Source organism: Sphingobium sp. WR1 (genome assembly GCF_059693745.1).
Genome location: NZ_JCATID010000028.1, coordinates 1 through 56495 on the forward strand (window position 1 = coordinate 1; position 56495 = coordinate 56495).

Genomic DNA, 56495 nt, shown 5'->3' on the forward strand with positions numbered 1-56495 from the left:
ACGTCAAGGCTAAAAACTGACGGATATCCGACAGAAAATGCTTCACAGGACAGTTGACACATGACCTAACCACTCACCCCCGCCGAAGAATGCCGCGCTTTTCAGGCGATCATCGAGATCGAGAAGAAGACGCCCTCCGATGTCGCCAAGCGCTTCGGCGTCACCGAGCGCTTCGTGCTTGGCAGGCTCCGGCTCGCGGGCCTTGCTGATAGCATCTTCGAAGCCCTTGCCGATGGCGGGATCACGCTCGATATCGCCAAGGCCTATGCCAGCATCAGCGACCCGGTCCGGCAGGCCACCGTGTTCGAGGAATTGGGCGATGGCTGGGGATCGAACAACTGCGGTGAAATTCGCCGGCGCCTGATTTCCGGCTTCTATCGCGGCAGCGATCCCAAGGCGTTGCTGGTCGGGCGCGATGCCTATGTCGCTGCTGGCGGCCGCATCGACAGCGACCTTTTCTCGGACGCAGCCAATGAGAACTGGATCGACAGCGACATCGTGGAGCGCCTCGCCAACGAGCGGATGCAGGCGGCGGCCGCGGAGATCCAGGCCCGCAATGGCTTTGGCGAACTGCGGGTCGTTTCGCAGACACGCGTGCCCTATATGGATGTCATGGCGCTCGACGAGATCGAGGGGGAGCCCGTGCCCCTGAGCCCGGAAGAGGAAGATCGCCAGCGCGCGATCGAGCAGGAACTCGAGACGATCGCCCAGAATGCCGATGAAGACGGCTATTCCGATGAGGAGCAGCAGGTCATCCAGGCGCTCGAAGCGGAATATGACGCGCTCAATGAGAGGCCGCCGGTCCTCACGGAGGATCAGAAGGCAGCCTCGCTTGCCTATCTGGTGATCGGCCAGGACGGCACGCCGCGCCTTCATGAACAATATTACGCCATCCCTCAACCCGAAGCTGAAGAGGACGGCTCCGAGGGCGATCTTTCGGAAGCCGGGGACCATGAGGAGGAACCGGTCGAGGAAGCCAGTGCCCGATCGCCCATCAGTCAGCGTCTCGCTGACGAGATGGCGATCATGAAGACTGAACTGCTTCGCGTTCATGTCGCCAGCGATCCCCATTTCGCGCTGGACCTCGGCACCTTCTTCATGGTCGATGCTACGCTCGGCTACCGCCACGACCTGCCGAGTGATCTGCGCGCCACGGCGCCCTGTTCGCGGGTGCCGAGCTTCAAAAGCGACACGCCCGCGGCCGAGCAATGGAAAGAACTGGAGGCGGGCCTTGATCGGAGCTGGGCGGATTCGCCCGATATCACCGATCGCTACGAGGCCTTCTGCGCCCTGGACGAGGATGCCCGCGCCGCCTGGCTTGGTTGGGCGATCGCGCGAACCTTTCATGCGGTGCCGGCCGGCGGCTCGGGCAGCGCGATGCTCGATCATCTCGGCCGCAAACTTGACATCAAGGTGGCGGACTGGTGGCGCCCGACCGCCCGGCGCTATTTCGACCGGGTGAGCAAGTCCACGATCCTAGATCACTTTGATCAGGTCGGCGGCATCGAGCTTCGTAGCCGGTACGGCGCGTCGAAAAAGCATGACCTCGCGCTCTCGGCGGAAAAGCTGTTCGGCGGGCAGATCATCGTCGAAGCCGCCGTGAAGGAGAGGGCGCTCGCCTGGGTGCCCGATGCGATGCGGTTCCACCATGATGGTGAACCGGCCCGCGCCATCGACGGCGATGACGATCCGTCGGCCAGCGAAGTCACCGACCGGGGCGGAACGGACGAAGCCGACGGGCTTTCCGAGGCTGCCTGACCTTCGACCGGGCCGGAGTTGCCTTCGCGCAGTTCCGACCCCTTGCCGCCCGCCATTCCCCGTCCTCGAGGAGGAGGAAGGGGAATGGTGTGTGTGTGTGTTGGCGTTGATCGCCCGCACTTGCTGGAGTTCCCCATGACCCGTTCCCTTCTCTCGGCCTTGAGGCGGGTTCCGATCCGCTTGACCAGAAGGTCTGGACGCTGGCCGCCGTTGCCAAGGCGCTCATGGATCTGATTTCGTCAGGGCAGCCCATCATCCGCCAGCGTCTTTCCCGTCTCATGGAAGTGCATTTCGGAGCGAGCGACGCCTCCGGTGCGTGGTCGCTCCGCGAGGCTTATGACGCCCTCGAAGCCGCGCAGGTCGTCGCCTTGCTCGGCGGCTCGCCTCATCTGGGTCCATGTGAACGACAGCCGCCGCCTGGAGCTTCGCGATTTTCCTGCCGCGCGGCGGGACAGGCTGAAGTCGATCGGCTGCTTCACCGAGGTCATTCAGTACAAGACGCGGATGTTCATACCGGCGGATCGGGCATCGACCATCGTCGACCAGCTCGTGCGAACGGGGACGCAATGGAATGTCCTGACCGCCCCGGCGTCAAGGGCCGCCTGACCCTGGCGGGAGGGAGGGGGAGGGGGATCGGCGCAGCGATTGATCGCTGCGCTCTCCGGGAGAATCCTCATGACCCTTTCGACCACCGTTTCCACCTCCGTTTCGCAGGTGGCGATCACCAGGATTACGCGCCTCTTCAATGGGACGCTGCTGGACGTCCTCAACGAACTTTTCCAGAACGGGCGGCGCGGGGCGGCCAGCCGCATCTGCATCACAACCATGACGGAGGGCGGTCGATCGCTCCTGTGCGTCGCGGATGACGGCACCGGAATCGACGATCCGGCGCATCTCATCACGCTGGGACAGTCGGGCTGGGACGACGAGGTCGCCCGCCGGGAAGACCCCGCCGGCATGGGCATGTTCAGCCTGGCGGGCCGCCATGTCGAGATTCGATCCTGGTCGCCGCGCCATGCCACCGGCTGGAAGATGGTGATCCGCCCCGACGCCTGGGAATCCAGCGCACCCATTGCCGTCGAGACATGTGACATCGCTTCGGGGACCAAAATATGCTTCGAGCTTTGCCCTGCCTGGGAGAAGGCCTTGTCCTGGTCGGTCGCCGCGGCCGCGCGCCATTACCCCTTGCTGGTTACGCTGGATGGCAACGCCATCGATCAGGCGGACTGGCTTGCGGAGGCCGAGCATATCGAGGTCGCGCTTGGCTGCCGCATCGGCGTGTTCCGCGGCAGGACACTCTCCGACCAGGTCCCTCGCATCAACTTCCATGGCATCACCGTGCCCTGGCGGCTGCCCAGCCTGATCGAATGTGGGCGCGCGGCCCAATGGTCCGTGGGGATCGACATCATCGATGCGCCCCAGCTCCAGCTGGTTCTGCCGGCACGCAAGGAAATGGTCGAGAATGCAGGCCTCGAGGCATTGCGCGCCGCCGTGACGACGGCGATCTTCAAGGCCATAGCGAAACGCGACGGCCATTGCCTTTCGCATAAGGACTGGCTGCGGGCGGAGGAACGTGGCGTCCTATTGCCCGAAGCCCGGCCTCGGCTCCGGCAATGGTCCCCGATGACCGGCGAATGCACGCGTTCCGGGACCGCCCAACTGATTGACGCGAAGAGCGCGCTCGTCACGCCTTGCCATAGTCCCAACTTTGCCCAGTCTCTGTCGCGCGCGCTTGAAGCCAATCCCGAATTTTCCACGCCGCTCGTTGAACCGGAAGCGGGGTTTGCGGGCTATGGTTGGTATGACGCCCTGCCGAAAATCGAAGATTGCGAATTCCTGATCGTTCAGGATGGGAAGGAGCATCTGTTCGACGAGACCGATGATCGGCCTGATCTCAAATCTGGACGCGTGGACAGCATCACCGCCCTTTTGCATATCGCGACTGCCGATGACGCGAAGAAGACCGTCCGCCTGGCCGCCGATGTCTTCGTCTCCTACGATAGCTGCCTCGATTTCGAGATCGAGGACGCCGCGATTTTTCTGACGCGGGGTTGTGCGATCGATGTCGATGACCTGACCGACCTGCTGGAAGCCATCTGCTTCGAGGCCCATCGGGATGGCGACGCCGATAGCTGGGAGACCCAGCACGACCAATTCCTGCTCGACGCGCGACAACTGGCGATGGAGCAGCTGCTCGACGCCGATGAAGCGCTGATCACCCGCTGTAGCGCGGTCGTCTCCAAACATCTGCGTTGGCTTGTGCCGCAGGGCAGGATGATCACGATATGTCTGGGTGCTGACCCGACCAGGATCGAAATCAAGGATATTCCCGTGTCGGAAGAGCAGGAACGCTGATCCCGGCTCCGCGCGGCGGCAAGGAGGAAAGGGGGGAGGGAGGGGTGGCGATGCGGGGGCAGAGGCCCGGCGCATTTCGCCCATCCCCACAGCCCTGGAGCTTCCCATGACTGCCATCACCGCAACCGATCGTGCGGGTGTCCGCTCGTATCGCGTGGACATCTCGCGCGGAACGAACATCTCCCGCGTCTCGTCCGAATGGTTCAGCCGCCCGCAGGACGAGCGATATTTATCGCTTGGCGATCTATACGACAGCGTTCGGACCCGAGCCGACCGCGCTACCACCCGTATCGTGGAAAGCCGCAATGTCCGGGTCGAAGCGCGAAGCGATGAACCCGAGCGCCTGTCGCTGATGATGCCCGGTGATGACGCGCCCATCGCGCCGACCAACTGGTCGTTCGGCCAGCTCTGTAGCCTCGTCGGTGCGCCGGCAGCCTATCTGCGCCAACTCCCCGCGGCTCTCGCCGGCATCAATTTGCAGCATGGCCTGATCTCGCATTCGGGCGAACATGTGAAGCTGCTCCAGACCAGCGATGGCCGCAACGAACTGCGCGCGGTCACGGGTCCTGACTATGGCCGGATCTGGGATCATGAACTGGTCGCGGCGGTGATGAAAATCGCGGGCAATGGCACTGGCGACACGCGCTGGAAGGTGCCCGGCGTCCTAGATTGGGGCGCGATGACCTACAATCCCATGGTCGACATCACCCACGAAACGACCACGCTCTATGCGTCGGATCGCGACGTCTTCCTTTTTCTCGTTGACGATCTTCACCCCATTGAGGCGGGCCGATTGCCCAATGGCGAGCCTGATCTCTACTTTCGCGGATTTTACACCTGGAACTCGGAAGTCGGCTCCAAGTCCTTGGGAATAGCGACTTTCTATCTCCGCGCCGTGTGTCAGAATCGCAATCTCTGGGGCGTCGAAAATTTCCAGGAAATCAACATCCGCCACTCGAAATTCGCGGCCAATCGCTTCGCGCATGAGGCAGCCCCGGCGCTCGAACATTTCGCCCAAAGCTCGCCCCAATCCTTCATCGACGGCATCGCGGCCGCTCGCACGAAGATCGTCGCCCGCAAGGATGAGGACCGTGAGACCTTCCTGCGCAAGGAGGGCTTCTCCAAGGCCGAAACCGGAAAGATCATCGCGACCGTCCTTGCCGAAGAAGGCCATCCTCCGGCCTCGGTCTATGATTTCGTGCAGGGCATCACGGCGATCGCCCGCAGCCGGCCGCACCAGGATGGCCGCCTCGACCTCGAATCCAAAGCGCGCAAGCTGTTGGAACGCGCCCGCTGACCTCGTCCGGCCGGACGCTCGCTCCGGCCTCCTCAACATTTTTCTTTGGAGAATGATCATGGCGGCCACGCCCGTTTCCCCGCGCCTTTTTGCGGTGCGCATCCAATATTTCAGCGCCGGTGAATGCTATGCCACCGAGACCATCGATGTCGAAGTTCCCGACGGCGCGGACGTCTCGGTCGCGGTCCATGCCGCTGCGGAGGCCAGCACCTATCATGATGTGCGGATACCCGAGCTCAGCTTCACCGTAGAATTCATCGCACCCGACCCGGACGATCCCGACCCGGCCCCGCTCGCGGGCCGGCTGAAACCGGTCTGCGCCCGTTGCGGATCGGACTCGATCGTTCGGGACGCGGCGGTCCGATGGGATATCGAGAGTCAGCAATGGGAGGTGTCGGGCATCTATGATTGCACCAGCTGCGATCTCTGCGGCGCCGAGAGCGACGACTTGGCGACCTGGATTCCTGCCGAACAGGTCACGCCGCCCGAGCAGTTCGAAATCGACCTTGCAGCCAGGATCGGAACGCCCGACTTGCGCGGCGACAGCAGCTTCCAGCAATTTTGCTTCGGGCTGTTGCTGACCCATTCACTCGAGGATGCCGCCGCCGCATGGCTCGCCTCCGACCATGGCTGTCCTCGCTGATGTCGCCGGTCGACTGGCCGCATTCGAAAAGGCCGGTTCCCACTCCCATGAGGAGCGATCCCATGACCATTTCCATTCCAGACGATCCGCTCATCGAACTCTTCAATGCACGCCTCGTGCAGCTCAATTCTTCTGTCCGCGTGGCTCTCACGCGCATCGCGGGGCAGAGCGGCATGCTGGAGCTGAGGGACGACGAGGAGAATTTCCTCGAATTCATCCCCGCCGAGGCGTCGCCCGAAATGGCCGCCATCGCCTTCCGGCTCTACGCCCGTGGCCTAAACCGGGGCGTCCGGGCGGGCGAGGAGGCCGCATGGGCGAAGCTCCGCTACCTGATCGGCGCCGCGGCCACTCCTTCCCAACTTCCAAGAAAGGCAGATACCATGGCCGACACCTATCTTTCCGGCTGCTTCGCCTTCCGCTGCACCAACGCCGAAATGGCGTTGCTGGAGGAGGCGTTCAACGCGGCAGAAGATCTGAACTGCGAACTGGAGCCGCCAGAACCAAGCCAGGAATTCCTCGCCGCCTTTCCACCGACCGTGGGTGATGGGCCATGGAGCGGTTTCCTTGGCCTCTTTGACGACGCGGCGTTTCCGATCCTGGGGGCCGACCTCACCGGAGGGAACAGTTTCGAGGAGCCGGCCGTCTCGACCCCCATGATATCGGGCACGGTCGATTTCCAGCCTTGGTCGATCGCCGAGCTTGTCCGGCGGTGCTGTCAGACCTCGCTCGCCAAGGCGCCGATCTGTTTCGAATGGGCTGTCACCTGTTCACGGGCGCGCCCGGGTGAATTTGGCGGCGGACGCTGCGTTATCTTTGCCGACCGGGTCGATATCCAGTCCACCGAGGAGGCCCTAAGGGTGGCGCTGGAGCGCCCGACCGGAAGCGCCACGTTGCCTGCTGCCCTGCCTGCGGATGACCTCGCGGATCGGCCGCAGGTCGGCCGGAGCCTGCTGATCAATGCGCCGGAATATTTCCGCGACCCGGCGTTCAGACACTGGCTCGGCAGTGCCCAGCCCAAATTCACATGGCATCGCGGCGGCGAGCCGGATGAATGGTCCGATGTGATCGTCATGGTCGATTCCAGCCTCAGCGGCGAGGGCAGCGATTCGGACATGCCCGCGCATATCTGGGAGCGGATCGTCGACGTCTGCCGAACCTATCTCGGGCCCGGGCAGGGATCTTCGCCGCATTATATGGTGCGCCTGACCAACCTCGAGGATGATCTCACCACAAACCCACATTTGTGCTAATGAGGGTTTGTGGTGAGATTTGCGAGGTTCCGATGAGTCGCCTGACGATAGATATTACCGAGCAGCAACATCAGAGCCTGAAGGCTCTGGCGGCGTTGCAGGGCAAGACGATCAAGCAATATGCGATCGAACGCCTCTTTCCTGGCGATGCGGGCGACGATGAACCCTGGCAGGCGCTAAAGGCGCTTCTGGGCGAACGGATCGCCCAAGGGCTGGCCGGTGGCCTGTCCGACAAGGATTTTGGTTCGATTGTCGACGACGAACTCGGCACGGTTGACCGCGCTTGACCGCCCCCTATGTCCTGACCCTGGCGGCGGCGGACGATTTGCGCGCCATCGTGCGATATACAAGAAAGCAATGGGGCCACACGCAGGTGCGCTCCTATATGACCAAGCTGGAACGTGGCATCGTGCGTCTTGCGACGGGCCAAGCCGCGTTCAGGGATATGAGCGATCTCCATACGGGGCTTCGCATGTCCCATTGCGAACATCATTATATCTTCTGCTTGCCTCGGCGCGATGGGCCGGCGCTTATCGTCGCCATCTTCCATGAGCGCATGGACCTGATGGCGCAGCTGGAAAACAGGCTGGCTTAAGACCGTTGGCGAAGCGGACATCGCGGATCGGCCCGCCATCCTCGCCGATCCCCCTAACAAGGTATGACAGAGACGGTGTCGAGACGTATGTTGCCCTTGCGACCCGAAGGCTCGCGGCCCTGGCCTACGAGGCTTCTTTCTGGCCCGGTCATCCTAGCGATGATCGGGCCATTTTTCCGTCACCGGTGGCGATCGCCAAGCCAATGCTTGATGACTGCCACGTTATAGCCCTGTTCTTCGCTGCTCAGCCTCTGACCGGAAGCGATACCATGCCATTTGACGAGGCAGGTCCGGCAGCAAGTTGCCGTCGCGTGCTGGGCAACGAACACCGGATGTCCGCGCATCGGTGTCTGTTTGCCGTCATTGAGCGGCAGGGCCGGCGCGATTCGCTGGGCGATGAAGTCTTGCCCATGGGCGAGAATCGTCTCGAGGCCGCGCTCAGCCAGATAGGCCTGTTCCTTCGCGTTCAACCGGAACCGCGATCGGAATGCCGATCGGCCAAGGCGAGTGAAGAGCAGCGTGAGGTCGTCCATGGCGATGGCATATAGGGTGCCGCCACGATCCTGCATCGATCATCGATGCAGGGACCCGCACTTTCCTGATGGTGCCTGACGGAAGGCGCCCCGCGCTTGCCGCGCGGAGCGCCGGAACGATCAGCCGTTCAGCTGATCCTTGATCGCCTTGGCAGGCGTGAAGGCGAGCTTCTTCGACGCGGCGATCTGGATCGTCGCGCCGGTCGAGGGATTGCGGCCTTCGCGGGCAGGCTGGTCCTTGACCTTGAACTTGCCGAACCCGTTCAGCGAAATTTCCTCGCCCTTCGCCGCGGCGCCGGCGATGTTCGCGAAGACCGAGTCGACCAGCTTGCGAGCATCGGCTTTGGTGACGCTATGCTCGGCGGCCAGTGCTTCAGCCAGATCGCTATTGTTCATTGGATACCCTTCTCAGAAGTGAGGCGCCCGCAATAGCGGCAGCGCGGGCCGTGCAACAGCCATTTTCATGGTTATGCTTGGCGGTCGACGCGCTAATCGTCAGGCGGGATATAGTCCGGGTAGAAGCCGCTATCCTCATCAAAGGGACGCGGCTCCGGCTCGCGCGGGCGCGCCGGGGGAAGGACCGGATCAGCCCCGGAGAAGCTGATGCGGATGATGGCGCCGCCTCTGGTCGCCTCCTGGAAGATGGCTCGGATTTCCTCGCCCTGCGCCATGCGCGACCCGATCCAGCCGCAGCGCTCCGCCGAAAGATAGCCGATCTGAACGCCGCGCGCTCCAGACCGCAATCGCCGACGGATCGAACGGTTTTTTTGGCTCCGGTACGAGATCGACGGGTTCGCCCGGGACGCAAAGCCTGATCTCGAACAGCCGGTTGCTGCGGTCCTTATTCTCGTGGACGGCGCCGACGACGGCAAGGCTCATGTCGGGACGACTCATGGCAGCATCGATAGGTCGGAGGGCTCTTTGCGCAAAGCGTCTGCAAAGATTCCCGATCGCTGATGTCATTGGCTCCCTCCTTGGTCTAGCAAAGGGCGGCATGACTGACAGCATATCGCTCCGCGAGGCCCGGCGCATTGCCCTTGCCGTCCAGGGTTTCGGCCGATCCCGCCCCACAGGCGTCAGCAAGGCCCATCTGCGGAGGATGATCGCGCGCCTCGGGCTGCACCAGATCGACAGCGTCAATGTTCTGGCGCGGGCCCACTATATGCCGGCCTATTCGCGCCTGGGCGATTATGACCGGAACTGGCTCGACCACGCGGCCTGGGGGAAGGCCCGTGACCGGCGGCTGTTTGAATATTGGGCGCATGAAGCCTCGCTTCTGCCGATGGACTATCACCCCTTGCTGCGCTGGAGGATGGCGCGCGCCGATCGGGGCGAGGCGGGGTGGAAGGGGCTGCGCGCCTTTGCCGGAGAGCGGCGCGGCGAAGCGGAGGCGCTGCTCGCACGGTTCAGGACCGACGGCCCGCTCGCGGCCTCCGACTTTGATGGCGCGCGCAATCGATCGGGCTGGTGGGAATGGGGCGAGGCCAAGCAGATGCTCGAATGGCTCTTCTGGTCGGGGCACGTCACCACCGCCACCCGCCGCAGCAGCTTCGAGCGCGTTTATGATCTGACCGAGCGCGTCATTCCGCCCGACATCCTCGCCATCCCGACACCGGAGCCGCGCGACGCCCAGCGCGCGCTCATCGAGCAATCCGCCCGGGCGCTCGGCATCGCGACCGTCGCTGATCTGCGGGACTATTTCCGGCTGAAGCCCGATGAGGCCCGCGACGCCATCCAGGATCTGCAGGACGAGGGGGCGCTCATTCCCGTCACGGTGGAGGGTATGTCGCAGGCGATGTTCCTGCATCGCGACGCCGAGGCGCCGCGCCGGATGATCGCGCGGGCCCTGCTCTCGCCCTTCGATCCCCTGATCTGGGAGCGCTCCAGAACCGAAAAGCTGTTCAAATTCCACTATCGTATCGGCATCTACACCCCGGCACTCAAGCGGTCCCACGGCTATTATGATCTCCCCTTCCTGTTGGGTGACCGGATCGTGGCGCGGACCGACCTCAAGGCGGACAGGAAATCAGGACGGCTGCTTATACAATCTGTCCATCTCGAATCTGGTGCCCCGGCGGACACGCATGAACAACTCGCTGCGGAATTGGGGCTTCTCGCTCAGTGGCTCAAACTGGAGCCGGTCTTGCCGAACATCTGACCTGGCAGGCACGGGAGTGTTTCCGGCTGCGCGTGGATCGTTCCTGCCCTCGTGAAAACCGTCGAAAAGCGGCATCGAAAGGTTTATGAAGTGCCGCGCATTTGGGGCAGAGGAGCCCGTCATGGCTGAATTTGAAGGACGTGATCTGCACCTGGTCAAGAAGGCCCTGTGCATCGGCATTCTCACGATCGAGAGCCAGGAGGATGGACCGTTCAAAGCCGAGTCGGATCTGACCGACATGAAGGCGCTGGCGGACGGCCTGATGCCCGGCGGCGTCGAGCTTCATCACTATATGCGCTCGGCGCATATCGCTCTTACCGGCAGACCGGACTGACAATCGCCTTATGCCTCTGGCGGGCTGACGTGGCGTTGCTCCGTCCCCGACGGGATCGCGCCTTGCAAGCGCCGCGCCGGTAACCTCCCGCATGGGCGCCCGACAGCGGCCCACCTTCGGCTCCCAGTCTTGCGCCCAGAGTCATCCCATCGGTCACCCGTCGCGCGCGCTCGCGCGGGGTCGGGAGGGGGCGGCGGCGGTGAGGTCGTGTCCTTGGGAGAGTGCGGCGCGCGGGGCGCGGGCAGGGACCAGAGGGGAGTAGGATTTTGGAGGGTGTCGCTTTCGAATGGTCGAGAGCGGCGTCATCCAAGGAGTTGAAGTCATGAATATCGGTGAAATCCAGAATGTAAATGGTCGCCTGACGGGCTCGATCGCCACGCGCACCATCGACCTGCCGCGCATCGGTTTGCGCAAGGTCGAAAGCATGAGCGATCGCGCGCCGCTGTACGAAATCCTCACGCTCAATGTCGCCCGCCGCTGGGTTCAGATCGGGGCGCTCTGGGAAGCCGCATCGAAGAAGACCGGGGAAGCCTTCCTCGCCGGTTCGGTCGACGATCCGGGTCTCCCCGAGCCGCTGCCCGTCGCTCTCTTCCCGACCGAGGACGGTGGCTACACCATCGCCTGGCGCCGCGAGACGCTGCGTGCGGAGTTCAGCGGCGGCTTCGGGACGTCGCAGCGTTCCTATTACGAGCGTGGGCAAACCGGCTTCGGTGAAAGCACCGCCGGTGTCGACGGCTCGCTGATGGGCAGGAGCGATCTCGACGACGAGTTTCCGAACTGAGAACGTCGAGATGCCGAACTGGGCCGGGAGAGCATCCGCTTTCCCGGCCTTTTTTGCGTCCGAATGTTTTCCCTTCCAGTATGAAAGGACCGCGCCATGGCCAGTGCGCCGCGCAGCAGCATCGATCGCTTTGCCGATCTGCCCACCCTCTATGCCCAGATGACCGCCACTCCTGAATTCCAGGCAGCCTTTGGTGACCCGCTTGGCCTCTCGATCGTTTCGCCGGGCGAAGAAGTGGGCGAATTTGACATGCCCGAACCCATCGCCGCGCAGGCGGAATGCGGCGGGATTGTCGCTGCCATCTTCGACCTCTTCTGCGATACCCGGCTTGAGACGCTGGCCCCGGACATCGCCTGGGGCATCGTCAACAGCTTCCACTTCGTCGCCGGAAAGCTCGAACGGCAGGAGGATCGGCTTGCCCAGGAGGTCGGTGAACTCGCCCGTCAGCCGGACGTCAGCGAAGTGTACACGACCTCGCTCGAGGAGAAGCAACTTCTCTGCCAGTCGATCGCGGAACAGCGCCATGCGATCGAGTGCATGCGCGACTATGCTGCCGAAATGTATCGCGTCCTGACGGGCCGGCCCTGGTCGCCCGCCCGCGGTACCAGGGCGTCGACCGCATCGAGCGCCAGCCAGATCGCCGCCCTCGATTTCCTGCGCGCGCGCACGCTCGCCACGCGCGAGAGGCATATGCCGCAGGGGCCGATCGTCGTCGTGACTGGACCTGCCGACTGGCACGACTGGAAACTCATCTGGGACCGGCTGGATCTCATCAAGGCGCGCATACCGCACATGACCCTCATCACCACCGGGCAGAGGCGGGGCGTCGACCAGATCGCGGCGGCCTGGGCGGCGCGGACGGAAATAAGCGTCCCAGTGGTGGTCTACGGGCTGTACGGGTCGGGACGGAAAACCGCCTTCAAGCGGAACCGCAAAATTCTCGAATTGCAGCCCGTCGAGGCGCTGCTTTGCGAGGGGTCTGGGGTCCAGGCAAACCTTTACCAGTTGCTGCGGGAGGCCGCGGTCCCGATCCACGCCTTTCATCGGACGGACCAGGCGGCAGACACCCCCGTGTTGGGACGGCAATGCCGGCAGCCGAGCAACATAAGGGAGGCGGAACATGACTATTCCCGACTATCTGCGCACTAATTTTCAGACGCTCCTGCGCGCGGCGGGGGACGGCAATCTGGCTCTCATGGAATGCCAGGATGCGCAGACAGGAGAGCCACGCTTCGTCATCTGTGCCGTCGGCCGGAATGGGTCGGACTATGTGATGACCCCCTTCGGACATCTCGTCGAAGGCAATCCTTATGACGCCTATGTCCCACCGTTCTGACGGGTCGCGTTTGAAACCATATCCTCCCAGGGATCGGCAGCACCCCGGCGGCCGGTCCCTTTTTTTTGTCCAAGGGGAGAGGGCACCTCATCCGTTACGGGCCTGTTGGGCAAGTGTTGCGCCTGGACCCAGCCTCCATGGGGGCATCGAGCCCCCATGGAGGCTGCCTCTCTTCTTCTCTCAACAAGCGGGATAAGTTTACACGGGAAACCCCGGCGGCCTCAAGGACGACGGGGCCCCACCATTTTTTTCGCGGACGGATGTCGGCGCGCTCTCGATACCCTGCGCGCGCGAGAAAAAATCGTGACCCCCATCGCCGCTTCGCGGTCGTGGCTGCGCCACGATCCTTGACCCCGCCGAGGCAGGCCCGTGTGGAAGAGGAAACCTCTTGATGAGAGAATGAAGGAGGTTCCGATGCTTAATATGACCGACCGCGACGCTGCCCTGGACCGCTTCGCTGACGCCTTTATCGAAACGACCGACAGCTACCGCATCGCGCGCGGAGACGACGTCACCAATGCGCCGATGCCCGATGGCGAGATGGTCGCCCGCGCCACCGAGTTGCTGGTCACGACCATCTTCGACGTGCTGCGCGATACCCGGCTGGAGGCCATGGCGGACCGGATTGCGTGGGGCATCGTGCACAGCTTCCACAAGGCTGCCGGCCAGATCGAGGGGGAGGCGGACAAGGCGGCGATGGCCGTCCGTCGGCTCATCGAACAGAATGACGGGAGTGAGATTGGCAGCGTCGAACTGGAAGAGGCACAGATGCTTTGCCAGTCGCTCGACGAGACCCAGGACGCGCTGGCGTGCATGCGCGACTATGCCGCGGCGACCTATCATGCCGAGACCGGACGGCCTTGGTCAGCCCCGCGCGCTTCGATGGTTTCCTCCAAGAGGACCGCATCGGTGGTGGCGGCGACCGACTTCCTGGCGGCCCGGCGCAAGCGGCAGATCGATGCGCATGCGCCCAAGGGGCCGGTCGTGATCTTCTCAGGCGGGCAGGTCTGGGAGGATCATCGGCTGCTCTATGCAACGCTGGACAGCATCCGGGCGCGCGTGCCCCAGATGGTCCTCGCAACGACTGCGCAGGACAAGGGATGCGACGCCATCGCGGCGGCCTGGGCGGCGCAGAGCGGCTGTCATCTCATTCCCTTCAGCCTCGACCGAAAACTGGGGAACAGAGCGGGGTTCGCGCGCAACGAACAATTGCTCCGGCTCCGTCCGGTAGAGGCGGTGGTGTGTCAGGGATCGGGGCTGCAAAGCCATCTGGCGCGCGAGGTGCGCAGGCTTGGCGTTCCCGCACATTTCTTCGCCCTCGGGGATCAACATCAAGGTCGCGCGACCCGATAGGAGGGGCCGAGGAAGGCAAAAAAGAGGCGGTGGAGCATGCAGCTCCGCCGCCTCTTTTTTTGTCGAGCGGGGGAAAGGTCGTTGCGCTCATGGACCCGGATGGAGGCCGCAAGCGCCCTCCGTCCGCGCCCGTCGCGCAACGATGCAGTGTCAGCCAGGCTGACCCTGGCCAGCTGTGCGCGGCTCCGCCGTGCTCGCTGCAGGGACAACCCTTCGGGTTGGTTTAAGGCTCGGGATCTTCCCGGGTTCGACCGCATCGATCGTGCGCAGGGCTTCCATGGCCCGGTCGCCGCCGATGCGAATCGCATGCACCAATATCTCGCGAAAGGCGCGCTCGCTCAGTTGCTCGACGGCCAGATCTTCCACCATGACGGCATATCTGCCGCGCAAGGCGCGGCGGGCGCCCAGCACCTCCTGCGCGAGTTTTCGCTCCCTTGCTTCCAGGTCGGCAAGGCGTTCGCGATCAGTCAATTTGGGCATGTATCATCCTTCACATTTGCGAAGATCTGCCCGCCAAGGTCCATAGTGCCACGATGGGCCATGGATGCAATCGCTACCGTAATGATGGAGCGGGTTTTTGAGAGGCACCGCCCCTCTCTCTCGATCGGAAAGGATGTTGATGGACCAGTTGTTGGAAGCCCCCTTCGGGGTGCCCCGCGCCTTCCGGCACGAGGCAGCGCAGCGCGGGAACGCGCTGCGAAAAGGGGACGCACGCCAGAGGCGTTTTGTAATGCACCGTACGCACGGGTGCTGCGGGCGCGAATCGCCAGCATTTGCGGGGTTTTCGGGGCGAATACGCGTCGTCGCCTGATGGCACTGATTGACGCCGCCCGGCACGCTTTGGCTGCCGTTTGGCGTGGGCGCGCGGCTAAGTCCTTGTTCTGCCTTGGCACCGTTTGGCTGCCGCTCTGCTTGCATGTAATCAATTGAGAACAGGCTGAAATTCGATTATAAGGGCCGTGCTTCATCACGATTGGCCAGGCGACGAACAGGAGTTCGGCGCTTGCCCAGAGTTACCATCAGGTTCAAGGACGCGCTCTTCGGGCGTCTTGTCGTCGGCGCTCAGGCGGCCGGCGCGACCGTTCCCGACTATGTCCGGGATATCCTCAATCGCTATGAAGGCATGGACGCGGCGGGCTATCATGGCCGCTTCGATGAGGTGCAGGCGACCCTCATCCAGGTCTTCGCTATCCTCGCCGCATCGGTCGGCACGCGCCGGCCCGACATCCTCCAGAAGGGGATGGAAGATGCGCGCGCCCTGCTCCTGGAGCGGGGCCTTCTCGATCCCGAGGAGGTGCGCTCATGAGCATCTTCCGAAACGACACGCTGGGTTCCTGGACGAGGGGCGGGCAGGCCATCGTCCATAATGTCCGCATGACCACGCAGGTCTTCTTCCAGACCCTGCTGGCGGGAATCGCCGTCTGGGTCGGTGGCACCATCTGGTATGTACTGGAGAACTCTACCGACTATCAGCGCTTCGTCGCGGTCAAGATCGTCGAAGCGACGCTCAAGAGCGACGTGCCCGGCGGCGCGCCGGTGCTTTTTCGAACCCCATCGGGTCGGCAATATTGGACGACGTCGGATGCTTTGCTCGGCTCCCGCATCGCCAAGAAGACCCTTCAGGCAATGGAGCATCATCTGGTTTATGGCGCGGCGCTGGCAGGCGCCTTTGCCCTGCTGATGCTCGCCTGGGCCTGGTTCTATTTCACCCGGACTGGCAAGGGTCTCGGCTCCAACCAGTTCCTGCGCGGCGCCCGTTTCGGCACGGCCCGGCAGTTGCGGCGGCTGTTGTGGCGCAGCCGAAATGGAAGCTTTGCGATCGGCGGCGTTCCCGTTCCCGATGCCTTCGAGCCCGAGCATATCCTCATCTGCGGTGCGCCTGGAACCGGCAAGACCAACATCATCGTCAAGATGCTGGATGGCATGCGCAAGCAGGGGAAGAGGGCGATCGTCTATGATACGGCCGGCACCTTCGTCGAGAAATTCTACCGACCCAATCACGACATTCTGCTGAACCCTCTCGACGCGCGCGCCGACTGCTGGTCGCCATGGGTCGATGTCCCGCGCGATTATCATTATGACCAGATCGCGGAGTCGACGATTCCCGAAAAGGGCGGCGATCCCTTCTGGGCAAAGGCGGCGCGGGGCACCCTGGTCGCGGTCCTCCGTAAGCTCGCACGGCACGAACGGACGCTCATCTCGGTGTTGCTGGAGACTGTGCTGCGCACCCCCCTGAAGACGCTGGCGAGCTTTGCCGAGGGGACGGATGCCGCCGCCTTCATCTCGATGGAAGGGGATCGGACGTCGGCCGGTATTCGCGCGGAGCTGGCATCGGTGATGCGCAGCTTTTCCTATCTCGACGATACCGCCGACGGCTTCTCGATCCGGGACTGGGTCGCGAACGAGGAAGATGACAGCTGGCTCTTCATTACCGTGAAGGCGGACCAGCTACCTTCCCTGCGTCCCCTTGTGACCGTCTGGCTCGATATCGCGATCAGCGCCATCATGAGCCTGCCGCCAGACCGCAAGCGGCGGCTCTACTGTGTCATCGATGAGCTACCCACCCTCCAGAAACTGCCGTCCTTGAGCGATTTCCTTGCCCGCGCGCGCAAATATGGTGGCTGCGGCATATTGGGGTTCCAGTCCTATCCGCAGCTTGAGGCGACCTATGGCATTCAGGATGCCGCGGCGATCACCGGCTATTGCTCGACCTGGGTGGCACTGCGCGCCAACGACACCCCCACCGCCAAGCATGTTTCGGAAAATCTCGGTCAGGTCGAACAGGTCGAAGCCAATGAGGGCATGTCCTATGGCGTCAACGACATGCGGGATGGGGTCAATCTTTCCCGAACGCAGGTGACCCGTCCGCTGGTGATGCATACCGAGGTCACCAACCTTCCTAATCTTGGGGGCTACCTGCGGTTCGGACGGAACCTCCCCGTGGTGCGCTTCACCGATCGCTACAATGTTTTGCCGAGCCCGCAGGCCGCGTTTGTCGAGCGGCTGGTGCCGCCCGTTCGACTGGACCCGGAAGCTGAAGGGGAGTCCGCCTCCAAGCCTTCTGGATCGCCACCCAAGCGGCGTCGACCGAAGAAAATGGAAGCGCCCGAACTCCCTCTTGAAGTGGACGATAGTCGCTCGCCCGCGCAGGACGAGGTCAGCCCGCAAGGTCCATCATCCGATCCTGCGGAGGGTGACATTGGAAACGCGGACAGGGGACTTCCCAAGCTGCTGGGACGGGCGAGCGGCTTTCGCCTCCGGCAGCATGGCCGCGCATCGGGTGACCGCAACGATGCGAGGCCGGCATGATGCATCCGCGCCGCCTGAAGGGCTCACCGGGCAATATCGCCCGCTATTATGCCATCGGGGATTATTATACGAAGGGCGAGGCCGAGCATTCCTCCTGGGGCGGCAGCCTGGCGGGCGAACTCGACCTTTCGGGCGATGTCGATCCTGAAACCTTTCGGTCCCTGTTGGCCGGCAAGGTCGCGGGCCAGCAGCTCGGCCGCCATCGCGCCGAGGGCATCGAGCATCATCCCGGCTGGGACTTCGCGATCAGCGCGCCCAAGTCCGTTTCGATGATGGCGCTGGCCATGGGCGACGAGCGGATCGTCCAGCTCCATGAACGAGCGGTCGATGTGACGCTCGCCTATCTTGAGGAGCATGCCCAGCGGAGGAAACGGGACGAGGGCAAGATCGTTCATGAGACGACCGGCCGGCTGCTCTGGGCACGGTTCACCGAACATGCCAGCCGCGAACTCGATCCCCATCTCCACACCCATGTCGTCGTCCTCAACATGACCAGTGGGCAAGAGGGCGATCCCATGGCGAGCCTTGAGACCCGGGCCATGTATGCCGTGCAGATGACCAGCGGGCAGATCTATCGCAATGAACTCGCCCATGGTCTGCGCGAGCTCGGCTATGAGATCGACTTCGATCCGCGCCGGGGTCTTTTCGAAATCAGGGGCGTTCCCAAGGCCCTCATTGAGGAAATGTCGCAGCGAGCCCAACAGATCAACGAACATGCCCAGCAGCATGGCCTTTCCGGGCAGGCGGCGCGTCGGCAATCCTTCTATGCCACCCGTGGCGCGAAGGTGAAGATCGGGATCGACGAACTGCTCATCCAATGGCGTGGACGTCTGGGCCCTCACGAAAAGCCGCTCGAAGCCGTGCGGGGAGGCGCCGAACAGGTGGGCGAACATGCTGTCCCGGTCGACCGGGTCGATGCCGCGCGTGCCGCCTTGTTCGGGATCAGGCAGTCTGAGGGAAAGGAGGCGGTCAACGCGCTTGACCGACTTTTTACCACTGGGCTGGCGTCCCATGTCGGGGAGGTTCGATTTCAGGATCTCCGGCCTCTGATCGAGGCCCATGAGGAAAGGCGCAAGCTCCTCGCGACCCGCGGGCAAACAGGGGACGAGATACTGACGCGGGGCCGGACGAGCCGCCGGACGGTGCGTCTGGAGCAGTCGCTTGCCATGCATCTTGCCCTTGCCGTTGGGGATGGTCGGCCTGTGGCGAGCGCCGATCGTCTGCTTCCTGTGCTCGAACAGGCGGGGCTTTCCCCGGAGCAGGAACGGGCGCTGGTGGACATGGCGACATCGAGGGACCGGGTTACGGGTCTTCACGGCGTTGCGGGAGCGGGCAAATCGACGCTTGTCCGCTCCCTGAAGGACGCTGCGCTGCCGGGCACCACCCTCATCGCCCTGGCGCCCACATCCGCCGCGGCGGCGGAACTGGGCGAGAAGGCGCAGATTGAGTCGCGTACCGTGGCGAGCCTTCTGGCCGGCGGCGGATATGGGATCAGCGGCAACCATGTGCTGGTGCTCGATGAGGCAGGGCAGCTCGGAAACCGCCAGGCCTTGCGGGTCCTGGAAATCAGCCGGGCGACCGGCGCGCGCCTCGTTCTCCTGGGTGATAATAAGCAGACGGGCGCGATCGAGCAGGGAAAGGCCTTCTGGCTCATGCAGAAACTGGGAATGCAGACTGCCGAGCTTGCCGAGTCGCGGAGGCAGCAAACAGAGGCCATGCAGGAAGCCGTCGCGCATGCTCGGGCAGAAAACTATGCCGCCTCGATCGGTAGGCTCGATAAGGTGGTGAGCGGCGAGGATGCCGCCACGCTTGCCAAGGGCGTGGTCGCGGAGTGGACACGTCTCAGCCCCAGGAGCCGCGCCGCGACCAACATTCTCGTTCTCGATAATGCGTCCCGCCTCATCGTCAACAGCAAGATCCGGGAGGTCCTCCAGCGCGAAGGCGTCGTCGCGGCCGAGGAGACCCGTTTGTCGGTCCTGACGCCGGGCGGGCATAGTGACCAGGAGAAGCGGCTGGCGCGCTTCTATTCGGGCGGCCAGGTGGTGACCTTCAGCCGCGATCAGGCAGGCGCGGGCCTCGAGCGGGATGCCGAATATCGCGTTGTCGGGGTGGTGCGGGACGCGCAGGGGCGGCAACGCGTCCGATTGGTGGACGAGCAGGGACGCACTCATCTCTGGGATCCCCGCATGGCCAAATCCTCGCAGGTCAATGTGTTCGTGGACGAGCAAAGGGACCTGAGCGAAGGCGACCGCATCCAATGGCGCCTCGCATCGAGAGAGCTCATGCTCAAAAATGCGGAGCGCGGGACAATCGAGAAAATCGAGGGGAGTTTGGCAAGGATCCGCTGGGATCGCGGCAAGCGGGTGCAGACGGTCGATCTATCGAAGCACAAGACATGGGATCATGGCTACAGCGAAACCGTTTATTCGGCGCAGTCCAAGACCTATGACCGGGTTTATGTGCTGGCGCCGGTCGGGTCGCCGCTGGTGAACGGGCAGAATTTTTACACCGCGATCACCCGCGCCCGATACGGCGTAAAGCTATGGACCCAGGATCCCGAGAAACTGGTCGAGAAGCTTGAACTGCGATCGGGAGAGAAGACGTCGGGCCTCGAAGGGCTCGGACGCCTGGAGCGGGACCATCGTGATCGCCTCGCCACTCGTCATATGCGCCATCTCCAGCAGCTCAAGGAAGACCAGGAACGGGAAAGGCGTTTGCGGGCTGACCGCCAGCTTGAACGGCAGCTTCGCGCCCAAGGCTCCAGGGAACGGGGTGTGGCCGATCGCCTAGCCGATAGAGCGCAAAAGGCGTTCGAGGCGTTAGACCGCCATCTGCAATCCTTTTTGAAAGGCAGAGAGAGCGAAAGAGCCGACGCCGTCCACGCGGTCGAGCAGCGAGCAGGCGATCGGGGACAGGGGGGTGGCCGTGGCCTGGATCGCTGATCGGCGCCGCGCCTGTTTGGTCCCGCTTCTCCTGATGCTGTTGTCATGGTGCGAAGCGGCGTCAGCGGCACGGCCCCCAGAACCTGAGGTCGCACGCTGCATCCGACAAGCGGCGCGTGGGCAGCTATGGCTTGAAAAGACGCTCTGGGGATTGCGCGATCAGGAAGCCGGTTGGATTGGCGCGGAAATCCTCAACAAGGATGGAAGCCATGACCTGGGGCCCCTTCAGATCAACAGCTGGTGGGTGCCAAGGATCGCCGCGTTGCTGTCACGTCGCGAGGGCGACATCCGGCGCTGGCTGCGATTCGATCCCTGTTTCAACGCCGAGGTGGCGCGCTGGATCTTTCTCGACGCACTCAAGATGAGCGGCAATTATTGGAAGGCGGTGGGCATCTATCACAGTCCGAACGGTGCCCGCCAACGTCGCTATGCTGCTCTGGTTGCGGTTCATCTGCAGAGGCGGTTTGGGACTGCGGTGTTCGGGAGGCGGGCCGTCAAGGTGGCGCGGTAATCAACAGTACAAGGCCCCCATGCGCCAACCAAGCGTCGCGCTTATTCCTCCTGATTCGTGCCGGTTCCGTTGGTGAGCGCGTCGCTGATCATCGCCGCCAATGTTTCCTCGGCGCGACCACGAGCGGCTGCATCCCTGGAGTCCAGATCGTGACGCAGCCATTGCGGAGCGCGCTCGATAACTTTAAGATCGTAGCGTTCATTTTTTCGTCCATCCGACGAGCCTATGACGGTGGAGCGACGGCGGTGCAATAAAGCAAATCGTTCCAGTTTTGAGGGGGCTGCTGGGGTACTCTACGCGATCCCGACTTTGGCGGCTCGGGCTCGGCCATTCTTGAAAAGGCGGGCTGACGGGGTTCTGGACAAAATAGACAAGTTTGCTATATTGGTCAAAAGGACACCGATATGGCCCAGCCGCAGATTACCACCCGCCAGGATGCCCGCGATGCCGTGGCACATTTTCTTGACGCCCTGAGCGGTTCAACCCTGCTCAAATTGGCGAACATGCTCCAGCGTTCAAGTCCCGATCCCGAGCGGCTGGCGCGCAAGGTTCTCGAAGCGGCTAGCGATTCTGCGGCAACGCGCAAGCTGGCGGGCGGTGGCCTCGGCAAGCTTGTCAGCGAAGCGCAAGGGCAGTCCCGGCTCGATGCCATCACGGTTGAGGATGATCCCAGCCACCGACCGGCAACCGAGACGCTCGGGGCAGGGGAGATGGCAATAGCGCTGGGGGTTGCTCGGGCCTCGCTCGATAATTGGCGGCGAGCGCACAAGATCCTCGCCTTGCGCAAGGGCGTTCGCAACTATGTCTATCCCACGCGGCAGTTCGATCGACGCGCGCCCGTCGAGGGGCTGGACCGTGTGCGTGCGCATTTCAGCGACGATGAAACGGCCTGGGACTGGCTCGTGACTCCCAACCCCTATACCGACGGTGCAGCGCCCCTGGATCGTCTGCGCAAGGGCAAGATCGAGGAAGTGGTTCGCGTGGCGGAAGGCGCGCTGGACTATCAGTGAAGCTCGATCTGCGGCGCATCGAAGCGCGTACCGGACCGGTCGAACTGACGGGCTGGCCCCGCATTATCCCCGATCGGCACCGTGCCACCCCGGCCGGCGCGGGTTCTGGTACGAGCCGATTCTCCAGTCCCAGCGGCACGTTCCGAACGCTCTATGCCGCGCAGGATTTTGCGACAGCGCTGGCTGAAGCCGTGATTCGGGACCGCTTCGTCGGCAAGGAGCGGCGCTACCTCTATCGTCCCTATCTCGACAGCCTGCTCGCCACGGAGATATCGACGTCTGCCCCGCTGATGCTGGTCGATCTGACCGGCGCTGCTGCCTATGACATGGGCATCGATACCGATGCCAAGGGTAGCCGGTCGCATCATGCGGGGCAGGATTTTGCCGAAACACTTCACAAGCGAACGAGCGCGGACGGCATCCTTTTCTCCTCACGGCTGACCGACGCGCCCTGCGTTGCGATCTTCGATCGGGCATTTTCGAGACTGATCGCCAAGGCGCCTGTCGATCTTGTGCGCGTGGGTGCGCTCGCGGACGAGTTGGTTCGGCTCGAGGTTACGGTCCGGCGACGCAGAACCCGGTAAGCGATTGATGCACAGCCCGATTTCTGCCAGGAAATCCACACCTATGGGGGTAGGGGAAATAAATATGGTTCGATCCGACCTGGTCGTCCGGTTGATGGACGACAATCCGAATCTGACGCAGCGCGACGTCGAGAAAATCGTCGAGATTTTCTTCGGGTCGATCGTCGATCAGTTGGGCAAGGGAGGACGGGTCGAGCTTCGCGGCTTTGGCGCCTTCACGGCTCGCGCAAGCGATGCCCGGCAGGGACGTAATCCCAAGACCGGGGAAATGGTCGCGGTTCCGGCCAAGACCAAGCCGTTCTTCAAGGCGGGCAAGGCGATCGCGGTTCGGATCAGCCAGAGCAAGGTTGAGGCGTAAAGCTTCGAGCGATGCATTATGCGGATGGGGCGTTGCCCCAGTGAATTCGTATACGTGACTTGCTCCCAGTGCCGGGGCGTGCCAGCGCTACGGATCGGGCGCAGGCGGCGGCAGGTCGACCGCGCAAGGGACAGGAAGGGAAAGGCATGGAAAAGCCTCGTCAGGGCTTTGCGGGGCTGTGGAATATCAGTTTCGGCTTCTTCGGCATCCAGATCGGCTTTGCGCTGCAAAACGCCAATATGAGCCGCGTCTTCCAGTCGCTGGGGTCCAGCATCGACGACCTGTCGGCCCTGTGGATCGCGGCGCCGCTGACCGGGCTGCTGGTGCAGCCGATCATCGGCCATCTGTCCGACCGGACCTGGCTGGGCACGCTGGGGCGGCGGCGGCCTTATTTCCTGCTGGGCGCCATATTGGCGGCGATTGCCTTGCTGTTCATGCCGCGCAGCGACGGGCTGCTGATGGCGGCGCTGCTGCTTTGGATGCTCGACGCCAGCCTCAATATCTCGATGGAGCCGTTCCGCGCCTTTGTCGGCGACATGCTACGCAAGGATCAGCATGTGGTCGGCTATGCGGTGCAGACCGCGTTCATCGGCGCCGGTGCGGTGGTGGGGTCGCTTTTCCCCTATGCGCTGGATCATTTGGGCGTCGCCAATGTCGCCCCGCCGGGCGAGGTGCCCGACACCGTGCGCTACAGTTTCTGGGTGGGCGGCGCGGCGCTCTTTGGTGCGGTGCTGTGGACGGTGTTGACGACGCGCGAATATGCACCCGAGGAGATGCGCGCGTTCAGCGCGGAGGCGGAGACGCACACCGTGCCTGATCTGGCGACGCGGAACTCGTTGCCCTGTTTTGCCTGGATCGGCGCCGGCACGATCGGCGCGCTGCTGGTCGAAGCCTGGGGGATGGAAAAGGAAGTCTATCTGCTGGGCGCGTTGCTGGCCGTCTATGGCTTCGCCAGCCTGGCGGCGATCCTGCTGGCGCGTGCAGGACGGGCGGACAATATGCTCGCCCACATTGTCGGCGATGTGACGGGTATGCCCCCGATCATGCGGAAGTTGGCGGTCATCCAGTTTTTCAGCTGGTCGGCGCTATTCATCATGTGGATTCACACCACCCCGGTCGTGGCCCAATATATGTTCGGATCGGCCGACCCGGCGAGCGCTGCTTATCAGGCGGGCGGCAATTGGGTCGGTGTGCTCTTTTCGGTCTATAACGGCGTCGCGGCGGTGGCGGCATTGACGTTGCTGCCGTGGATCGCGCGACGGATCGGACAGGCCCGCACCCATGCACTGTGTCTGACAGCCGGCGCGGCGGGGTTTGCCAGTTTCCTTGTCCTGCGCAATCCCGATTGGCTGCTGCTGAGCGAAGTTGGGATCGGTATCGCCTGGGCATCGATCCTCGCCATGCCCTATGCGATGCTCGCGTCGAGCCTGCCGGCGGCGAAGATCGGCGTCTATATGGGGCTGTTCAACATCTTCGTGGTCGTACCACAATTGTTGGTGGCGACGGCTATGGGATCCATTATGAAGACCTTCTTCCCCGGCGATCCGATTTGGACCATGGCTTTCGCGGCCGCGACATTGCTGCTCGCGGCGCTGGCTTCGTTGCGAATCAGGGCTTGATGCGATTCACGACGGACAATCATTTTTCCGTGGCATCGTTCCGGCGATATCAGGTTGAATTGACGCTACGGAAAGCGTTGCATCCTGCTATGGATGCACATTTTGCAACCGCGAGAGGATGTTTCGCACTTGCAGCACGGATCGCTTCGGGGCAAAAGGAGCCTGCCTTTCAGGCATCCTCTCCTAAAACTTTCACGGGCTGGTCTTCGGATCGGCCCGTTTTTTTTAGTCGCCAAATCAAGGTTTCGACATTGGCCGTCGGGAAGGCGGGACCCGGAAAGACGCTCAGTCGACTATACCGAGAGCGGATGTCAGCGTCGGTGCGTCGCACCATCAGCATCCTGGTGCCGGGTCGCGAGCGGACAGATCAACTGATTGAGCCGGGTTTCATCCTGCACGCCCGAAGCGAAAGCGCGACAAAGCCAGTCCAGACACCGTGCCAGAAACAGCATGGCCCTCTCCCATTCTCTTATGCTCCGATCATAGCATAAGCGCGATCCGAGTGAAGGGGCCGCAAGCGAGCGCAAGCAAATGATACGGCTGAGTACGGCCATGTGTCCACTCCGTCAGGCTTGCCAATTTTTGCCAATCGGCTATCATCCCGCCATGAGCACGATGAACATCTCGCTTCCCGAAACGCTCAAAGCCTTTGTCGACGAGCAGGTCGTCGGACGCGGTTATGGCACCAGCAGCGAATATGTCCGTGAATTGATCCGCAAGGATCGCGACCGCCAGGCTCTGCGCGCGCTGCTGGTCGAAGGCGCGGCCAGCGCGCCCGGTGCACCGGCGGACGCGCATTATTTCGACAACCTGCGCGACCGGATCGCCACCGCGCAGTGAGCGGCAAGCCCGTCGTGCCCCGCGCCCGCGCGCGGGCCGACGTTGAATTGATCGTCGATCATTATTTGCACGAGGCGGGAGCCGACGTGGCGCTGCGCTTCGTCGATGCGCTGGAGGCGAGCTATGGCGCCGTGTCTGCCCGGCCAGGTGCCGGATCCCCGCGCTTTGCCCATGCACTCGACCTGCCAAGCCTGCGCAGCCGGAGCGTCGGTCGCTTTCCCTATCTGATCTTCTACGTCGAACAGCCTGACCATATCGATGTCTGGCGCATTCTGCACGCCCGGCGCGATATCGCCGACTGGCTGTTCGAAACCTGATCGCTACTGGTCCGCGCCGATCACGCGGTAGAGAAGGATGCGATTGCTAACCAGGGCGAGATCGGTCGCGATCGCCGACTGACGCGCGCTGTAGAGGGATCGCTGGCTGGTGAGCGCGGTGAGAAAGGTGTCGACACCCGCGCGATAGCGCTGGTCGGCCAGATCATAGGCGCGGCTGCTGGCCGTCACCAGCCGCTGCTGTGCCGCCTGCTGGGCGTCGACCGTGCCGTCTCGCGCCAGCGCATCGGCCACCTCCCGAAAGGCGGTCTGGATCGCCTTCTCATATTGGGCCAGATAGAGGTCGCGCTGCGCCTTGCTGTAATCGAGATTGCCCCGGTTCGCCCCGCCGAAAATGGGCAGGCTGGCCGAAGGGCTCGCCGACCAGGCGAAAGCGTCGCCGGTGAACAGGGACGACAGCGCCGAACTGGCGACGCCGATCGCGGAGGTCAGGCTGATCCTCGGGAACATCGCCGCGCGCGCGGCGCCGATATCGGCGTTGGCGGCCTTGAGCTGATGTTCCGCCTGAAGCACGTCGGGGCGCTGGAGCAGTATGTCGGACGACAGGCCGGCGGGGACCCTGGCGACGCCGGCGATCAGGCTGTCGAGCGAGACGGGGAGCAAGGTCTCCTCGATGGGAGCGCCCGCAAGCAGGTCGAGCGCGTTGCGGTCCTGCGCGACCTGGGTGATGTTGGCCGCGACGTCGGACGCCGCCTGCTCCACCGTGGTTTCGGCCTGATGCACGTCGAGCTTGCCAGCCAGACCAGCGGCATTGAGTGAACGGGTGAGGTCGAGCGTGCGCTGGGCGCTTTCTTGTGTCTGGCGCGACAGGGCCAGCAAGTCCTGGTCCGCTGCCAATGTCGCATAGGCGGTCGCCGTCTCGGCGATCAGCGTGATCCGGGTCGATCGCGCGCCTTCCTCGGTCGCCAAATAGGATTCCAGTGCCGATTCGCTCAGATTGCGCAGCCGGCCGAACAGGTCGATCTCGAACGCGCTGAAGCCCAGGTCCGCACTATAGCTGTTCTGCCGCACATCATTCTGCCGGGTGAAGCTGGCGCCGGCATCGGCGGTCAGAGTGGGCAATTGTGCGGCACGTTGCACCTTATATTGCGCGCGCGCCGACTGGACGTTGGCGAGCGCGGCGCGCAGGTCGCGGTTGTTTGTCAGCGACCGTTCGATCACGGTCTTGAGCTTCGCATCCTGCACCAGTTGCGTCCAGGCCAGGCCAGCCCTGGCGTCCGTCCGCGGCGCATAGGCATCGCCGGTGGGCAGGGCGGGGGGCACGGGTGGGGCGGGGCGCTCATAATGCGGCGCCATGTTGCAACCGGCCAGCAGCAGCGCGGCGCTCAGGGACAGACGTGCGCGGATCATGCCGGAACTCCCGCGCCGGATGCAGCGGCAGGTGGCGCGGCCTTCGGCTTGTCGCTGCCGAAGAGGCGGGCGATGGTGAAGAAGAAGAGCGGCACGAAGAAGACCGCAAGCACTGTCGCCGTGGTCATGCCGCCGATAACCGCCGTGCCGATCGCGACGCGGCTCTGGGCGCCCGCACCAGTGGCGATCGCGAGCGGAATGACGCCCGCGATGAAGGCGAGGCTGGTCATCAGGATCGGGCGGAAGCGCAGCCGGGCCGCTTCCAGCGCGGCGTCCCATGCGTTTTTGCCCTCGTGATGCGCCAGTTCGGCGAACTCGACGATCAGGATCGCATTTTTCGCGGCCAGACCCATGGTGGTGAGCAGTCCGACCTGGAAGAAGATGTTGTTCTCCAGCCCGCGCGCCCAGACCGCGATCACCGCGCCGATCAGCCCGAGCGGAATCACCAGCAGAACCGCCAGCGGGATCGACCAGCTTTCATAGAGGGCGGCGAGGCAGAGAAAGACCACCAGCACCGACAGACCGTAGAGCAAAGGTGCCTGTCCGCCCGAAAGCTGTTCCTGATAGGACAGGCCGCTCCACGCATAGCTGGTGCCGGCGGGCAATTGCTTCTGCAACTCGACCATCCGATCCATCGCCTCGCCCGAACTGGCGCCTTCGCCGGCCTGGCCCTGAATCTCGAAGGAGGACAGCCCGTTAAAGCGCGACACCGTGCTTGGCCCCATGGTCCAATGGGTGGTTGCGAAGGCCGAGAAGGGCACCATCTCGCCGGTGCTGCTGGAGCGCACCATCCAGTTGTCCAGGTCGCTGGGCAGAGCGCGATAGGGTGCGTCGGCCTGCATATAGACGCGCTTCACACGCCCGCGATCGACGAAATCATTGATATAGCTGCTGCCCCAGGCGGAACTCAGCACATCGTCGACATCGGCTTGGGTCAGACCCAGAACCGCAAGTTTTTCGGTGTCGATATCTACCTTGAGCTGGGGCGTATCCTCCAGAGATGCGGCCCGGACGCCGGCCAGCATCGGGTCTTTCGCTGCGGCGGCGAGTAGCTGATTGCGCAGATCCAGGAAGCGGTCGCGGCTGAGCCCACCGGTGTTCAGCAGTTCGAAGGTGAAGCCGTTGGACTGGCCGAGGCCGCGAATGGCGGGCGGGGTCATCGCCAATATCTTTGCATCGCGGATCGCAGCCAGTTGCTTGGTTGTGCGGCCGGCAATTGCGCCGGCGGTGTTTGCCGCGCCCTTTCGATCATCCCAGGGGGCAAGGTTGATGAAGCCCTGCCCGACATTCTCCCCCTGCCCCTGGAAGCTGAATCCGGTCATGATGAAGGCGAATGCGACATTGTCCTTTTCGTCGTTCAGGAAATAATTCTGCACCTGGTCGATCGCCGCGTTGGTGCGGCTCGACTTGGCGCCGGCCGGCAGCGTGACCTGCACCATCACCTGCCCCTGATCCTCGACCGGCAGGAAGCTGGATGGCAGGCGCACGAACAGCAGCAGCAGCACGGCCAGCACCAGCACATAGGCGCCCCAGAACAGCTTGCGCCGGCTCATCACCTGTTCGGTGCGACGGATATAGCCGCCGGTCATCCGCTCGAACCAGCGGTTGAACTTGCCGGCCCAGCCCTTGTGGCGCTTCTCCTCGTCCGACCCCTTGAGCAGGGTGGCGCAGAGCGCGGGGGACAGGATCAGCGCGACCACCACCGACAGCAGCATGGATGAGACGATGGTGATCGAGAATTGCCGGTAGATGACGCCGGTCGATCCGCCGAAGAAGGCCATGGGCAGCAGCACGGCGGACAGGACCAGCGCAATGCCGACCAATGCGCTGCCGATTTCGTCCATCGACTTCATCGTCGCATCGCGTGGGGAAAGGCCTTCCTCCTCCATGATGCGTTCGACATTTTCGACCACGACGATCGCGTCATCGACCAGCAGGCCGATGGACAGCACCATGCCGAACAGAGTCAGCGTGTTGATGGAATAGCCGAACAGGGCGAGGATGCCGAAGGTGCCAAGCAGCACGACCGGCACCGCAATGGCCGGCACCAGCGTTGCGCGCCAGCTCTGGAGGAAGACGAACATCACCACCACGACCAGCGCGACAGCCTCGATCAGCGTCTGGATGACTTCTTCGACCGACAGTTTGATGAAGGGCGTGGTGTCGCGCGGATAGACGACCTTGAAGCCGTGCGGCAGGCCGGCGGACAGCTCCGCCACCCGCGCCTTCACCAGTTCGGCGGTCTTGAGCGCGTCGGCGCCCGGCGCCAGCTGGAGCGCCATGCCCGATGCGGGATGGCCGTTGAGGCGGGCGGAGGTGGTGTAGCTTTCGTTGCCCAGTTCGACGCGCGCGACGTCGGACAGATGGACGATCGACCCGTCGCTCTGCGTCTTGACAATGATCTTGCGGAACTGATCGGGGGTCTGGAGGCGCGCGCGCGCCGTCACCGTGGCGTTGATCTGCTGGCCGACGGGGGCCGGGTCGGCGCCGATCTGGCCGGCGGAAACCTCAATATTCTGCGCCCGGATCGCGCTTTCCACATCGGACGGCATAAGCTTGACCGCCGCCAGCTTGTAGGGGTCGAGCCAGATGCGCATCGCATATTGCGACCCAAAAATCTGCGTCGCGCCGATACCGTCCAGGCGCGCGATCGAATCCTGGAAATTATTGACCAGATAGTCGGAAATGTCGGCCTGGGTGGCATTGTCCGTTTCGTCGTAGAGGCCGACCAGCATCAGGAAATCGGTCTGCTGCTTGGTGACGGTCAGGCCCTGCTGCTGCACCGCATTGGGCAGGCGACTCAGCGCCTGCTGGACGCGGTTCTGCACCTGCACCTGCGCGGTGTCGGGATCGGTGCCTTTCTCGAAGGTGACGGTGATGCGCGATTGCCCCGTCGCCGTCGACGAGGAGGAAAAATACATGAGGCCGTCGATGCCGGTCAGCTGCTGTTCGATGACCTGGGTGACGCTGGTTTCGACGGTTTCGGCCGATGCGCCGGGATAGGTGGCGCTGATGCCCACGCCCGGAGGGGCGATGTCGGGATATTGGGCGATCGGCAGCGACAGCATGGCGCCAAGGCCCGCCAGCATGATGCCGATGGCGATGACCCAGGCGAAAATGGGCCGGTCGATGAAGTAGCGGCTCAGCACGGCGAAGCTCCTACTTCGCCGCCGCGACGGCGACGGGCTTGACCATGTCGTCGGGCTGCACCTTGTCGGTGCCTTCGACAATCAGCCGGTCGCCCGCGCTCAGGCCCGCGGTGATCAGCCATTTATCGCCGATCGCCTGAGCCGCGGTGACGATGCGGCGCTCGACCTTGTTCGCCCTGTTGACGACGAGCGCGGTCGCATTGCCCTTTGGGTCGCGCGTTATCCCCTGCTGCGGGGCCAGAATCGCGCCGGGCACCACCGACTGCGGCGCGACGACTCGGACGAACATGCCGGGCAGCAGCAGCCCGTCGGGATTGGGGAAGCGCGCGCGCAGCGTCACCGTGCCGCTGTTCACATCGACAATCGGTTCGGCGAACTCGATGCGGCCTTCCAGCGGATAATCGGTGCCGTCGTCCAGCTTCAGCCGGATGGTGGCGCTGGCGGGTAGTGTCTTGCCTGCCGCCAGCGAACGGCGCAACTGCAAGAGTTGCGTGCTCGACTGGGTCACGTCGACATAGATCGGGTCGAGCTGCTGGATGGTGGTCAGCGGATCGGCCTGACTCGCCGTCACCAGCGCGCCGGGGGTGAAGAGGGTGCGGCCGATCCGGCCGCTGATAGGCGCACGGACCAGCGTGAATTCCAGGTTCACGTTGCTGGTCTGGAGCGTGGCCCTGGCCTGCTGCACGGCCGCCTTCGCCTGCCGCGCGGTGGCGGTCACGTCGTCGCGGTCCTGCGCGCTGACGGCTTCCGTGTCGCCCAGGCTGCGATAGCGCTGCGCCCTCGCCTGCGCCGCGGCGGCCGTTGCCTCGGCGCTTGCCAATGTGGCGAGTGCTTCGTCGCGCGAGGCGCGATAGAGACGCGGGTCGATCTGGTAGAGCGGCTGGCCGGCGCTGACCATCGACCCTTCGGTGAAGAGGCGTTTCTGGATCAGGCCGGCCACCTGCGGCCGCACCTCCGACACCATGGTCGACACGGTGCGGCCGGGCAGTTCGCTCGCCACCGTCACATTCTGGGTGGTGAGCGTCACCACGCCGACTTCCGCCGGTCCTTTCTTGGGAGCCTTTTCCTGACCACATGCGGCAAGCAGCATGAGGACGGCAATCGGTGCGACCCGAAGGCTGTGAAGATGGGCGGAAGTCGGCATGGGTCGGCGTTCAGTCCTTGGGCGTCAAAGTTACGGGCCCTCGCGACGCCACCCGGAGTGGAAAGGGGGTGGATCGGGCGCACAAGGGGGAGGGGAGGGAATGTGCGCCGTTAATCCGGCCTGTCCAATCGGGCTTTCCTGCCATGATGGCGGGAAGGGTCATCGCAAGGGCTCCGCTTTGTGTCGGCGGAGGGATGCCGACGTGAATGTCATGTCCATTTTGCCTGTCACGTCATAGCGTGACTTGTTTTCCGATTGGGTCGGCGGGTCGCGGCGCGTATCGCTTTGTATCAGCCTGTATCGGCGGCAGAGGGACGCAGACTTTTCGCGCAGTCGGCGCTAGGGAGGAGCCATGGTTGACTTTGCCCTTGCCCGGCCGGCCACGGTGCTGGTGGTCGATGACGACGCAGATATTCGCGAACTGATCGTCGGTCAGTTGCGACAGGAAAATTATCGCCTGCTGTCGGCATCCAACCTGATCGATTTGCGCCAGACGCTTCGCGACGAGCCGGTCGACCTGATCGTGCTCGACCTCAACCTGCCCGATGGTGATGGATTGTCTCTGTGCCGAGAATTGCGGGCCGAAGGCGCCGAGGTGCAGATCATCATGGTCACTGCACGCGGCAGCGCGATCGACCGTGTGCTGGGGCTGGAACTGGGCGCGGACGATTATCTGACCAAGCCGTTCGAACCGCGCGAACTGCTGGTGCGCATCCGCAATCTGCTGCGGCGGGCGCGCAGTGAGCCCACATCGCGTGGCGGGGCAATGCGCTATGCTCATTTCGGACCGTGGCGGTTGGACTTGCAGCAGCGGCGGCTGGTCGCGCCCGACGAGCGGCTGGTGATGCTTTCTTCCGCCGAGTTCCGCCTGCTTAGCCGCTTCATCGAGGAACCCAATGTCGTGCTGGCGCGTGAAACGTTGCTGCCCGAACGCCGTGCGACGGCAGCCTTCGACCGGTCGATCGACCTTCAGGTCAGCCGGCTGCGTCAGAAGCTGGCCGCGATCCGGGGCGGGGACGAACTGATCCTGACCGTGCGTGGCGAAGGCTATGTGCTGGCGAGCGGGGTCGACTATTCATGATCCCCCGGTCGGTGCAGCGCGTGCGCGCTTTCTTCGGCACGATGGCGGGGCAGATCTTCCTGATCCTCACCGTCGGCATGTCGGTCGCCGCGATTATCGCGCTACTGGTTGCAGAACAGGCACGCCATCGTGATTTCGAGCGGGTGCGGCGGCAGCGCGTGGTGGCGAGCGCGGTCGACATCGCCGCCCGGCTGCGGCGCGATCCCGTGCAGGTCGGGGCGATGATGGCCGCGCACAATATCGTCGGCGCCTATCCCGAGCCGGAGGGGGTTGCGATTGGCGAGCCTGACGCCGACCTGGAAGCGGCGTTGAAGGAGCGGTTCGGCAACCAATCGCAGCCCGAGGCGGGGCAGATTCCGGTAGGCCTGTGCTTCCCGCCGAAGGAACGGAAGGACCGTGCGGCAGGGCTGATCGACGCGCCGAAGCCCGATTGCTGGGTCGTGCGGTTTACCGACATTGGCGGCCAGCGGCGCGCCATGGCGCTGACCTTTCCCCGTATCGCCAAACCGCCCAGCACCGTGTTCAATCCGCTTTACCTGCTGGTGATCATTGCCGCATCGGCCGGATTGGCGATATTGGTTGCGCGCTTCGTGTCCAAGCCGCTGCGACGGCTGGAGCGTGCGGCGGAATCCTTTTCCCTCTCGCTCGACCCGGAGGAAATACCGGCCACCGGCCCGGAGGAGGTGCGGGCGGCGCTTTCGACATTCAACCTGATGCAGCGCCGCGCCCGCGCCGGTTTCGCCGAACGCACGCAATTGCTCGCCGCGATCAGTCACGACCTTCAGACACCGCTTACCCGAATGCGATTGCGGCTGGAACTGGTTGAAAATATGGAGTTGCGTGATCGGCTTCTGGTCGATCTTCAGGCGATGCAGACCCTGGTGCGGGAGGGGCTGGATCTCGCCAGCAGCACCGAATCCCGTGAGGAATGGTCGGTGGTCGATGTCGATTCCCTACTTGCCAGCATGGTCGAGGATGCCCAGGATCTGGGGCAGCCGGTGCGTTTTTCGGGCGGCTGTGGCGGATCGGCGCGCGTGAAGCCCAATGCGCTGACCCGCTGTATCGCCAATCTGGTCGACAATGCCGTCAAATATGGCGGCAGTGCGGAGATCGGTTGCGCGCGCGCGGGCGGGCGGCTGTTGATCCAGGTTCGGGACCATGGTCCCGGTATCGCCGCGGACCAGATCGACCAGATGTTCGAACCCTTCACCCGTGGCCCCAGCGGCCAGCCGGGCGGGCGGCACGGCACCGGGATCGGGCTGACCATCGTCCGGTCGCTGGCGATGAGCTTCGAGGCGTCGGTACGGCTGCGCAATGCGGAAGGCGGCGGCGTCATCGCGACCATCGACATGAAGGAATGACGCTCAGGCGCGAAGGATAAGGCCGGCGAGAATGAGCAGGCCAGCCACGACCAGTCCCGGTCGTAGCCAGGCGGGCCGGTAGGTGAGGCCGAGCATGAGGAGGCCGCCGACCAACGGCAACAGTCCGCACCAACTGACCAGGCCGACCCCGCCCTGCCAGAGTGGCGTGATGCTGCACAGGGACAGTACCAGCAAGCACCATCCGCCTGGTGCGAGCAGCGGCGCGACAGCGGGCTGGTGCCACGGACCGGCAAGCGCCCGGCGGTGGCGATCCATGCTGGCGGCCAGCGCGAACAGACCGAGATAGAGAAGTCCAGCGGTGACGATCATGCCGGTACCGCCCGTCGCCGCGTCACGAGGGGCGCCTGCTTCCGTCGCAGTTGGCGCAGGATGACCGGCAGCAACGCGCCCGCAATGGCCAGCAGCATCAGGTTGACGATCGCCATGAGCGGCTCGTCGGCCCAGATCGGCCCCAGCAGCGCGGTGCATAGGCAGGCGATGGCGAGCGCGCCGAGCAGCAACGGCCAACCGATGGCCGGCGGCAGGAACAGGCCCGCTAGGACGGCTGCTCCTGCCGTCCAGAGCGCGGTCGACACTTCCGCTTCGGCGCGGGCTGCGATGCCGAGCGGCAGCAAGCGGTTGGCCAGCAGGAAGGCGACGGCGCCGATCGGCACGCCGGTCAGCACGCCGACATTCAGCCGTTCGAGGATGCGATTGCCGATCGAGAGCGGGGCGCGCTCCCGGCGCTTGACGATCCAGAGGATCATGCCCGTCGCGATCGCCAGCGTGAGCATCGCGCCGCCCAGGAAATAGAGCCAGCGGGTGAGCGACGGCGCGAAACGTGCCATGTGCAGGCCGTAGATGGTCTGATAGGTGCGGATGCCCGCTCGCCCCTCGGTCCAGACCTTGAGCGTCCTGCCGGTCGCGCCGTCGAAGCTGATCTCGCCGGGCATATAGCCGATGGCGTCGGCATCCGACGGATAGACAGTGACGACGGCGCCCTTGTCGCCCGGATTGAAGACATTGACGCGGCCGATCGGCGTGCCGCCGAAATGGCGCTGCGCCGTCGCCAGCATCGGCGCAATCGGCGCGAGCGGCGCCTTTTCCCCGGTTGCGGCGCGCGTCACCGACCCCGGCGTCAGATCGGCATATAGGGTGGCGACATCCTCGCCATAGGCCGACACGATGCCCCATGGCAGGTTGAGCGAGGCCAGCGTCAACAGACCGGTGAAGGTGATCATGATGTGGAACGGCATGGCCAGCACGCCCAGCGCATTATGGCCGTCAAGCCAGCTGCGCTGCCCCTTTGCCGGGCGGAAGGTGAAAATATCCTTGAAGATGCGCTTGTGGGCGATGATGCCGGTGACGAGCGCGACCAGCATCATCATCGCCGCCAGCGACGCGAGCAGCCGGCCCCAGGGATAGGGCAATTCCAGTTCGAAATGGAGGCGGTAGAAAAATTCGCCGCCCAGCGTCTCGCGCAGGACCGGCGTGCCGGTCAGCGGGTCGAGCGCCTGGGTCAGATATGTCCCGTCGCTGTCATAGGTCGCCTCCACCGTATTGGCGCGGCCGTCCGGCGCGGCGAGATACCAGCCGGTCGACCCCGTCGTATTGCGTTCGAGCCAACGGGTAGCGGCGAGGATCGCGTCGGCGGGCGGGGTCACCGCCACCGTTTCCGGTCGCATCCAGCGGCTGATTTCCGACTTAAACACGGTGAGCGTGCCGGTGAGGCACATGATGAAGAGGATATGGCCGAGCAATAGCCCGGTCCAGCCGTGCAGCCAGGCCATGCATTGGCGCGCGCCGTCGCGCACCATGTTTGTCGCGCTGCTCATGCCACCGGCCCGGCCAGCCAGGCGATGAGCGCGAGCAGGCCGGAGGCCAGCGCCACGCCCGCCAGCGCACGCCAGGGGCCACGCGCCAGAAAGGCCCAGATCGTTATCGCGGGTGCGACCAGATAGGCGATCATCGTGGCACTCGTCACCGCTTCGACCCGGCTCATCGGCAGGGTGCGGGCCAGCATGGCCGCCACCAGCGCGGCCACCAGATAGGCGCCGACCGTCCCGGCCAGGGCACGCAGCGCGACATTGCCGCGATAACGCCACCCCTCCTGGCGTCGCTTCGCCCCGACCCTCATGCCATCAATACTCCACACTCAGCGTCGCCAGCACATTGCGCGGCGGCGCATAATAGGCCTGGCCCCACATCAGGCTGTTGAGATAGCGCCTGTTGGTGACGTTGCGGACATTGATGCTGGCGCGAACATGATCGACGACACGGACGCCTGCCATCAGGTCGAGCACGGCATAGCCCCTCTGCCGATAGGTGCCGACATCGACCGCGGTGCGGATCGCATTCTGCCAGCGCAGCTGGGCGCCCAGCTTCAGGTCGTTGAATTCGGGCAGGCGATAGGTGCTGGACAGTTTCAGCGTCTGGGTCGGCAGCCAGGTGCGTGTGTCGTTGCCATCCGGGTCTTCGATATCGAGCCAGGTATAGCCGCCGCTTAGCGACCAGTTTTCCGTGATATGCCCCGCAATCTCCAATTCGAATCCCTTGGACGTGGTATCGACTCCGCGATAATAGCTTTCATTTGCAGGTCCAGCACTATCCGGGCCGAACACGCCCGCAAATTCGGCCAGCCCGTTCTGCTTCGCGCGGAAGATGGCGGCAGTGGCGTAGAGCCTGCCGTCCAGCCATTCGCTCTTTACCCCGGCCTCGATGCTCGTCCCCTTGGCGGGATCGAGCCGGACATTGTTCACATCGACTTCGGTCTGCGGATTATAGATGTCGGTATAGCTGGCGTAGAGCGAGACATTGGGCGTCAGGTTCATGACCAGCCCGGCATAGGGGCTGAGCTTGCTATCCTTGCGATAAAGGTCGCTGTCATAGCTGTTGCCGGTGGATTTCAGCCACATGGCGCTGGCCCCGACGACGGCCTTGAGATTGTCGGTCAGGTTCAGGTGCGCAGCGCCATAAGCGCGGGTCAGCCTGTCGGTGCTGCGGCCCGCGAGATAGGTGTCAGCAAAGGCGGGTTCGGCGATCGATCCCTGATCCCATTGGCTGACCGGCGGGTAGACGATATCCTCGGATGAGGCGCCTTCATATTCCCAGCCGTCCCGCTTGGCGGTGGACAGGCCGAATGCCAGGCTATGTTCGCGACCGAACAGGCTGACCGGGCCGGACGCGTAGAAATCGCCCAGATATTGCTTGTAATCGGACGGATAAAGCCCCGCCATGCCATGGACGCCCAGGCCGGTGACTGGATCGGGCGTGCCATAGGCATACAGCAGCTTGGCGTTTTCCTCGAACCTTTTATAGGTAAAGACGCCCTTCACCGACCAGCCATTGGCGAATCCATAGGCCAGTTCGGCGAAGGCTGTGGTATCGGTCGTGTTCCAATAGGTCCAGTCGGCCGAGGTCGATGCCGAGCGCGGATAGGCGACATGCGTGCCGTCGCTATAGACCAGCGGCAGCGCCCCCCAGAGCACACCGTCGCTGTTATTTTCCTGGCGGCTATAGCCGACCGTCGCCTTGAGCTGCGATGTTACCTGCCAGCTGACGATGCCGCTCATCACGTCGCGATTGTTGCGGTTATAATCCAGATAGGAGTCGCGCTCCTGATGGGCGTAGGTGACGCGCGCCGCCACCGTGTCGGTGATGGGCACCGACACATCGCCTTCCGCGCGCCACAGATCCCAGGAGCCGAGCTGTACGCTGCCCTTGGCCTGGAAATGATCGAGCGGCCGCTTGCGCACATAGTTGATGGTCGCGGACGGATTGCCGATGCCGGTCAGCAGCGCATTGGCACCGCGGATCGTCTCGACATTCTCGAACAAGGCCGTGTCGAGATCGCCGAACTGGATGCCCCAGATCAGCGGCAGACCGATGCCGTCCAGCTGGAAGCTGGTGATGTCGAAGCCGCGCGAATTGAAATAGGTGCGGTCGGTTTCGACCCGCTCGACATTGATGCCGACCGCCTGCGCCAGCAGGTCATTGACGTTGGTCAACGCAAAATCGTCGATCCGCTCGCGATGGATGACGCTGATCGATTGCGGCGTTTCCCGCAGGGTTAGCGACAGGCCGGTGGCGGAGGTGATCGCCTGGTTCGCCACGCCTGTAACGACGATGCTGGATTCGTCGCCAACCGCAGCGCCCGCGTCTGCCAGGGGCGCCGCCAGCGCCTGGCCGGCGGGAACTATGGCGACGGCGCCGGCCAGAAACAAGCGGCGCAGATGGCGATACATGGGCTTCCCCCAGATGGATGTGACTTGCGCGCTCCGTTAGAGGAAGAAAGGAATGCGAGTCAATCGCATTAGCATTTTACGGAATAGGGCGGCATCTGCCGTCTTTCACTCTATGCGACTGCCGATCATGGCATGGGCGCTGCGGTCGATGGACCAGAGCAGCGCCGTCTTCACCGGATCCCAGTCGATCGCCTGGCCGGGCGACGCGAAGCCGATCGTGCGACGCAGCTCCAGCGTCGATCCGGCATCGGGCAGCGCCAATTCGTAGATTTCCGGCCGGTCATGACCCGCGACATACAGGCGCCCGTCGTTGCTCCAACTCAGGCCGGAACAGCTTTTTGGCGCGAACCGCGCAAGCACGGCAGGCGGGAAGGTCCAGGCCGCTTCCTGCCGGAACTGATCGTCCATCCGTGCCAGCAGCGTGTAGCGATGGTCGCGGCCTGGTTCGCCGCCCTTGCCCGCATAATTGGCGAAGACGGCCCACCATTTACCGGCATGACGATCCATCACGGTCAATGATCCGGGCCCAAGCCCCAGGCTGACGGTGCGCAGATGTCGCAGCGTCCGCGTGTCGAAAATCTCGACCGCGCTGGTCTGCGGCACGGCCGGATAGTTGGACGCGGCGCATATCAGCTCGCGCGCCGCCACGGTGCAGCTGTTCATATGCGGGAAGAGGCGGCGCTCGCCCTGCCAACTGGCGACACGGCGGCCGTCGGCGATGCGATATTTGCCGATCCGGTCATTATCGATCGCATAGACATGAGTGCCGTCCGACGCGACGCCCTGGTTCGCTTCGGGCGCGGCCAGCCGGATCGCCACGGGCGCGGGCGGCGGCGACGGAGCGTCGGTCCCGTCCTGGGCAGCCGCCATGGCCGACAAGGTCAGGCCGGTTCCGATGGCAAAAGTGGAAAACAGGCGACCCGTCATGCTACTGCTCCCGTCATGAAGCGCGGAGCGATAAGCGGGGAAGGCTACAAAAAAATGGCAGTCAGAGGGCAAGGCTCGCCGACAGCATTACGCTGCGGGCCTGATCCTGCGCGCGCAGGCCGAGCGGCGCAACGGGGCTGGTGAAGATGCTGCTGGCGAGCCGGTCGGGATCGGCGAGGCGCAGGCCGATGGTCAATCCCGGCGCGGCCGCCGGCTGGCAACTGACCGCGGCCGAAACGCGGATCGGGCGGTCATGCAGGTCGGTCGGCGATAACAAGGCGGGCGTTGTGGCTCGTGCGGCGCGCAGACTGGCGCGCCATGGCCCGGCTTGCCAACGCCCTTCGGCCGCGAATTGCGTCTCATGCGCCGTGCTGCCCTCGACCCGGTCGACAATGGCGCGGCCATAGCGCAGCGACCAGCTGAAATGGGGCGTCAGGCGGTGCGTAGCGGTCAGAATGCCGCCGCGCAGGTCGGCCGAACCGCGATTGAACGGCAGCGCGCTGCCGTCCGCGAAGGCCAGGCGATCACTGAGTCGCCCACCATAGAGGTCCAGTGACATGCGTAGCGCGGGCGTCACCGCCCAATCGGCGCCAAAGGTGAGGTGGCGGTGCCGTTCTGGGCGTAGTTCCCCCTGCAAGGCGCGAAAATCCTCGCGCGTCAGCGCCAGTGGACCGCTCATGCCGATATCGGCGTAGGCAAGCAGGCTTTCATCATAGGCAGCGCGTAGCAGCAGGTCGCGTCCCGCTGCCCAATGCAGGGCGGCATACGGTTGGAACCAATCCTTTGAGCGCAGATTGGCGTTGGTATAGGCAGCGGTCGCATTGGCGTTGCGGTTGCTATATTTGCCGCCCGACCAGCCGAGGCGCAGGGTCGCGCGATCATCCACCGGAAGCACGCCTTCGACTCGAAGCGTCCGGACGCGCGTGCGGGAAAGATGCCCTGCGAGGGGCGTGGCGGCGCGCGCGCCGCTCTCACGCTGCTGCGAAAACTGCATCGTCTGCCGCGCGATGCTGAAGGTCACGGCCGCCTCGTCACGGGCCGGCGGCGCGTCCGTCGACATGAGCGGCGCCGCGCGCCGCAACCGGGCCGGGACGCGCAGCAGCGTGAGCCGTACCGGCGGTTTCAGCGTGAAGCGGGCCGTCTGGTCGATCGAGTGGATCTGCGCGAGCGCAGACGGGCAAAGGCAGGGCAAAAGGGCGAGACCGGCGAGCAGCGGCTTCATGGCCGCGCCTCCACCGTCAAGGCCGCCAGGCGGACGCTCGTCTCCTCCGGTTGACCGGTCGGAGCATAGGTTAGGGCATAGCCATAATGGTCGGAAAGCGGTGCGCCGTCCGCTTCCTGGCCGAAGGGAACCACCGCCTGCGCCACCGCCATGGGGCGACCGCTGGCATCGCGGGCGAACAGCCAGTCCTTGGCGCGTTCGGCCGAGGCGTTGAGGTCGGCGCGATCGGCCTGGCCGGGCAGGGTCAGGGCGCGGCGTATGCCGCCAAGGGTCGGCGTGACGAAACCCTGGCCAGCGCGCGCCCATCGACCGAAGAAGGCGGCGTTGCGGGCGGGATCGCCACCGATATTCATGTCTCCGCCCAGGATCAGCGTCTGTCCCTGGGGCACCTGCGTCCGCACGAACTCGGCCAGCAGCCCGACCTGCCGCGCGAAAGCCTGCTGCGAACGGGCAATGGATACACCCGCCGCCTTGCGCGCGTTGAGGTGGGTGTTGACGATGCTGACCGGTGCGGCAAAGCCCGGCACCGCGAGATGCGCGACCAGCACCCCCTTGTTGGCGAGGCAGTCGAACCCGGCGCAGGCAAAGGCGGGAAAGGCCATGCGTGTCTGTCCGACGATCGGATAGTCGGACAGGATCAGCAGGCCGCTGCCGAAGCGCTTGCCCATCGCCTCGCCTCGATCCCAGCGCCCTTGCGCCAGATAGGCGCGATCCTGCGCCGTCGCGGTCAGGGGGGCGATCGATGCGGCGTCCGGGCCGGCGGCGACATGGGCATAGCCGGCGCGTCGAGCGATGGCGGCGGCTTCCGGGGTGAAGGCTTCCTGGAGCAGAACGACATGCGGTTGCCGCCCTTCACGGCGCAGGCTGGCCAGCCGGTCGCCGATCTTCGCCAGCGCCTCCTCCCGCCCCCAGGCGATCGGCCAGGGCAGACCCTTCACATTATAGGTCATGACCGACAGGCGCCCGTCGGCCGGCGCGACGGCGTTCAATCCGTCAAGAGCGGCGTAGGCAACGGGTCGGCTGCCGGTCGTTCCGGTCGCGGCCATTACCGTCAGGCTCGCGAACAAGAATGTGCGCAAAAGCTTCAGCATGATCAAGACCCCCGCCGACGCGCATAGCGCGGCTTTGGGTCATGTCCGCGAAAGTAAAGCGGCAGGGATATGAAAGTTCAAGGACGTCTTTCTTCATGAAAAAGACGCTGCCCTGTCATGAAAAGTGCCTGTCGGTCAGTCCTGCAAGTCTTTCCAGCCACTTATGAAGGCGTGGGCGGCGTCGCCGACCTGCTGCGCGGTGGCGCCGGGCTTGTAGAGAGCGGAGCCAAGGCCGAATCCGTTCGCGCCCGCCTGGCGCCATGGTCCCATATTGCCGGGGGTGATGCCGCCGACGACCAGCACCGGCAGATCCTTGGGGAAGACGGCGCGCTGCGCCTTGAGCACGGCGGGGGTGGCGGCTTCGGCGGGAAAGAGCTTGAGCGCGGTGGCGCCGGCCTGGACCGCGGCGAAGCCTTCGGAGGGAGTGAAATAGCCGGGCATGGAAATCATGTCGGCCTTCGCCGTCGCCGCGATGACGGCAAGGTCGCTGTTGGGCGAGATGATGAGCTGCCCGCCCACATCCTGCACCTGCGCGACCTGCTCCGTCGTCAGCACGGTGCCGGCGCCGACCAGCGCCCGCCCCGCGAAACGGCGCGCCAGCCTGCCGATACTGTCGAGCGGTTCCGGCGAGTTCATCGGCACTTCGATCAGGGTGAATCCGGCCGCGACCAGCGCATCGCCGATCGGCTCGACCTCGTCCGGTCGGACACCGCGCAGGATCGCGACCAGCGGGCAGCTGGCAAAAGCGGTGGCGAAATCGAGGCTCATGACAGATACTCCCAAAGGCGGATCGCGCCGGCGATGAAGGCCGCGTGACTGTCGACCGGCAGCACCGTGCCGCCCAGTTCGGTAATGGCCCGGCCGTAGAGCGAGCCCAGAGCCGGGTCGGCCAGCAGATGGACGTCGCCTTTCCCCGCATGGGCGGCGCAATCGGCGCCGATCAGCAGGCCGCTGACATAGGATGCGGCCTCTTCGCGGTCGCGCAGCCCGAGCAGGCTGGCGGGACGCACGCCGAAGAGTGAGGCAAGCAGATCGCCGTGCGCGCCGTCCCGCACACCTTGCGCAAAGGCGTCGCCGGGCGTCACCTCGCCGGTCATCTCCTGGCCGATCAGGGCATGATTTTTCAGCAGCGCGAACATCTCGCCGGTCATCGCGGTGACGAAGGCGGACAGGACGCCCTCCTCCATCCAGGCCCATTTGCAATGGGTGCCGGGCTGGCAGAGCAGCGCGTCGGCAGGCGCCATGCCGGCAGCGATCGCGCCCAGAAGCTGGACCTCTTCGCCGCGCATCACGTCCCCGCGTCCGTCCGCCATATGGCGGACGCCGGGGATGATGAGCACGCCCTCCATCGGCCGCACCACGGCGGCGGCGAGCGTCTCCAGCGTCGCGGGGGTGGAGACATAGCCCGCATCCACCCAACCGCGGTTGGAGCCCACCATGCCGGCGAGCACCACCGGCGCGCCGCCATGCCGGTCGCGCAGTCGGGTCACTTCCTCTTCGAAGCCGCCGGATGGCACCGTCGTCACACCGAGCGAATCCCGCTCGGTTCCAACAGCGACGCCGTTGTCGATGCGATAAGCGCGGCGATTGGTGGTGCCCCAGTCGACGGCGATGAAAGTCTGCTGCCCCATATATTGTCTGATTATATCGGGGCGGCGATTTAGGCAACCTGTCAGCGTCTGATGATGAGCAACCTCGGTCGCTCGACGGCGCCCGCGGGTTCTGATCTTTGTTCGTTCGCGTGAACGGAACAGCCTATTCGAAGAAGGCCACCGCCCGCACTTCTATGCTGGACCGGGTTTTCGTGTCCGGCAGGCTGGTATCGTGGAAAGCGGTATGGGGACAGCGCCAGGTGACATCATGGTCGCTGTCCTGGAATTTGAACAGCAGTACGTCGTCGACCGCCATGTTGGAAAAATACCACCAGCGATGGCGGGGGCGGTGGCGGAAGATGGAGGCGGCGATCATCTGCTCTTCGCCCGCGACCGGGGCGGTCAGTGCATCGCCGGTCGGCAGTTCGTCCACCACGAACAAGGTGTTGGACGTCGCTTCCTCGTCCGATACGGTGCGGCCGTCGCACACGGCCAGAGGCCAGTCCTGCGGGCCGGGGGAGAAACTGCGCCAGAAGCTGACGCAGACATAGCGTCGATAGCCTGGACCGTCCGGGAAGGCGGCGGCATAGGCGCGTTCGGCGGCGCGGCGGCCGGTGATCTCATCATAGTCGACATGCGCCTCGCCCGCAGGCGGCTGGATGCCGCCTTCGTGACGGTAATCTTCCACCTTCTCCTGCGCGCGGGCGGTGAGATCGGCGGAAGTGCGGATCATCCAGCCGCCCACCGACACGCAGGACGCGCCGGTGAGCGCCCTGATCGCTTCCTCGCATTCGCGCGGATAGTGTCGGTCGACTTCCTCCTTGTCGAAAAAATCGTTGATCGCGCTGCGATGCCTGCCGAGCAGAAAGCCATGGGTGTCGAAGCGGAAATGGTCACGCATAGGTGTGCCGTCGCGCACGATCATGCGATGTTCGCTATAGCGGCCGGTGTTGATTTCCACCCCCTGCGATACATAGCGGCGGGTGACGAAATCGCCTTCGTCGAGATAGCGGATCAGTGCGGGAGCCTGCCGCGCGCTGTCCTCTATATCGGCATCGATCGGCAGGCTCGCCATCAGGCCACCTCTTCGGGCAGGGCGCCGATGACCGACTTGACCTCCAGAAACTCCTCCAGCCCGAACTTGCCGAACTCCCGGCCATTGCCCGACTGTTTGTAGCCGCCAAAAGGCATGTCGAAGGCGAGGCCGCCCGCATTGACGAACACTGCGCCGGCGCGCAGCCGGCTGACGAATTTGGCGGCATGGGCCGGGTCGCCGGCGACATAGGCGCCCAGGCCATAGGGCGTGTCGTTGGCGATGCGGATCGCGTCCTCATCATCCGCATAGGGCATGAGGACGAGGACGGGGCCGAAAATCTCCTCTTTGGCGATGGTCATGTCGGGCGTGACATTGGCGAAGACGGTGGGGCGGACATAGCTGCCCGCGTCCAGCCCTTCGGGCCGGCCGGTGCCACCGGTGACGAGCGTCGCGCCTTCGTCGATGCCGGTCTGAATGAGGCTTTGGATGCGGTCCCATTGCCGCTGGCTGACGACCGGGCCGATATGGTCGCCCTCCTGCTGCGGATCGCCGACCTTCTTCGCGGCGAAGAGCGCGCCGACCTTTTCCGCGGCCTCGTCATGCTGGGAGCGATGGACGAGCATCCGGGTCGGTGCGACGCAGCTCTGTCCGCTGTTGAGCAGCACGCCGCCCGCGCCGCCGGGCAGCGCCACGTCGAGCGGCGTGCCTTCCAATATGATGTTGGGCGATTTGCCGCCCAGTTCCTGCGCGACACGCTTGACCGTATCGGCAGCGTTCTTCGCCACCATGATGCCCGCGCGGGTCGAGCCGGTGAAGCTGACCATGTCGATGTCGGGATGTCTGGCCAGCGCGGTGCCTACGCCTTCGCCGTCACCCTGTACGAGGTTGAAGACGCCGGCCGGCACGCCCGCTGCGTCCATCACCTCGGCGAAGATGGCGGCGCAACTGGGCGCTTCTTCGGAGGGTTTCAGGATCATGGTGCAGCCAGCGGCCAGCGCCGGTCCGACCTTGGCGACGATCTGGTTCATCGGCCAGTTCCAGGGGGTGATGAGCGCCACCACGCCGATGGGTTCGCGCACGACGCGGTTATTGCCGATCTTCTCGCCGAATTCGTAATTTTTGAGCGCCGCCAGTGCCTGGCCCAGATGACCGAGGCCCGAACTCGCCTGCGCGGTCTGGGCGATGGAAATAGGGCAGCCCATTTCGGTGGCGATGGCGCGGGCAATGTCGGGAACGCGCTTCTGATATTCGGCGATGATCCGTTCGATCAGGGCGATGCGCTCCTCCCGGCTGGTCCGGGAGAAGGTTTCGAAGGCACGACGCGCGGCCTTCACCGCCGTGTCGACATCGGCGGCGGTGCCCAGGATCAGGTCGGCGGTGCTACGGTCGGTGGCGGGGTTGATGACGGCGATGGTGCGGCCGCCCTGGCTGTCGACCCATTGGCCATCGATATAATGCTGGAGCGTGTTGGGCATGGCTATGTCCTTATGCGGGGAGGAGGCCGAGATCGGCGTCGGTGGCGGGCGCGCCCCATTTGTCGCGCGGCGGCAGGGGTCGGCTGTGCCAGGGGGGATCGAGGGCGAAGCTGGAGATGCTGCGGCCTTCGGGAAGGCGACCATTGCCGCCGCCCTGGGCATAATCATAATAGAGCGTCATCAGCTCGCGATGGCTGTGATGGCGCTGTGCAACGGGATGCGACAGGCAGGCCTCGCGCCAGCGCAGCAGCCGGTTCAGGTGTTGCGGGATCTGATAGCCCTCATAATAGTCGAGGAACCAGAGCCGCTTGAACATTGGTGTGAAGGCGACCTCCGCCCAGCCGAAGCGATCGAACAGATAGTCGCCGTCGGGCGCATAATGGCGGAGATAATCGTCCAGCCGGACATATTGGGCGTCGACCTCGGCCTTGTGCTCTTCGCGCCTGGCCGGGTCGCGGTTCAGGATCATGCGATAGCCCGCGCTGGTTAACTGGCCGTCGGTCGTGCACAGCATCGCCTCGACCGCATGTTCATAAGGGTCTTGTCGCGCCACCTGGGGATCGGGAAAACGATCCTCGACATAGCGCATGATGACCATGCTTTCCTTCAGCGTCTCGCCATTTTCCAGCTCTAGCGCGGGGAGCGATGTGGTGCCGCGCGTCTTGGCGAGCAGCCAGTCGGGACGCGGCTGCGATATGTCGATCTCATGATCGGCCATGATGCCGTGCAACCCCTTGAGGTCGAGCAGCAGCTCGATCCGTTCGGAAAAGGGGCAGCCGGGGATATGATACATGCGCAGTTGCCCGGCGGGCGGTTCGTCCTGCCAGCCCATGGATCAGGCCGCCGTCGCTGCGGCGCGGGGCGGCATTTCGCTCTGCGATCTGGCGAACATGGCCTGGGCGGCGGGGCGGGCGTTGATGCGATCGATCCAGGCGACCAGATGCGGGGTCGCGTCCTGGTTGACGATGTCCGCGTAGCCGAACTGCATCCCGTTCGCGATCGCGAAGTTGCAGATGTCGGCCAACGTATAGTCCTCGCCTGCCAGCCAGGGGCTTTGCGAGAGGCGCTTTTCGAGGCGGTCGATCGACACACGGATTTTGCGCATTTCCTCGTCCAGGACCGCCTGGGGGAAGCCGGCGCGAGCGCTACGCCATTTGACCTGCTGTTCGGGAACGGGGATACGCTTCACCTTGTCCTCGAATTCCTCGTCGGACAGCTTGCGCGCCATCGGGCCGATCATCCGCTCCCAGCCGATGGTGGACACGCACCAGCAGAAATATTCGTCCACCCATTTGGTCCAGACCCGCATTTCCGCGATCTGCACCGGATCGATCGGGCGCAGGCGTAGCGCGTCGGGGAAGGCGTCTTCCAGATATTCGCAGATGACGGTCGATTCTATGGCCGTCATGATCCAGCGCCGGCACCTGCCCGCGCGGGTTGATCGCCTTGAACCAGTCTTCATGATGTTCGAACCGGGTCGGGTCGACGAAGCGGGGGGTGAATTCCAGCCCCTTTTCATAGAGGGCCAGCAGGGGCTTCAGGCTATTGGCGGCCGGACCGAAGCTGTAGAGCGTCAACATGCGCTGTTCATCCTCACCTTATGGTTATGGCGTCTGATGCGCCTTCGGGCATGAAACTGGCCGGCGATCGCGCAGGCCGCAAGTCGTCTGTCGATACTATCAGTGATGCTACCCGGCAGAAGATGCCGCTCAACCTGTCAGTTTCAATGATAGCGCCGCCACTCGTCTTGTAGCGGTGCCAAGGCTTTGCTTTGGATGGGGAAAGAAAAGCCGGAGAATAGGATGCTGGAACTGCTGACGTCGGAAACGCCCAACGGCTGGAAGGTATCGATCCTGCTGGAGGAACTGGGCGTGCCCTATCAGGTGACGCCGATCTCGCTGACCGACCGGGTGCAGAAGCAGGACTGGTATGTGGCGCTCAACCCCAATGGCCGCATACCGACCCTGGTGGATCATGATGCCGGAGACTTCGCCATCTTCGAATCCGGCGCGATCCTGCTCTATCTGGCGGAGAAATTCGGGCACTTCATCCCCGCCGATCCGCAGGACCGCAGTCGCGTCATCCAATGGGTCATGTGGCAGATGTCCGGCCTTGGCCCGATGATGGGGCAAGCGACCGTGTTTAACCGCTATTTTAACGAGAAACTGCCGTCGGTGATCGACCGCTATGTGCGTGAAAGCCAGCGCCTGTTCGAGGTCATGGACAAGCGGCTGGAGGATCGCGACTATCTGGTCGGCGACTATTCGATCGCCGACATCGCCTGCTTCCCCTGGGTGCGGGGGCATGACTGGGCCGGCGTCGACATGAGCGGTTTTCCCCATCTTCAGCGCTGGTTCGACAGGATTTCAGCGCGGCCCGCGGTGCAGCGCGGGCTTCTTGTCCCGATCCCGCCGACCCCCGAGGAGATGGCGGAAAAGACTATAAATCAAGGAAAGACCATCCTCGCGTGAACGCCTTTCTCCAGCGGATCGTCCGCATCGAATGGGGGCATTGCGACCCCGCCGGCATCGTCCATGCGCCACGCTATTTCGATATTTTCGGGGAGAGCACGATGCTGTTGTTCGAGCGCGCCGGCCTGCCCAAGAAGCGCGAGATGATGGCGACCATGCCCTTTGCCGGTTTCCCGATGGTCGACGTGTCGGCGCGGTTCTTCGTGCCGACGGCCTATGGCGACGATGCGCTGGTGGAGGCGGGCGCGCCGGTCTTCGGCAATAGCAGCTTCGCCGTGGCGCACCGACTGTCGCTGGACGGGAAACTATGCGTGGAATGCACCGAAAAGCGGGTCTGGACCGTGCCGGACGCCAGCCGGCCGGGTGGCTTGCGGGCGGAGCGCGTGCCGGACGCGGTGCGGGCGCTATTTGGCAAATAACTACCGCAGGGATATGCGTTCAGCGCCCGGCAAGGCTGGCGAAGCCATAGCGTCGTCCACGAAAAGGGAGATGCGTCTTGGAGCAATCATTCGGCCTTTCCGACAGGCGCAGCCTGATCGCGGCCCTGGCGCTGCTGCCGCTGGCGGCCTGTGCGACGCCCATGGGGCGCTATACCGTTGAGGACGCGGTGCGTCGGCTGCTGACATTGTCGAGTGAGCGGGCCTTCGCCCGGCTGACCGAACCGGGCGGTTTCTACGATGATCAACTGACACGGATCGCGCCGCCCGACCTGGGCGGCGGGAAGGGCGGCGCCGTGCTGTCCGCGCTGCTGCGCACCAACGCCGTGCGGAACCGGGTGGCGATGGCGCTCAATGACGTGGCGGTGGATCTTGCCGACAATGCCGCGCCGATCGTGATGAATGCGGTGCAGCGCATGACGCTGGCCGATGCGGTGTCGGTGCTGCGCGGCGGGCCGACCGCGGCGACCGATCTGCTGGCGCGGGAAGCGCGCGGATCGGTGGTCGAGGCGCTGCTGCCCGGTGCGTCGCGGGCGCTGCGGTCGGATATGTTCGAAATGCTGTCGGCCGCCCTGTCCGCCAGCGGCGGCAAGGATTATGCGGCGATGGCCGACAATGTGTCGGGCCAGATCGGCGATGCCATCTTCCGCGCGATCGGGCGGGAGGAGGCGGAAATTCGACGCGATCCGCGCGCCACCGGCGATCCGATCCTGATGGCGCTGCTCGGTTAGGCCTTGATTTCAACGCCGGAGCGTGGTGTCGCAGATCCATGGAACAAAAATTTCCCGGTGTCGCCGGCATCCCCTGGGATCAGCCCGCGACCATGATCGACCTGGATGGAAAGCCGCCACTGATCGGCACGATCCGCGACTGCGCCGTCCATTTCGGCCTCTACAAGCCTCATGCCAAGGCGCAGGCCCGCATATTGCTGACCCAGCCCGTCCATCGGGAAGGACGCAAGACGCGCACCTGGCTGCTGGAGCCGGAAGAAATCGACGCATTGACGGAGCGGCTGAAGCGCGAGACGAACTGAGAAAATATATCTTTCGCCGTCCCTGCGGAGACGACAAGCTCATGCCGGAACGATGGCCTCCATTTCCGCGACCAGCCTGGCCAGCCGCTGCGCACTCAACTCATCCAGCGGCGCGAACAGCAGCAGGCGCTGGCCCGGCGCTTCCTCGATTGCATAGCTGGTGTGGCGGAACATGATTTCGCCGACGCCCGGCATGTCGGCGATATTCGTGTCCTCGAAATGCGCCATGATTTCCGATTCCTGCCAGTAGCGGCGGAAAAATTCGGACTGTTCCATCATGTCGGCGATGATGCCGTCGAACACCTCGGGCTGGGCGGTGCGGCTATAGTCCCATTTGAAGCGGGCGATCAGGCGGCGGCACATATCCTGAAACTTGTCCGGGTCGGCGCGATAGCGCGGGTTGAGCATCAGGATGCGGAAGAGGTTGCGGTCCTCGCGGGGTAGTTGGCCGTAATCGCGGAAGGCATGGGCGACGAGGCGGTTCCAGCCGATCACCGTCCAGTCCTCCACCATCACCAGCGCCGGAATGGAGAGGCTGTCCATCAGATGCTGGGTGCCCGCATGGATGGTTTCGTCGGGGCGACGCGCCAGCGGCGGCGGGCGATGCTGGGCGAGGGCGAAGAGAAATTCGCGTTCATTGGCGCTGAGGCGCAGGGTGTGGCTCAGGCGCTCCAGCATCGGCGCGGAAAGCTGCACCTCCCGTCCTTGCTCGAACCAGGTATACCAGGTGACGCTCATCCCCGCGAGCGTCGCCACTTCCTCGCGCCGCAGGCCGCGGGTGCGGCGGCGCTCGCCCGCCGGCAGGCCGACTTCGGACGGCGCCAGCTTGGCGCGAGCGGCTTTCAGGAACCGCGACAATTCTTCCCTTTGTGCCATGCCTTATCCAGTTACTCGCAATAATGGGACATCCAGCGGCCTTCTTGCGGGCCTTCTCCTCTGCAAGACCCTGGGGCCTGCGGTCGGCAGCATAGCCGACAGTGAACAGGAGAGGTAGATTGGCTGGCAAGCTATTTGTGACCTGCGCGGTGACGGGAAGTTCACCGATGCCGGCGCATCCGAATTTTCCCTTTCGCCCGGACCATGTCGCCGGGGAGGCGCTGGCGGCGGCGGAGGCCGGGGCGTCGATCATCCACGTCCATGTGCGCGACCGCGAGACGGGCGACCCGTCGCAGGCGCTGGAAGATTATCGGGAGGTGGTCGGGCTGATCCGTGCGAAGAATGAAGAGGTGATCCTGAACGTCACCACCGGGCCGGGTTGCACCTGGATGCAGGGGGAGGATGATCCGGCGGTATGCGGCCCAGGCACATTGATGTTCACGGCGGAGCGGCGGCTGGAGCATATCCTCGACCTCAAGCCCGATATGTGCACGCTCGATATCTGCACGATGCAGCTGTGGGGCGGGGTGGCGATCAATCTCGATCCTATGATCACCAAAATGGGGCACATGATCCAGGATGCGGGCGTGCTGCCGGAGATCGAATGTTTCGAGGCGGGTGATTTCGTCTTTGCCGACGATCTGATGGCGAAGGGCGCGATCCCGAAAAATGTCCCCTTCACCTTCGTCCTGGGGACCAAATATGGCTTGCCGGCGACGCCCGAGGCGATGCTCTATGCCAGGAACCAGATTCCGCGCGGAACCCAGTTCACGGGCTTTGGCGTCAGCAAGCATAGTTTCCCGATGGCGGCGCAGTCGGCTCTGCTGGGCGGCAATATCCGCGTCGGGTTCGAGGACACAATCTATCTGCGGCGCGGCCGGATGGCGGCCGACAATGCGGAGATGGTGCGCTGGGGCGTCGAACTGATCGAGCGGATCGGCGGCGACGTGGCGAGCGCGGGCGAGACACGGGCCATGCTGGGCCTGAAGCAATAAGGAGAGGACAGGATGACACAGGCAGCAAAAGCGCCGATGATCGATGTGCGGGGCAGGACCGCCTTCATCACCGGGGGCGCGAACGGGATCGGGCTGGGCATCGCGCGCGCGCTGGTGCGGGCGGGCGCCAATATCGTGATCGCCGATATTCGCGAAGAGGCTCTGGCGCAGGCGAAGGCCGATCTCGATGCCGATGCGCAGGTGGAGACGATGCAGCTGGACGTCACCGACCGCGCCGGCTTCGCCCGCGCCGCTGACGCGGCGGAGGCGCGGTTCGGGAAGATCCACATGCTGATCGGCAATGCCGGCATTGGCGTGATGGGGCCGGTGCTCGATGCGCGCTATAATGATTGGGACTGGGGCATGGGCGTCAATCTGGGCGGCGTCATCAATGGCCTCGTCACGATCCTGCCGCGCATCAAGGCGCATGGCGAGGGCGGGCAGATCGTCACCACATCCTCGCAATCAGCGCTGATCCCGGTCAGCTATTCGGCCATCTATACGGCGGCCAAGGCTGCGATCCTGGGCATTTCCGAGGCGATCCGGGGCGAACTGGCGGCGGAGAATATCGGCGTGTCGGCCTTCCTGCCGGGACCGGTGCAGAGCCATATCGCCCATAGCGGCGAATTGCGCCCTGCCGGATATCGGAAAGACAGCGGCTATCGGCAGCGCGAGGAGGATCTGGAGAAGCGGCCGGTCTCGCCGCTCTGGATGAGCGCGGACGAGGTGGGCGAGCGGGTGCTGGCCGGCATTCGCGACAACGACCTGTACATATTGACGCATCCCGAATTCGCGGAGGGAATGCGCACGCGCTTCGACGCGATCCTGGCGTCGATGCCCGATGAGGCGATCAATCAGGATCGGGCAAAGGAAATCGGCTTCCTGCTCTCCAATCCGGCGTTCGATGACCAGCTTGCCCGGCGGCAGGGAAAGGAGATGGCGGCATGACGCAGGTCGCGGGGCGCACCGCCTTCATCACCGGAGGCGGATCGGGCGTGGCGCTGGGGCAGGCGAAGGTCTTCGCGGAGGCCGGGTGCAGGGTCGCGATCGCCGACATCAGGCAAGACCATCTGGACGAGGCGATGGCCTGGTTCGACGGGCGCGGCCATGCGGTGATGGCGGTCAAGCTGGATATCACCGATCGTGCGGCCTACGCCCGCGTGGCGGATGAGGTTGAGGCGACGCTGGGGCCGGTCGAACTGCTGTTCAACACTGCGGGCGTCTCGATCTTCGGGCCGCTTCAGAACGCCACCTATGATGACTGGGACTGGCAACTGGATGTGAATCTGCGCGGCGTGATCAACGGCATCCAGACCTTCGTGCCGCGCATGATCGCGCGGGGCAATGGCGGGCATATTGTCAACACCGCGTCCATGTCGGCCTTTGTCGCGCTCAAGGGAACGGGCATTTATTGCACGTCGAAGATGGCGATCCGGGGGCTGTCGGAATGTCTGGCGCTAGATCTTGCCGATCATGGCATCGGCGTGTCGATGCTCTGCCCCGGCGCGGTCAACACCAACATCCATGAGGCGGTGCTGACGCGGCCGGCGCATCTCCAGAATACCGGCTATTATGGCGCTGACCCCAATGTCATGGCGCATCTGAAGCAGGTGATCGCGATCGGGATGGAGCCCGAAGTGCTTGCCCGATATGTGCTGAAAGGCGTGAAGGCGGACCAGCTCTATATCCTGCCCTATCCCGAATTTCGCGGCACGCTGGAGGAGATTCATGGGCGAGTCATGGGCGCGCTGGCGAAGCCCGAGGATGATCCCGACTATGAGAAGCGCGTCGCCCATGGCGTGCCAGGGGGCGAAAAGCGCGAGAAGCTCGAAGTCTGAAGGAAATGTCTCCGGCTGGCCATGTCGTGCGGACCTGTCGACCCGAGGTCGGGGGTGATGGCGCCCGCGTTCCGCTCCGTCGGTGAACCTGTCGGCCTGCCGCAACCTTGTCCTTCCGCTCTTGGCTTGCCTGCGTCGATGTGGGAGAGGCGGTCGGGGTCGCAGAAGAGAAATGCCGGAAGACAAAGTTATGCGCTTGCCGATCAACAGGATGCCGCGCCGCGCTGCCCGTTGCGGACCCGCCTTGCTGCTCGCATTGCTGGCGCCTGCATCGCTCTGTGCGGCCGATCCCGCACCCTTCGAGCTGTCCGGCCCGTCGCTGCGGATCATGGTGATGCGGGGTATGCAAAGCCTGCCCATCGCGCAGGTGCCGAGCCTGTCAGAAGGCGATAGGCTGTCGATCGAGGCCGACCTTCCCGCCGATCAGGGCGCGCGCTTCATCCTCGTGTCGGCCTTTCTGCGCGGCGCGACCAATCCGCCGCCCAAGGATTGGATCAGCTTTGCCGAAACATGGAAGAAGAAGGACAAGGACAGGGCGCTGACTCTGACCGTGCCCAAGGGCGCGCGGCAAATGGTGCTGTTCCTGGTGCCCGATACCGGCGGGGCGGAAGGCACGCTGACGGACGCGGTACGCGGCAAGCCCGGCGAGTTCGTGCGGGCGACGCAGGATCTCAACCAGGCCTCGCTCGATCGGTCGCGGCTCGACGCCTTCATGGCGGCGATCCGCGCGCAGGAAAATACGCATCCTGAATTTCTGCGCGGCGTCGCGCCGACGCTGGCGCGCAGCCTGTCGATGAAACTCAACGAGGAATGCCTGTCCAAGGTGGTCGAATTGCAGGCGTCCTGTCTGCTCGATAATCGGGATTCGCTGGTGCTGGCCGATGTGCACAGCAGTTCGATGGCCGAGACGCTGACCGGCGCGCCCACCGATCTGGCGCTGCAATTGAGCGCCACGCGGGAGGCGGGCTATGGCTATTACAGCGCCTATATCGGCGTGGTGCGCGACGTGGCGAAGATTTTCGGCGCGTTCAGCAACCCGGAATTCGACTATCTGCCGACGCTAAGCGTGCGCAAGGCGGAAGGGATCGGCTTGCTGCTCAATGCCGCGCCCTCCTTTCAGAAGCCCAAGTCCGTGATGGTGGTCGCGATGCCCGCCATAGAAGCAGACAGCCCGCCGCGCCTGCGCAATGCGGCCGAGGCGCCGATCTGCGCCGTCGGCGGCGGCACGTTGCTGCCGGTTGAGGGCGCGCCGCTCATTTATTCGACCGCCTATGCCCGCGATATGAAACTGGCCTTGCAAGCGTCTTCGGGCGAGACGGTGGACCTGCCCGTGACGGCGCGAGCCGACCGAGGCGGATATGTCCTGCCCAGTAGCGCCGATCTGCCCGTCGCGTTCAAGGGGGCAGCGCAGGGGCATCTTCATGGCTATTGGGGTTTCGACCGGTTCGAGGGGCCGGATTTCACGCTGCAATTGCCCGATGACCATGGCTGGAAGGTGGAGGGGGAAGCGCCGGCCCTGGTCGTGGGCCGCGACAATGCCCTGCTGCTGAAGGGCAGCGCGCCGGCCTGCGTCGAAAGCGTGACGATCCGTCAGGGGGACGGACCGGCCCAGTCGATCGGCTGGAAAGTGCAGGGGCGGGATGGGCTGGCGCTCACCCTGCCGCTGACGGACCGAAAGCCGGGGATGCTTGATATCGCGGTAAAATATCGCGGCGTCGCCCAGGCGTCGACTGTCGCGCTGCGGAGCTATGCGCAGGCGAGCCGGCTGGATGATCTGCTGATCCATGCGGGGGACAGGGACGCGCTGTTGTCGGGGCAAAGGCTTGATCAGGTCGAGAGCGTCGACATTGCCGGACTTGTGCTTCGCCCCGATGGCCTGACGCGCGACGGCGCCGTGGACCGGCTGAGACTGAGGGCGCAGGGCGAGGGCGGCGTGCCTGAACAGGGAGGGGATGTGAGCGCGCGGGTAAAGCTGCGCGACGGGCGGACGGTCAATCTGGCGGTGACGGTGGCTGCGCCCCGACCACAGGTCGCCCTGCTGAGCAAGAGCGTCACGCCTGGACCGCCCGCCGCGAAGGTGCTGTCGCTGACGGGCGACGATCTGCTGCCTGACAATGGGCAACTGGTATTTTCCGTGCAGTCCAAAGGTGCGACGCGCTTGACCCCGGCCGACGCGATCGAGGTCGCCCCCGCCGATGGCGACAGTCCTTCCGTCCGTCTGACGGCCGCCAATGGGCTGCGGCTTGAAGGGCCGCAGGTGATGGTGGCCCGATTCGACCCCAAGGCGATGGCGCCGTCGCTTTTTGGTCCTCTGCGCTTTCGTCTGCTGCGGGATAATGCGGCGAGCGATTGGCAGCCGCTGGTTACGCTGGCGCGATTGCCGCAGATCGAGGCAGTGGCGTGCGAGGACAAGGCGGAGGGATGCACCATCCGCGGCCGCGACCTGTTCCTGATCGATGCGGTCGGAGCGACTCCGGCCTTCGATCAGGTGGCGGAGGTGGCGCATGGCTATACCGGTTCCGCGCTCAAGGCGCCGGCGCCGCAGGACGGGAAGCTCTATCTGCGGTTGCGTGATGCGCCGGGCAGCGTGGTAATCCTGCCGGCAGTGTGACCGGATTATCCATGCTGATCAGGGCGATGTTTCGACATTTCCCGCCTTTGTCGACCGATATGGGGCTTTGGAGCGGTCCGCCAATGTGATCGATCGTCCAATTATTCGGTTGGTCCCGCCATGGGCCGCGGCAGGGTGATCCGGCATGATCCTCCCCTATTTCGCATATGCCGGAGAGGATCATCATGAAGACCCAGGTCGCTATTGTCGGTGCAGGCCCGGCCGGGCTGTTGCTCGGCCATTTGTTGCGGGCTGAGGGCATCGGAACCGTCATCGTCGAACGGGCCTCGTCCGATTATGTGCTGGGACGTATTCGCGCCGGCGTGCTGGAGCGGACGACCACGGACCTCATGGACCGGCTTGGCCTGGGCGCGCGTATGTATGGCGAGGGTTTGCCCCATGATGGTTTTTACCTCGCCGATGGCGAACGGCTGATCCGTATCGATATCGCGGCGCTGACCGGCAAGCAGGTCATGGTCTATGGTCAGACCGAGGTGACGCGCGACTTGATGGCGGCAGCGCCTGAGCGCGGGCTAGAGATCATCTACGAGGCGGCGGAGGTGGCGCTGCACGATGTCGACAGTGATGCCCCCTATGTCACCTACAGCAAGGATGGGGCCATCCATCGGATCGATGCGGAATTTTTGTGCGGGTGCGACGG

General features: G+C 64.3%; 57 protein-coding genes and 2 pseudogenes (1 of these 59 running past the window's edge). 35 read left to right on the forward strand and 24 right to left on the reverse strand.

The features are described 5' to 3' along the window. Window positions 1-84: 84 nt before the first annotated feature. Window positions 85-1758, forward strand: a pseudogene (locus AC58EF_RS23720) (ParB/RepB/Spo0J family partition protein); the annotation flags it as partial. 239 nt (window positions 1759-1997) lie between these two features. Here AC58EF_RS23720 and AC58EF_RS23725 read toward each other — a convergent pair. Further along, on the reverse strand, window positions 1998-2147 hold the full coding sequence (locus AC58EF_RS23725; RefSeq protein ID WP_497278941.1) for a hypothetical protein: 150 nt from the start codon (window positions 2145-2147) through the stop codon (window positions 1998-2000). Window positions 2148-2157: 10 nt separating this feature from the next. Here AC58EF_RS23725 and AC58EF_RS23730 point away from each other — a divergent pair, with 10 nt between their 5' ends. The 7 genes from AC58EF_RS23730 to AC58EF_RS23760 all read left to right on the forward strand — a co-directional run bounded on the left by AC58EF_RS23730 (window position 2158) and on the right by AC58EF_RS23760 (window position 7898). Next, window positions 2158-2364 (forward strand): hypothetical protein, encoded by a 207-nt coding sequence (locus AC58EF_RS23730; protein WP_497278942.1) that lies wholly within the window; start codon window positions 2158-2160, stop codon window positions 2362-2364. 69 nt (window positions 2365-2433) lie between these two features. Beyond that, window positions 2434-4113 (forward strand): ATP-binding protein, encoded by a 1680-nt coding sequence (locus AC58EF_RS23735; protein WP_497278943.1) that lies wholly within the window; start codon window positions 2434-2436, stop codon window positions 4111-4113. 106 nt (window positions 4114-4219) lie between these two features. After that, on the forward strand, window positions 4220-5410 hold the full coding sequence (locus AC58EF_RS23740) for a DUF932 domain-containing protein (RefSeq protein WP_497278944.1): 1191 nt from the start codon (window positions 4220-4222) through the stop codon (window positions 5408-5410). A gap of 58 nt (window positions 5411-5468) precedes the next feature. Next, complete coding sequence (locus AC58EF_RS23745) at window positions 5469-6053, forward strand: hypothetical protein (protein ID WP_497278946.1); 585 nt, start codon at window positions 5469-5471, stop codon at window positions 6051-6053. Window positions 6054-6115: 62 nt separating this feature from the next. Continuing rightward, the gene (locus tag AC58EF_RS23750; protein ID WP_497278947.1) at window positions 6116-7303 is read left to right on the forward strand and encodes a hypothetical protein; all 1188 of its coding nucleotides are present in this window, start codon (window positions 6116-6118) and stop codon (window positions 7301-7303) included. 32 nt (window positions 7304-7335) lie between these two features. Then, entirely contained in the window at window positions 7336-7590 is a 255-nt protein-coding gene (locus AC58EF_RS23755) for an antitoxin (RefSeq protein WP_497278949.1), read from the forward strand. Then, the gene (locus tag AC58EF_RS23760; RefSeq protein ID WP_497278950.1) at window positions 7587-7898 is read left to right on the forward strand and encodes a type II toxin-antitoxin system RelE/ParE family toxin; all 312 of its coding nucleotides are present in this window, start codon (window positions 7587-7589) and stop codon (window positions 7896-7898) included. Before AC58EF_RS23755 ends, AC58EF_RS23760 begins: the two co-directional genes overlap by 4 nt. Window positions 7899-8077: 179 nt before the next feature. On the opposite strand, the gene AC58EF_RS23765 is transcribed toward AC58EF_RS23760, so the two are convergent. The 3 genes from AC58EF_RS23765 to AC58EF_RS23775 all read right to left on the reverse strand — a co-directional run bounded on the left by AC58EF_RS23765 (window position 8078) and on the right by AC58EF_RS23775 (window position 9174). After that, a complete protein-coding gene (locus AC58EF_RS23765) occupies window positions 8078-8431 on the reverse strand; it encodes a DUF4186 domain-containing protein (protein WP_497278951.1) in 354 nt (117 codons plus the stop codon). A 120-nt stretch (window positions 8432-8551) separates the two neighbouring features. Next, the gene (locus AC58EF_RS23770) at window positions 8552-8827 is read right to left on the reverse strand and encodes an HU family DNA-binding protein (protein ID WP_497278952.1); all 276 of its coding nucleotides are present in this window, start codon (window positions 8825-8827) and stop codon (window positions 8552-8554) included. A 92-nt stretch (window positions 8828-8919) separates the two neighbouring features. Then, a complete protein-coding gene (locus AC58EF_RS23775; RefSeq protein ID WP_497278954.1) occupies window positions 8920-9174 on the reverse strand; it encodes a hypothetical protein in 255 nt (84 codons plus the stop codon). Between the two features lie 251 nt (window positions 9175-9425). On the opposite strand from AC58EF_RS23775, the gene AC58EF_RS23780 reads away from it, so the two are divergent. From AC58EF_RS23780 to AC58EF_RS23805, 6 genes are all read left to right on the forward strand, one after another. After that, window positions 9426-10589 carry a winged helix-turn-helix domain-containing protein gene (locus tag AC58EF_RS23780; protein WP_497278955.1) on the forward strand — a complete coding sequence of 388 codons (1164 nt, stop codon included), beginning with the start codon at window positions 9426-9428 and terminating at the stop codon, window positions 10587-10589. Window positions 10590-10710: 121 nt separating this feature from the next. Beyond that, entirely contained in the window at window positions 10711-10923 is a 213-nt protein-coding gene (locus AC58EF_RS23785; RefSeq protein WP_497278956.1) for a hypothetical protein, read from the forward strand. 322 nt (window positions 10924-11245) lie between these two features. Continuing rightward, window positions 11246-11704, forward strand: a complete 459-nt coding sequence (locus AC58EF_RS23790) for a DUF736 domain-containing protein (protein ID WP_497279005.1) — start codon at window positions 11246-11248, stop codon at window positions 11702-11704. A gap of 96 nt (window positions 11705-11800) precedes the next feature. Further along, on the forward strand, window positions 11801-12853 hold the full coding sequence (locus AC58EF_RS23795; protein WP_497278957.1) for a DUF2493 domain-containing protein: 1053 nt from the start codon (window positions 11801-11803) through the stop codon (window positions 12851-12853). Next, a complete protein-coding gene (locus AC58EF_RS23800) occupies window positions 12825-13040 on the forward strand; it encodes a DUF6117 family protein (protein ID WP_497278958.1) in 216 nt (71 codons plus the stop codon). Before AC58EF_RS23795 ends, AC58EF_RS23800 begins: the two co-directional genes overlap by 29 nt. A 414-nt stretch (window positions 13041-13454) precedes the next feature. Next, window positions 13455-14393, forward strand: coding sequence for a DUF2493 domain-containing protein (locus tag AC58EF_RS23805; RefSeq protein ID WP_497278960.1), 939 nt, complete (start codon window positions 13455-13457; stop codon window positions 14391-14393). A 150-nt stretch (window positions 14394-14543) separates the two neighbouring features. Here AC58EF_RS23805 and AC58EF_RS23810 read toward each other — a convergent pair whose 3' ends face one another. After that, window positions 14544-14873, reverse strand: coding sequence for a hypothetical protein (locus AC58EF_RS23810; RefSeq protein WP_497278962.1), 330 nt, complete (start codon window positions 14871-14873; stop codon window positions 14544-14546). 523 nt (window positions 14874-15396) lie between these two features. On the opposite strand from AC58EF_RS23810, the gene AC58EF_RS23815 reads away from it, so the two are divergent. The 4 genes from AC58EF_RS23815 to AC58EF_RS23830 are packed head-to-tail and all read left to right on the forward strand — an operon-like array spanning window position 15397 to window position 21155. Beyond that, window positions 15397-15699 carry a hypothetical protein gene (locus AC58EF_RS23815; protein WP_497278963.1) on the forward strand — a complete coding sequence of 101 codons (303 nt, stop codon included), beginning with the start codon at window positions 15397-15399 and terminating at the stop codon, window positions 15697-15699. After that, entirely contained in the window at window positions 15696-17702 is a 2007-nt protein-coding gene (locus AC58EF_RS23820) for a type IV secretion system DNA-binding domain-containing protein (RefSeq protein ID WP_497278964.1), read from the forward strand. Before AC58EF_RS23815 ends, AC58EF_RS23820 begins: the two co-directional genes overlap by 4 nt. Further along, window positions 17699-20644, forward strand: a complete 2946-nt coding sequence (gene mobF / locus AC58EF_RS23825; RefSeq protein ID WP_497278966.1) for a MobF family relaxase — start codon at window positions 17699-17701, stop codon at window positions 20642-20644. Before AC58EF_RS23820 ends, mobF begins: the two co-directional genes overlap by 4 nt. Continuing rightward, the gene (locus AC58EF_RS23830; RefSeq protein WP_497278967.1) at window positions 20622-21155 is read left to right on the forward strand and encodes a lytic transglycosylase domain-containing protein; all 534 of its coding nucleotides are present in this window, start codon (window positions 20622-20624) and stop codon (window positions 21153-21155) included. The genes mobF and AC58EF_RS23830 overlap by 23 nt, the downstream gene beginning before the upstream one ends. Window positions 21156-21196: 41 nt before the next feature. Here the strand turns inward: AC58EF_RS23830 and AC58EF_RS23835 are convergent, their stop codons facing one another. Continuing rightward, a complete protein-coding gene (locus AC58EF_RS23835) occupies window positions 21197-21406 on the reverse strand; it encodes a hypothetical protein (RefSeq protein WP_497278968.1) in 210 nt (69 codons plus the stop codon). Between the two features lie 153 nt (window positions 21407-21559). On the opposite strand from AC58EF_RS23835, the gene AC58EF_RS23840 reads away from it, so the two are divergent. From AC58EF_RS23840 to AC58EF_RS23865, 6 genes are all read left to right on the forward strand, one after another. Continuing rightward, window positions 21560-22165, forward strand: a complete 606-nt coding sequence (locus AC58EF_RS23840; RefSeq protein WP_497278969.1) for an antitoxin Xre/MbcA/ParS-like domain-containing protein — start codon at window positions 21560-21562, stop codon at window positions 22163-22165. Continuing rightward, entirely contained in the window at window positions 22162-22749 is a 588-nt protein-coding gene (locus tag AC58EF_RS23845; RefSeq protein ID WP_497278970.1) for an RES family NAD+ phosphorylase, read from the forward strand. Before AC58EF_RS23840 ends, AC58EF_RS23845 begins: the two co-directional genes overlap by 4 nt. Before the next feature lie 64 nt (window positions 22750-22813). Continuing rightward, entirely contained in the window at window positions 22814-23107 is a 294-nt protein-coding gene (locus AC58EF_RS23850) for an HU family DNA-binding protein (protein ID WP_497278971.1), read from the forward strand. 146 nt (window positions 23108-23253) lie between these two features. After that, window positions 23254-24726 (forward strand): MFS transporter, encoded by a 1473-nt coding sequence (locus AC58EF_RS23855; RefSeq protein WP_497278972.1) that lies wholly within the window; start codon window positions 23254-23256, stop codon window positions 24724-24726. A gap of 606 nt (window positions 24727-25332) precedes the next feature. After that, entirely contained in the window at window positions 25333-25566 is a 234-nt protein-coding gene (locus AC58EF_RS23860) for a type II toxin-antitoxin system ParD family antitoxin (RefSeq protein WP_497278973.1), read from the forward strand. Further along, a complete protein-coding gene (locus AC58EF_RS23865; protein WP_497278974.1) occupies window positions 25563-25883 on the forward strand; it encodes a type II toxin-antitoxin system RelE/ParE family toxin in 321 nt (106 codons plus the stop codon). Before AC58EF_RS23860 ends, AC58EF_RS23865 begins: the two co-directional genes overlap by 4 nt. Before the next feature lie 3 nt (window positions 25884-25886). Here the strand turns inward: AC58EF_RS23865 and AC58EF_RS23870 are convergent, their stop codons facing one another. The 3 genes from AC58EF_RS23870 to AC58EF_RS23880 are packed head-to-tail and all read right to left on the reverse strand — an operon-like array spanning window position 25887 to window position 31544. Continuing rightward, window positions 25887-27251, reverse strand: a complete 1365-nt coding sequence (locus AC58EF_RS23870) for an efflux transporter outer membrane subunit (RefSeq protein WP_497278975.1) — start codon at window positions 27249-27251, stop codon at window positions 25887-25889. Continuing rightward, window positions 27248-30400 (reverse strand): efflux RND transporter permease subunit, encoded by a 3153-nt coding sequence (locus AC58EF_RS23875; protein ID WP_497278976.1) that lies wholly within the window; start codon window positions 30398-30400, stop codon window positions 27248-27250. Before AC58EF_RS23875 ends, AC58EF_RS23870 begins: the two co-directional genes overlap by 4 nt. A 10-nt stretch (window positions 30401-30410) precedes the next feature. Then, window positions 30411-31544 (reverse strand): efflux RND transporter periplasmic adaptor subunit, encoded by a 1134-nt coding sequence (locus AC58EF_RS23880; protein ID WP_497278977.1) that lies wholly within the window; start codon window positions 31542-31544, stop codon window positions 30411-30413. Between the two features lie 352 nt (window positions 31545-31896). On the opposite strand from AC58EF_RS23880, the gene AC58EF_RS23885 reads away from it, so the two are divergent. Both AC58EF_RS23885 and AC58EF_RS23890 read left to right on the forward strand, forming a co-directional pair. After that, window positions 31897-32625, forward strand: a complete 729-nt coding sequence (locus AC58EF_RS23885) for a response regulator transcription factor (protein ID WP_497278978.1) — start codon at window positions 31897-31899, stop codon at window positions 32623-32625. Then, entirely contained in the window at window positions 32622-33986 is a 1365-nt protein-coding gene (locus AC58EF_RS23890) for an ATP-binding protein (protein ID WP_497278979.1), read from the forward strand. The genes AC58EF_RS23885 and AC58EF_RS23890 overlap by 4 nt, the downstream gene beginning before the upstream one ends. Window positions 33987-33989: 3 nt before the next feature. Here the strand turns inward: AC58EF_RS23890 and AC58EF_RS23895 are convergent, their stop codons facing one another. The 14 genes and pseudogenes from AC58EF_RS23895 to AC58EF_RS23960 all read right to left on the reverse strand — a co-directional run. Then, complete coding sequence (locus tag AC58EF_RS23895) at window positions 33990-34316, reverse strand: DUF3325 family protein (protein WP_497278980.1); 327 nt, start codon at window positions 34314-34316, stop codon at window positions 33990-33992. Beyond that, window positions 34313-35821: a PepSY-associated TM helix domain-containing protein gene (locus AC58EF_RS23900; RefSeq protein ID WP_497278981.1), complete on the reverse strand. Its 1509-nt coding sequence runs from the start codon at window positions 35819-35821 to the stop codon at window positions 34313-34315. The genes AC58EF_RS23895 and AC58EF_RS23900 overlap by 4 nt, the downstream gene beginning before the upstream one ends. Next, entirely contained in the window at window positions 35818-36123 is a 306-nt protein-coding gene (locus tag AC58EF_RS23905; RefSeq protein WP_497278982.1) for a ketohydroxyglutarate aldolase, read from the reverse strand. Before AC58EF_RS23905 ends, AC58EF_RS23900 begins: the two co-directional genes overlap by 4 nt. Before the next feature lie 4 nt (window positions 36124-36127). After that, window positions 36128-38230: a TonB-dependent siderophore receptor gene (locus tag AC58EF_RS23910; protein ID WP_497278983.1), complete on the reverse strand. Its 2103-nt coding sequence runs from the start codon at window positions 38228-38230 to the stop codon at window positions 36128-36130. Between the two features lie 105 nt (window positions 38231-38335). After that, the gene (locus tag AC58EF_RS23915) at window positions 38336-39157 is read right to left on the reverse strand and encodes a hypothetical protein (RefSeq protein ID WP_497278984.1); all 822 of its coding nucleotides are present in this window, start codon (window positions 39155-39157) and stop codon (window positions 38336-38338) included. A gap of 61 nt (window positions 39158-39218) precedes the next feature. After that, window positions 39219-40379: a TonB-dependent receptor domain-containing protein gene (locus tag AC58EF_RS23920; protein WP_497278985.1), complete on the reverse strand. Its 1161-nt coding sequence runs from the start codon at window positions 40377-40379 to the stop codon at window positions 39219-39221. Continuing rightward, window positions 40376-41470 carry an endonuclease/exonuclease/phosphatase family protein gene (locus tag AC58EF_RS23925; protein ID WP_497278986.1) on the reverse strand — a complete coding sequence of 365 codons (1095 nt, stop codon included), beginning with the start codon at window positions 41468-41470 and terminating at the stop codon, window positions 40376-40378. Before AC58EF_RS23925 ends, AC58EF_RS23920 begins: the two co-directional genes overlap by 4 nt. A 135-nt stretch (window positions 41471-41605) precedes the next feature. Further along, entirely contained in the window at window positions 41606-42238 is a 633-nt protein-coding gene (locus AC58EF_RS23930) for a 2-dehydro-3-deoxy-6-phosphogalactonate aldolase (RefSeq protein ID WP_497278987.1), read from the reverse strand. Continuing rightward, a complete protein-coding gene (locus tag AC58EF_RS23935; RefSeq protein WP_497278988.1) occupies window positions 42235-43101 on the reverse strand; it encodes a 2-dehydro-3-deoxygalactonokinase in 867 nt (288 codons plus the stop codon). Before AC58EF_RS23935 ends, AC58EF_RS23930 begins: the two co-directional genes overlap by 4 nt. A gap of 124 nt (window positions 43102-43225) precedes the next feature. Then, window positions 43226-44137: a CmcJ/NvfI family oxidoreductase gene (locus AC58EF_RS23940; protein WP_497278989.1), complete on the reverse strand. Its 912-nt coding sequence runs from the start codon at window positions 44135-44137 to the stop codon at window positions 43226-43228. Next, the gene (locus tag AC58EF_RS23945; RefSeq protein ID WP_497278990.1) at window positions 44137-45573 is read right to left on the reverse strand and encodes an aldehyde dehydrogenase family protein; all 1437 of its coding nucleotides are present in this window, start codon (window positions 45571-45573) and stop codon (window positions 44137-44139) included. The genes AC58EF_RS23940 and AC58EF_RS23945 overlap by 1 nt, the downstream gene beginning before the upstream one ends. 10 nt (window positions 45574-45583) lie before the next feature. Beyond that, window positions 45584-46405, reverse strand: coding sequence for a glutathione S-transferase family protein (locus AC58EF_RS23950; RefSeq protein ID WP_497278991.1), 822 nt, complete (start codon window positions 46403-46405; stop codon window positions 45584-45586). A 3-nt stretch (window positions 46406-46408) separates the two neighbouring features. Beyond that, entirely contained in the window at window positions 46409-46981 is a 573-nt protein-coding gene (locus AC58EF_RS23955; protein WP_497278992.1) for a glutathione S-transferase family protein, read from the reverse strand. Between the two features lie 49 nt (window positions 46982-47030). Further along, window positions 47031-47153: pseudogene (locus AC58EF_RS23960) on the reverse strand (glutathione S-transferase family protein); the annotation flags it as partial. A 222-nt stretch (window positions 47154-47375) separates the two neighbouring features. On the opposite strand from AC58EF_RS23960, the gene AC58EF_RS23965 reads away from it, so the two are divergent. From AC58EF_RS23965 to AC58EF_RS23980, 4 genes are all read left to right on the forward strand, one after another. After that, window positions 47376-48044, forward strand: coding sequence for a glutathione S-transferase family protein (locus AC58EF_RS23965; RefSeq protein WP_497278993.1), 669 nt, complete (start codon window positions 47376-47378; stop codon window positions 48042-48044). Beyond that, complete coding sequence (locus AC58EF_RS23970; RefSeq protein WP_497278994.1) at window positions 48041-48463, forward strand: acyl-CoA thioesterase; 423 nt, start codon at window positions 48041-48043, stop codon at window positions 48461-48463. Before AC58EF_RS23965 ends, AC58EF_RS23970 begins: the two co-directional genes overlap by 4 nt. Before the next feature lie 77 nt (window positions 48464-48540). After that, the gene (locus AC58EF_RS23975) at window positions 48541-49212 is read left to right on the forward strand and encodes a DUF4197 domain-containing protein (RefSeq protein WP_497278995.1); all 672 of its coding nucleotides are present in this window, start codon (window positions 48541-48543) and stop codon (window positions 49210-49212) included. A gap of 38 nt (window positions 49213-49250) precedes the next feature. Further along, the gene (locus tag AC58EF_RS23980; protein WP_497278996.1) at window positions 49251-49514 is read left to right on the forward strand and encodes a hypothetical protein; all 264 of its coding nucleotides are present in this window, start codon (window positions 49251-49253) and stop codon (window positions 49512-49514) included. A gap of 39 nt (window positions 49515-49553) precedes the next feature. Here AC58EF_RS23980 and AC58EF_RS23985 read toward each other — a convergent pair whose 3' ends face one another. Next, window positions 49554-50390: a helix-turn-helix transcriptional regulator gene (locus tag AC58EF_RS23985; protein WP_497278997.1), complete on the reverse strand. Its 837-nt coding sequence runs from the start codon at window positions 50388-50390 to the stop codon at window positions 49554-49556. A gap of 137 nt (window positions 50391-50527) precedes the next feature. Between AC58EF_RS23985 and AC58EF_RS23990 the strand changes: the two genes are divergently transcribed. The 5 genes from AC58EF_RS23990 to pobA form a co-directional block, all read left to right on the forward strand. Further along, complete coding sequence (locus AC58EF_RS23990; RefSeq protein ID WP_497279006.1) at window positions 50528-51385, forward strand: beta-keto acid cleavage family enzyme; 858 nt, start codon at window positions 50528-50530, stop codon at window positions 51383-51385. 12 nt (window positions 51386-51397) lie between these two features. Then, on the forward strand, window positions 51398-52333 hold the full coding sequence (locus AC58EF_RS23995; protein ID WP_497278998.1) for an SDR family NAD(P)-dependent oxidoreductase: 936 nt from the start codon (window positions 51398-51400) through the stop codon (window positions 52331-52333). Beyond that, window positions 52330-53223, forward strand: coding sequence for an SDR family oxidoreductase (locus AC58EF_RS24000; RefSeq protein ID WP_497279001.1), 894 nt, complete (start codon window positions 52330-52332; stop codon window positions 53221-53223). Before AC58EF_RS23995 ends, AC58EF_RS24000 begins: the two co-directional genes overlap by 4 nt. 190 nt (window positions 53224-53413) lie before the next feature. Then, a complete protein-coding gene (locus AC58EF_RS24005) occupies window positions 53414-55834 on the forward strand; it encodes a hypothetical protein (protein ID WP_497279003.1) in 2421 nt (806 codons plus the stop codon). A gap of 185 nt (window positions 55835-56019) precedes the next feature. Further along, window positions 56020-56495, forward strand: partial view of a 4-hydroxybenzoate 3-monooxygenase gene (gene pobA / locus AC58EF_RS24010; protein WP_497279004.1) — the 5' portion only. The gene runs 694 nt beyond the window's last position; 476 of the gene's 1170 nt are visible here — the first part of the coding sequence; the start codon lies at window positions 56020-56022; the stop codon falls past the right edge of the window.

Coding starts and splice junctions, on each gene's coding strand:
- AC58EF_RS23930 (WP_497278987.1), bottom strand. CDS start 42,238: ATGAGCCTCGATTTCGCCACCGCTTTTGCCAGCTGCCCGCTGGTCGCG.
- AC58EF_RS23945 (WP_497278990.1), bottom strand. CDS start 45,573: ATGCCCAACACGCTCCAGCATTATATCGATGGCCAATGGGTCGACAGC.
- mobF (WP_497278966.1), top strand. CDS start 17,699: ATGATGCATCCGCGCCGCCTGAAGGGCTCACCGGGCAATATCGCCCGC.
- AC58EF_RS23985 (WP_497278997.1), bottom strand. CDS start 50,390: ATGGCACAAAGGGAAGAATTGTCGCGGTTCCTGAAAGCCGCTCGCGCC.
- AC58EF_RS23810 (WP_497278962.1), bottom strand. CDS start 14,873: ATGCCCAAATTGACTGATCGCGAACGCCTTGCCGACCTGGAAGCAAGG.
- AC58EF_RS23895 (WP_497278980.1), bottom strand. CDS start 34,316: ATGATCGTCACCGCTGGACTTCTCTATCTCGGTCTGTTCGCGCTGGCC.
- AC58EF_RS23805 (WP_497278960.1), top strand. CDS start 13,455: ATGCTTAATATGACCGACCGCGACGCTGCCCTGGACCGCTTCGCTGAC.
- AC58EF_RS24000 (WP_497279001.1), top strand. CDS start 52,330: ATGACGCAGGTCGCGGGGCGCACCGCCTTCATCACCGGAGGCGGATCG.
- AC58EF_RS23955 (WP_497278992.1), bottom strand. CDS start 46,981: ATGACGGCCATAGAATCGACCGTCATCTGCGAATATCTGGAAGACGCC.
- AC58EF_RS23925 (WP_497278986.1), bottom strand. CDS start 41,470: ATGCTGAAGCTTTTGCGCACATTCTTGTTCGCGAGCCTGACGGTAATG.
- AC58EF_RS23920 (WP_497278985.1), bottom strand. CDS start 40,379: ATGAAGCCGCTGCTCGCCGGTCTCGCCCTTTTGCCCTGCCTTTGCCCG.
- AC58EF_RS23880 (WP_497278977.1), bottom strand. CDS start 31,544: ATGCCGACTTCCGCCCATCTTCACAGCCTTCGGGTCGCACCGATTGCC.
- AC58EF_RS23885 (WP_497278978.1), top strand. CDS start 31,897: ATGGTTGACTTTGCCCTTGCCCGGCCGGCCACGGTGCTGGTGGTCGAT.
- AC58EF_RS23750 (WP_497278947.1), top strand. CDS start 6,116: ATGACCATTTCCATTCCAGACGATCCGCTCATCGAACTCTTCAATGCA.
- AC58EF_RS23965 (WP_497278993.1), top strand. CDS start 47,376: ATGCTGGAACTGCTGACGTCGGAAACGCCCAACGGCTGGAAGGTATCG.
- AC58EF_RS23755 (WP_497278949.1), top strand. CDS start 7,336: ATGAGTCGCCTGACGATAGATATTACCGAGCAGCAACATCAGAGCCTG.
- AC58EF_RS23790 (WP_497279005.1), top strand. CDS start 11,246: ATGAATATCGGTGAAATCCAGAATGTAAATGGTCGCCTGACGGGCTCG.
- AC58EF_RS23900 (WP_497278981.1), bottom strand. CDS start 35,821: ATGAGCAGCGCGACAAACATGGTGCGCGACGGCGCGCGCCAATGCATG.
- AC58EF_RS23780 (WP_497278955.1), top strand. CDS start 9,426: ATGACTGACAGCATATCGCTCCGCGAGGCCCGGCGCATTGCCCTTGCC.
- AC58EF_RS23915 (WP_497278984.1), bottom strand. CDS start 39,157: ATGACGGGTCGCCTGTTTTCCACTTTTGCCATCGGAACCGGCCTGACC.
- AC58EF_RS23910 (WP_497278983.1), bottom strand. CDS start 38,230: ATGTATCGCCATCTGCGCCGCTTGTTTCTGGCCGGCGCCGTCGCCATA.
- AC58EF_RS23950 (WP_497278991.1), bottom strand. CDS start 46,405: ATGGGCTGGCAGGACGAACCGCCCGCCGGGCAACTGCGCATGTATCAT.
- AC58EF_RS23725 (WP_497278941.1), bottom strand. CDS start 2,147: ATGAGGCGAGCCGCCGAGCAAGGCGACGACCTGCGCGGCTTCGAGGGC.
- AC58EF_RS23935 (WP_497278988.1), bottom strand. CDS start 43,101: ATGGGGCAGCAGACTTTCATCGCCGTCGACTGGGGCACCACCAATCGC.
- AC58EF_RS23890 (WP_497278979.1), top strand. CDS start 32,622: ATGATCCCCCGGTCGGTGCAGCGCGTGCGCGCTTTCTTCGGCACGATG.
- AC58EF_RS24005 (WP_497279003.1), top strand. CDS start 53,414: ATGCGCTTGCCGATCAACAGGATGCCGCGCCGCGCTGCCCGTTGCGGA.
- AC58EF_RS23940 (WP_497278989.1), bottom strand. CDS start 44,137: ATGGCGAGCCTGCCGATCGATGCCGATATAGAGGACAGCGCGCGGCAG.
- AC58EF_RS23800 (WP_497278958.1), top strand. CDS start 12,825: ATGACTATTCCCGACTATCTGCGCACTAATTTTCAGACGCTCCTGCGC.
- AC58EF_RS23795 (WP_497278957.1), top strand. CDS start 11,801: ATGGCCAGTGCGCCGCGCAGCAGCATCGATCGCTTTGCCGATCTGCCC.
- AC58EF_RS23740 (WP_497278944.1), top strand. CDS start 4,220: ATGACTGCCATCACCGCAACCGATCGTGCGGGTGTCCGCTCGTATCGC.
- AC58EF_RS23850 (WP_497278971.1), top strand. CDS start 22,814: ATGGTTCGATCCGACCTGGTCGTCCGGTTGATGGACGACAATCCGAAT.
- AC58EF_RS23980 (WP_497278996.1), top strand. CDS start 49,251: ATGGAACAAAAATTTCCCGGTGTCGCCGGCATCCCCTGGGATCAGCCC.
- AC58EF_RS23995 (WP_497278998.1), top strand. CDS start 51,398: ATGACACAGGCAGCAAAAGCGCCGATGATCGATGTGCGGGGCAGGACC.
- AC58EF_RS23855 (WP_497278972.1), top strand. CDS start 23,254: ATGGAAAAGCCTCGTCAGGGCTTTGCGGGGCTGTGGAATATCAGTTTC.
- AC58EF_RS23820 (WP_497278964.1), top strand. CDS start 15,696: ATGAGCATCTTCCGAAACGACACGCTGGGTTCCTGGACGAGGGGCGGG.
- AC58EF_RS23870 (WP_497278975.1), bottom strand. CDS start 27,251: ATGATCCGCGCACGTCTGTCCCTGAGCGCCGCGCTGCTGCTGGCCGGT.
- AC58EF_RS23905 (WP_497278982.1), bottom strand. CDS start 36,123: ATGAGGGTCGGGGCGAAGCGACGCCAGGAGGGGTGGCGTTATCGCGGC.
- AC58EF_RS23745 (WP_497278946.1), top strand. CDS start 5,469: ATGGCGGCCACGCCCGTTTCCCCGCGCCTTTTTGCGGTGCGCATCCAA.
- AC58EF_RS23860 (WP_497278973.1), top strand. CDS start 25,333: ATGAGCACGATGAACATCTCGCTTCCCGAAACGCTCAAAGCCTTTGTC.
- AC58EF_RS23840 (WP_497278969.1), top strand. CDS start 21,560: ATGGCCCAGCCGCAGATTACCACCCGCCAGGATGCCCGCGATGCCGTG.
- AC58EF_RS23785 (WP_497278956.1), top strand. CDS start 10,711: ATGGCTGAATTTGAAGGACGTGATCTGCACCTGGTCAAGAAGGCCCTG.
- AC58EF_RS23735 (WP_497278943.1), top strand. CDS start 2,434: ATGACCCTTTCGACCACCGTTTCCACCTCCGTTTCGCAGGTGGCGATC.
- AC58EF_RS23770 (WP_497278952.1), bottom strand. CDS start 8,827: ATGAACAATAGCGATCTGGCTGAAGCACTGGCCGCCGAGCATAGCGTC.
- AC58EF_RS23765 (WP_497278951.1), bottom strand. CDS start 8,431: ATGGACGACCTCACGCTGCTCTTCACTCGCCTTGGCCGATCGGCATTC.